The organism is Nocardia sp. CA-128927 (assembly GCF_050955855.1).
In the GTDB taxonomy this organism is placed as follows: domain Bacteria; phylum Actinomycetota; class Actinomycetes; order Mycobacteriales; family Mycobacteriaceae; genus Nocardia.
Genome location: NZ_CP192087.1, coordinates 7,098,456 through 7,156,126, shown reverse-complemented (window position 1 = coordinate 7,156,126; position 57,671 = coordinate 7,098,456). Strand labels below are relative to the sequence as shown.

Sequence of the window (57,671 nt, the reverse complement as noted above, 5' to 3'; positions counted from 1 at the left end):
TCAGCTCGAGGGACTTCTGTAGCCCGGACGTATCGAGCACGACGTAAGGCCGGTCGATCCGATGCGTACGGGTTGCCCAGGCGATCGGCTGGTCGACCGTGGCCGCGATGGTCGTTGGGTCCAGCCATCCGGGCAACTCGTCGGCCCACGCCCCGTAGGTCGCGGACCACTGCCGATCGGGCGCCGGATCGACCACGGTGACCGACAGAGCACGTGCCAGGCAACGATGCGCCAGCGCTCGGCCTGCAGGCCCGAGCCCGCAGACGATGACGTCCGACGTCACGCCGCGTTTTGAACGGTCAGAGTCCGCCGGTGGACAGCAACCCGCCGTCCACCCGCACGGTCTCGCCGGTGATCCACGCGGCCTCGTCAGAGACCAGGAAACCGATCAGCCGGGCGACGTCCTCGGGTGTTCCGAGCCGCTTCATCGGGTAGATGCTCGCCGCCCGCTCCTCGTCGTCGGAGTACAGCGCGTCGGCGAACTTCGTTTTGATCACGCCTGGCGCGACGGCGTTCACCCGGATCTTCGGGCCGAGCTGCCAGGCGAGTTCGTCGGTGAGCCGGATCAGGGCGGCCTTCGATGCGCCGTATGCGGCGATCACGCCGGACGATCGGATGCCCGCGACGCTGGCGACATTGACGACCGCGCCACCGTGCTCGCCCATCCAGGCTTTGAACGCCTGCTGGATGTAGCCGAGCGCCGCGACGACGTTCACGTCGAAGATCTTGCGTACGGCGTCGAGATCGGCTTCCATCAGCGAGCCGAACACCGGGTTGATGCCGGTGTTGTTGATCAGGATGCCCACCGAACCGAATTCGGCCATCAGCCGATCGATAGCTGCCGCGCGATCTTCGGCGTGGCCTGAGTTGCCTGCCAAAGCGACGACCTCGCCTTGATGTCCGAGGGCCCGCAGGTCTGCGGCGGTCTCCTCCAACGGGTCCTTCTTACGGGCGGTGATCAGCACGTTCGCACCACGGCTCAACAGTTCCGCCGCGACGGCTTTGCCAATGCCTCGACTAGCCCCCGAGACCAGCGCGCTTTTCCCCAACAGATCGGTACTCACGACTCCACCTCGCTAACGCTCGGCTCCGCCGTGACTACCGCGGTAGCTGTGTTGTTTTTGCGTTCGCTGCGCTCACTCATGCATCGGCAGGCTACTCGCCGTTCAGTTAGCGCCGTCACATGTGCGTCGCCGCGGGTAAAACCGGTCGCCGGACCCAGGTAAAATCAGTGGTTCTTGTGCATATCGCGTCGCACAATCGAGTAGCTACCGCCCAGCACCACTGATCCGCGAGGAGAAATCTGTGATCACCGCGACCGACCTGGAGGTCCGGGCCGGAGTCCGCACCCTGCTGTCGGCCCCCGGACCGGCCCTGCGGGTGCAGTCCGGCGACCGGATCGGACTGGTCGGACGCAACGGTGCTGGCAAGACCACCACACTGCGCATCCTGGCGGGCGAGGGCGAGCCGTACGCCGGAAAGATTTTGCGCTCCAGCGATATCGGCTACCTGCCGCAGGATCCGCGCGAGGGCAACCTCGACATCCTCGCCCGCGACCGGGTGCTCTCCGCCCGCGGTCTGGACACGCTGATGCGCGACATGGAGAAGCAGCAGGCGCTGATGGCCGAGGTGGCCGACGAGGCCGAACGCGACAAGGCGGTCCGCAAGTACGGCCGCCTGGAGGAGCAGTTCTCCGCGCTCGGCGGCTATGTCGCGGAGAGCGACGCTGCCCGCATCTGCAACAGCCTGGGCCTGCCCGACCGGGTGCTCGCCCAGGCGCTGCGCACCCTCTCCGGCGGTCAGCGCCGCCGAATCGAGTTGGCGCGCATCCTGTTCGCCGCCTCCGACGGCAGCGGCGGTCGCTCCGACACCGTCCTACTGCTCGACGAGCCGACCAACCACCTCGATGCCGACTCGATCACCTGGCTGCGCGGGTTCCTGCAGAACCACAACGGCGGTCTGATCGTGATCAGCCACGATGTGGAACTGCTCGCCGACGTGGTGAACAAGGTGTGGTTCCTGGACGCGGTGCGCAGTGAGGCCGACGTCTACAACATGACCTGGCAGAAATACTTGGACGCCCGCGCCACCGACGAACAGCGCCGCCGTCGCGAACGCGCCAACGCCGAGAAGAAGGCGGGCGCGCTGCGCATCCAGGCGGCCAAGCTCGGTGCCAAGGCCACCAAAGCCACTGCGGCACAGAACATGGCCAAGCGCGCCGATCGACTGATGGCCGAGCTCGACGACGTGCGCGTCGCCGACAAGGTGGCCAGGATCAAGTTCCCCGAGCCCGCTGCCTGTGGCAAGACACCGCTGATGGCGGAGAACCTGACCAAGGTCTACGGCTCGCTGGAGATCTTCACCGGCGTCGACCTTGCGATCGACCGCGGCAGCCGGGTCGTGGTGCTCGGCCTCAACGGCGCGGGCAAGACCACACTGCTGCGGATGCTCGCCGGGGTCGAACAACCGACCGCGGGCAACCTGGTACCCGGACACGGCCTGAAGGTCGGGTACTTCGCACAGGAGCACGACACCCTCGACGATCAAGCCAGCGTGTGGGAGAACATCCGGCACGCCGCGCCGGACGCGGGGGAGCAGAGCCTGCGCAGCCTGCTCGGTGCGTTCATGTTCACCGGTCCCCAGTTGGAGCAGCCCGCGGGCACGCTGTCCGGTGGTGAGAAGACCCGCCTCGCGCTGGCCGGGCTGGTCTCCTCGGCCGCGAACGTGCTGTTGCTCGACGAACCGACCAACAACCTGGATCCGGTGTCGCGCGAGCAGGTGCTCGATGCGCTGCGCACTTACGCGGGCGCGGTCGTGCTGGTCACGCACGATCCGGGTGCCGCGGAGGCGCTCTCGCCGGAGCGCGTGATCTTGCTACCGGACGGTTCGGAAGACCATTGGTCCGCCGACTATTTGGAACTTATTCAGCTTGCGTGACTTTCATCACAAGAATCCGTTGATCACGGACCCTCGAGTGCTTAGCCTGGAAAGAGCTGCTCGGCGACTCGGAGGAAGCCATGAGCGACAGGCCCACGCAAGTCAAAGCCACCCTGGGTAAGGGAACACGCGTCACGGGGAAGTCCCGGGACCGCCTACAGACCCAGTTGAAGAAGCAGTACGAGGCAGGGGCGAGCATTCGCTCGCTGGCGCGAGCAACCGGTCGCTCCTACGGCTTCATCCACAACGTACTGGTGGAGTCGCATGTGCAACTCCGCAGTCGCGGCGGTGCGAACCGCCGTAAGAGTCAGTAGGTCCGGAGAACTCGAAACCGGTTTCGGCGGTATGTTTTTCGCCGATACCGGTGAGTTCCGGCGGGCCGGGTGCTTAACAGACCCGGCCCGCCGGTAACCCGCTGCCGATCTGCTGGTCGATGCGCACCAGGTCCGCTGGTCGACGCGCTGCCGACGACTGTCGTGTCGGCACAACCTGATCCGGTCTCGCGCGCCGGATGGGCTACGCCCGCTGATGTTTCCGGCTGCTCGATGCCGGTCAGCGACTGTCCGACGGTGGTTGTCACGCCCGAAGTCGGTGCGGTGCAGCCCGATCGCCGTCAGTACCCGCTGACAGCTCCGTCGCCGTCGACGAGCAGGTTGGCCAGGCTGCGGAAAATGGGCAGACCGGTCTTGATCTCCAGGTACGCGAACTGTCCCTGCGGGTTGACCTCGAGGAAGTAGTACTCGCCGTCGAGGCCGAGCCGAATGTCCAAGACGCCGAAGGACAATCCGAGCGCGCCCATCAACGTCGCGAGCGACTTGCTCACCGAGGCGGGCAGATGCTCGGGCACGAAATCGACCGAGGTGTCCAGCCGCGAGTCGACCCGGCCGACACCGGCCTGCGAGTCGATGCGCACGGTCCATTCGACACCGTCCACCCAGACGACCCGCAGATCGCACTCGGCGTCGACGTAGTCCTGGAAGGTGGTCGGCGCGGACCGGATACCGTCCAGCCTGCCGTAGTCGGCCTCGGTGATGATCCTGGTCTCCGCGAATTCGGCGCGGCTGGTCCCGGTGCGTTTGTAAACGACTGGGCCGGGCCGGGATTCGGCGAAGCTGCGAGCCTCGTCCGGATCGTTGGTGATCAGCGTCTCCGGTACCGCGAACCCGGCGCGCAGCGCGGTCTCCAGCTGCACGATCTTGCGGGCCGCGGTGCGGTCGGCGCCGGGGTCGTTGACCCAGTTGGCCGGAATGGACCAGAGCATGCCCTGGATGAAGCTGTCGCATTCGGCCTGGCGGAACTCGTCGTCGGCGGCGCGCACGCCGCCGGGTACCTGGCTGGGGTGCGGTCGGCGCCACCAGACCGAGCGCACGTCGTCGAGTCCGATCAGGTGCGAGAGGGAGCGTGCGGTACCGAGCCGATCCAGCCGGAAACTGCCCGACTCGCGCGGGAAGTCGCGCAGGTCGAGGTGAATCGCGTTGAGCGCGTGGTGTTCTCGCAGCGTCGCCGCCATCGCGGTGGCGTGTAGATCGTCGGATTCCGACACTATGAGGACCGAGCTCGCCCGGCGTGCCGTCATGCATGCACCGCTCAGTCGAGACTGTCGCAGTTGATGCCGTCGTCGCTGGTCGCGAGCGACTTGGTCTGGCAGTAGGTGAAGGTCGCGCCGTGCGCGCCGGTGAGGTCGGCGAGTTGCAGGCTGTCGGCCCAGATTTCGGTGAGCTCCTGTAACTGCTCGTCGCCGAGCGCCGCGGACGGGGTCTCGGTGAGCGTCATCGGGCGGTCTACGACATCGATGCGCAGGCGACGGGTGAAGTCGGCGGTGGCGCCCGCACGGATGTCCACCAGGACGGGACGACCACTGTGTTCAGTGGGGACTCCGTCGGGCACGGTGGCGACGCCATCGGGCACGGAGAAACCGTCGGGCAGCGGCGAATCGAGCACCCGCAACACGTCGGACCGACAGAACGTCCACGTTCCCTCGGCGACGCGCACGGTGATTTCGCGTTCCGACTCCGCTACCAGCAAACCCTGGAGCGGCGGAACGCGGTCACTCTTCGGCGCGGTGCCGGGGAGGCGGAGTGCGTCGGTCATAACTGTTTCTCCGATCTGCTCGCGATTTGCCACGACCCCCGAGCGTGAACTGGATCATATCGCGCAACAGGGCCGGGCCGGATCGGATCGGGAGATTTCACGGCCGGTGGCAAACCGGATTTCGATACCGGATGCGCTAGCGCCGAAAGATTTTCGGTACACCAGGTTTAGATTCTGCGCAACCGTTTAGCTACTTCTGAACGGAAAGGGTGGGCGAAGCGTTGCCGGGGGTTGGCGGCTGTGCATCCGCACGTACGTCCTCAAAGACCGAGCAGGTCGGGGCGCTCGGCGAGGGTCGCGAGGCGTTCGCCCGGCGCGGCCACGAGCTTGCGGGCGGTGAGATCGAGCAGGCCGGCGGTCGTCGATATCTCGGCGGCGACGGTCTCGTCGAGTTTGCGGATCTCGTGCCGGAATCGAAAGGTCTTACCGGTCGACCATTCGAAGTCGACCGAAACGGTGACCTCGTCGCCGCTACGGAGCTCCCTGAGGTATTTGATCGTTGTTTCCAGCACGACCGGTCCGATGCCACCGGCGATGAGTTTTTCTTGCGGCACACCGCCCGCACGGAACAGTTCCCACCGGGCGTGTTCGGTGTACTGCAGATAGACCGCCTGGTTCAGGTGTCCTTGCGTGTCGAGCTCGTAACCGCGGACGACGATCGGGACGGAAAAGGTCATCTCCTGCGAACCTCCTTCGCGGTCGGCGTTGTTCCGACCTGCAACGACGGGTTGGCCACAGTCGAATTGTGCCGCCGCCTCAGCGGCGGTTGGCGTTGCGCTCGGCCCACCAGTTCGGCGCGTCGACGAAGTGGTTGTCGTACTCCTCCTGCGCCGCCGCGAGGTCGGCCAGGGTCGATTCACCCTTGGCGATGCGGTCGAGCAGCCGGAAGTACTCGAAGCGCTGCACGCCGGGCATGAGCGCGATCATGATTCGCGCGGAGCTGTCGGGCGTGGCGCCGAACGCGTGCGGCATGAACTTCGGCACCACGATCGAGCCGCCCGCGCCCACGGTGACGATCCTGTCGCCGGCCAGCAGCTGCAATTCGCCGTCGGCGACATAGAACAGCTCGTCCGAGCTCGTGTGGTAGTGCGGCGACGCACCGTCCGCGCCCTGGCGCATGGTGACCTCGAGGGTGCTCAGCGTGCCGTCGGTGTCGGCGGCATCGAGGAGTAGCCGCATGGTGACCGCGTCGGTACCCAGTGTCTCGGCGTCCTGCGTCTGCCGGATCGCGACGTCCATGCGGGGGGTGGTGGTGCTCATGCTGCGCTCCAAGTAGTTCGGTGATTTATAATTCGCTACCGAACTATATATCAGCGAATAGAATCTTGTCCATGGCTGAGACTCGACTGATTTCGCAAGCCCATGGGTGACGCGCCGGAGACCCCGGCATCCGCTCGACCGTCGGTCGCGGCGTTCGCCGTCGGCGCGGCGGGGGACGATCCCGTCGACGTGATCATCGATCAGTGGCGGCGCGAACGACCCGATCTGGAGTTGGAGGCGATGGCGATTCTCGGCCGCCTCGCCCGCCTGCTCATCGTGGGCCAGCGGGTGGTCGAGTCGGTGTTCACCGCGCACGGCTTGCAGCGGGGCGAGTTCGATGTGCTTGCGGCCCTGCGTCGTTCGGGCGAGCCGTATGAGCTCAACCCGTCCGTGCTCGCCGACACGCTGATGCTGTCGCGCGCGGGTATGACCGGGCGGCTCGATCGGCTCGAGTCGGCCGGGCTGGTCCGGCGGATCGCCGATCCGGACGACCGCCGGGCCGTGCGCGTCGCGTTGACCGACGACGGTCGCAAACTCATCGACCGGGTCGTCACCGCACACGCCGAGAACGAAACCCGCATGCTCGCAGTGCTTTCCGCGACGGACCGCAGCGAACTCGACCGCCTCGCCCGCGCACTGCTCACCAGCCTGGAGTCGGCGCAGTAGCCCCACCCAGCACGCCCCGGCGGCTTGCGCGGGTTCCACAGAGCGTGCATACCTTTCACAGGGGATTGGCGCTCCTTGTGACAGGTATGCACGCTCTGTGGGCTCTGCGGGCGGGGTCGACCGCAGTCCGCGCCACCGTTTCCGGTTCCAACTGCGATCCCGAGCGTGTGTGGATGCCGGGGAGGGGTGGATGCGTTAGGGATGTGTCAATGCGGGGGTGGATCTCTTGTCCGGGGTCGCCGGAGGGGGTTATATCGCGGTATGACCGCAACTTTCGGCCTTTGTCGCGCGCTGCGCGGATTGCCCGGGGTTGCCGTGTGTCTCGAGCGGGATCTCCCGTCTGCCCTGGAGCGTGTCGGCTTCGGGAGTGAGGACGAACCGCCGAGTCCCGGTTCGGTCTGACCCATTCACCGCGCGGCCGAATTGTGCTGCGCGGCATCTTCTTCGCGCATATGACCGGTGCTTCGGTGTGCGTGTTCAGCATCCGCGATTCGTCTCGCGGATCCATTCTCCGCGTGCGTCTTTCGTGACCGCTGTGGCCGGGGCGCACGCTCCCCGATAGGAGAGCTATGTCCGAATTCTCGTCCGACGGCCGGATTGTGCTGGTGACCGGCGTCGATGAACGCCTCGGTTACGCGACCGCGAAGCGTCTGGCGGCCGACGGCGCCACCGTCATCCTGCACGCCCAGGACAAGGAACTCGCCGACGACGCACTGGAACGACTGCTCGCGGACGGCGCGCAGGCGCACCGCCTCCGCATGGTGCACGCCGATTTCACCAAGCTGGCCGAGGTGGACGAGCTGGCCGGGATGCTGGCCGCGACGGTGCCCGCGCTCGACGCACTGATCAACGCCGCGGCCATGCCCGGCTTGCAGCGGCGCTCGCACACCGAAGACCGCAACGAGCTGACCATGCAGTTCAACTATCTCGCGCCGCAACGGCTGACCCTCGCCCTGGCCACCGCGATCGCGGCGGCGCACGGCCGGGTCGTCAACGTGACCTCGCGGCTGCACGTCGGCGGCAACATCGACTACTCCGACCTGGACCGTAACCGCGGTATCTACACCCCGATGTCCGTGTATGCCCAGTCCAAACTGGCGTTGACGATGTTCACCCGCTCGCTCGCGGAGACCGGCCCGGCCGGGCTCACCGCGATCAGTGTGTGCCCCTCCGATTTCGAGCTCGACATGCCGCAGCTGCGCAGTCACGCCGCCGCGCCCGTCGACGGGGCCGCGGATCTGCTCGCGTTGCTGAGCGCTTCGTCGACGCCCGTGGTGAACGGCGGCTACTACGACGGCATCGAACAGGCGAAAGCAGCTGCGCTGGTGCGTAATTCGCGTGCCCGCGCGCGGCTCGCGGCGTGGAGCCGTCAGCCGGTGCTCGCCGGATAAACCCTACCGCACGACGAAAGTAGGTACGTCAGTGTCCAAGCGCGCGAACAAGAAACGCGCCCGACGCAAGAACAAGGCCAACCACGGCAAACGTCCGGGCGCCTGAGTCCTCGCTGATGAACCCTCGCTATCCCTCCTGGACGTAGCGAGCCCGGTCCGCCGCGACTCCGTACGGGGTCGCGGCGGGTCCGTTCGGACCGGCCTGGTTCGGTGAGCGAATCGAGTAGTTCGTTACTCCCGTGCCAGGTGTTTTGCGGGCCTACCGTGAGGTTCTGCGCCGAAAACCTCGGTGTGGTGCGCTAGGAGACAACCGATGATCGACATCATCACCCTCCGCGGGACCGGCGAGCCGCGAAACTCGAACGGGATGCCCGCGGGAATGCTGTACGACGTCACGAAACTGCTCGATACCGAACGGTTCTCGTTCTTCGAGCCGAACTGGCCCGCCTCGGTGGGGCCGTCGCCGGACGTTTGGGGGTCGTCGCTGGACACGTCGGTGCGGCTGGGGACCGCGGCGGGCGTCAAGGCGATCCAGGATTCGCCGAATGTCTGTGGGCTGCTGAGTTATTCGCTCGGCGGGATCTGTGCGAGCCGCATTCTGGAAGGAGTGCGCTCGGGTATCTACAAGAACACCAATGGGACGCCGCTGGAGATCGCGTTCGCGGTGAACATCGCCAATCCGTTGCGCCGGGCGGGTGAGTCGGTGGGGAATCTGTGCCCGCCGTCGACCTTCGGCCTGCACGGCCAGCGCGGGGCGTGGCCCGGCGCGGTCGCCGTTCGCGAGTACGCCAATCCCGGCGACATCATCACCGCCGCGCCCGCCGATTCGCCGCTCCGGTTCATCGACGTCGGCATCTCGCCGTTCTCGTTCCTGGAGGGTGCCCGCATCGGCAACCTCGGTCCGTTGATCTTCGCGGAGCTACTCGAATGGCTCATGCACGATCCGATCACGAATCTGGACCGCTACGCGACAGCCGTCCGCGGCCTCATCGGATACCTCACCCCATGGCCGGACGGTCAGCACGTTTTGTACTCCGGGCACAACATGCCGGGCACCGATCACCTGTGGACGACCGACGCGGCCGACTACATCAACGACACCTTCTGAGGTCGGATGTCGCGCCGACTACCCGCACGCCTCTTGATTTCCCGCACCGAGAATCGCATGCGATTCTCGGTGCGGGAAATCAGAAGTGGTGCGGCTCAGTCGCGTCGGCGGACCGAGGCCTCGACGAGATCCAGTACCGCGGTGAGGTTTTCGTTGGTATGGCCGGATGCGATCCGAGCAATGAGCCCGTCCAGCACCAGATCCAGGTACCCGAGCAACACATCGGTAGGCACGTCATCGCGCAACGCCCCCGCCGCCTTCCGCCGCTCCAACCGAGCCAGCGTCGCGGCGGTCAGTTCGGCCGACCGCTGAGTCCACCCCGCACGGAACTCAGGATCGGTCCGCAATCGCCGCGCGATCTCCAAACGCGTTCCCAGCCAATTGAATTGCTCGGGATGCGCGAGCATGTCCCGCATCACCCCGACGATGCCCTGGTTGGCTGCCACATCGGCCATCCGCTCGGCATCCTCCTGCGCGAGCGCGAGGAACAGCGCGTCCTTGTCCCGGAAGTGGTGGAAGATCGCGCCGCGCGACAGCCCGATCTCCTCCTCGAGACGGCGGACCGTCGCCCCTTCGTACCCGTATTCGGCAAAGCAGCGCCGCGCCCCGTCGAGAATCTGGCTGCGCCGGGCGGCGAGGTGATCTTCACTGACTTTGGGCATAGCGGGCGTGCTCCTCCAAGAGGTGTGAGAAGTCCGCGCACCGCGAAAACGCGGTGCGCGGACCCTCGACTAACGGCGTGTGCGTGATCAGCCGCGAATCATGTTGCGCAGCACGTACTGCAGGATGCCGCCGTTGCGGTAGTAGTCGGCCTCACCGGGGGTGTCGATCCGGACCACGGCGTCGAACGACACCTTTTCGCCGTTCTCTTTGGTGGCGGTGACCTTCAGGGTCTTCGGCGTCGTGCCCTCGTTCAGCTTGGTGATGCCCTCGATGTCGAAGGTCTCGGTGCCGTCCAGCTTCAGCGACGCGGCCGACTCACCGGCCGGGAACTGCAGCGGAATGACGCCCATGCCAATGAGATTGGAGCGGTGGATGCGCTCGAACGACTCGGTGATGACGGCCTTCACGCCGAGCAGCGAGGTGCCCTTGGCGGCCCAGTCACGCGAGGAACCCGAGCCGTACTCCTTGCCGCCCAGCACGACCAGCGGGATGCCCGCGGCCTGGTAGTTCTGCGAGGCGTCGTAGATGAAGGCCTGCGGGCCGCCGTCCTGGGTGAAGTCGCGGGTGTAACCGCCCGAGACGTCGTCGAGGAGCTGGTTGCGCAGCCGGATGTTGGCGAAGGTGCCGCGGATCATCACCTCGTGGTTACCGCGACGCGAGCCGTAGGAGTTGTAGTCCTTGCGCTCGACGCCGTGACCCTCGAGGTACTGCGCCGCCGGGGTGCCCGCCTTGATGTTGCCCGCGGGGGAGATGTGGTCGGTGGTGACCGAATCGCCCAGCAGGGCCAGCACGCGAGCGCCGGAGATGTCGGTGACCGGCTCCGGATCCTGCGGCATGCCGTCGAAGTACGGCGGCTTGCGCACGTAGGTGGAGTTGGTGTCCCAGTCGAAGATCTTGCCTTCAGGGGTCTCCAGCCCGCGCCAGCGCTCGTCACCCTTGAACACGTCGGCGTAGGACTTGATGAACATGTCCTGGCTGATCGCGGTGCCGATGGTCTCCTCGATCTCCTTCGAGGAGGGCCAGATGTCCTTCAGGAAGACGTCGTTGCCGTCGGCGTCCTGGCCGAGCGGGTCGGTCTCGAAGTCGAAGTCCATCGTTCCGGCGAGCGCGTACGCGATGACCAGCGGCGGCGAGGCCAGGTAGTTCATCTTCACGTCGGGGGAGATGCGGCCCTCGAAGTTACGGTTGCCCGAGAGCACCGCGGTGACCGAGAGGTCGTTGTCGTTGATCGCCTTCGACACGGCGTCCGGCAGCGGGCCGGTGTTGCCGATGCAGGTGGCGCAGCCGTAGCCGACCAGGAAGAAGCCGAGCTTCTCCAGGTAGGGCCACAGGCCCGACTTGTTGTAGTAGTCGTTGACGACCTGCGAACCCGGCGCCATCGAGGTCTTCACCCACGGCTTGGAGGTCAGACCCTTCTCGACGGCATTGCGCGCGAGCAGCGCGGCGCCGAGCATGACCGACGGGTTGGAGGTGTTGGTGCAGGAGGTGATCGAGGCGACCACCACGGCGCCGTGATCGAGCACGAAGTCGCCGTACTCCTCCGAGGAGACCTTGACCGGCTTGCTCGGGCGACCGACCGCACCGTTCGCGGCGGACGGGATCAGCACCGCGTCGTCATCGGCGAAGGACAGCACGGCCGGATCGCTGGCCGGGAAGGACTCCTCGATGGCCTCGTCCAGGTGCGTGTGCGGGGTGACGGCGGCGGGGCCGCTCTCCGCGTCGTTGGTGTAGTTGTGGATGTCCTTGCGGAACGCGGTCTTGGACTCCGACAACAGGATTCGGTCCTGCGGACGCTTCGGGCCGGCGATGGACGGCACCACGTCGCCGAGGTCGAGCTCCATGTACTCCGAGTAGGTGGGCTCGTGCTCGGCGTCGTGCCACATGCCCTGTTCCTTGGCGTACGCCTCGACCAGCGCGAGCTGATCGTCGGTACGGCCGGTCAGGCGTAGGTAGTCGATGGTCACCTCGTCGATCGGGAAGATCGCTGCGGTGGAACCGAATTCGGGGCTCATGTTGCCCAGGGTCGCGCGGTTGGCGAGCGGCACCTCGGCGACGCCCTTGCCGTAGAACTCGACGAACTTGCCGACCACGCCGTGCTTGCGCAGCATGTCGGTGACGGTGAGCACCACGTCGGTGGCGGTGACGCCCGGCTTGATCTCACCGGTCAGCTTGAAGCCGACGACGCGCGGGATCAGCATCGAGACGGGCTGGCCGAGCATGGCCGCCTCGGCCTCGATACCGCCGACGCCCCAACCCAATACGCCGAGGCCGTTGACCATCGTGGTGTGCGAGTCGGTGCCGACGCAGGTGTCCGGGTAGGCCTGGCCGTTGCGGACCATCACGGTGCGGGCCAGGTGCTCGATGTTGACCTGGTGCACGATGCCGGTGCCCGGGGGGACGACCTTGAAGTCGTCGAACGCGCCCTGGCCCCAGCGCAGGAACTGGTAGCGCTCGCGGTTGCGGGAGTACTCGATGTCGACGTTGCGCTCCAGCGCGTCGGCGCGGCCGAACACGTCGATGATCACCGAGTGGTCGATGACCATCTCGGCAGGTGCGAGCGGGTTGACCTTGTCCGGGTCGCCGCCGAGGGTCTGCACGGCCTCGCGCATGGTGGCGAGGTCGACGATGCAGGGCACGCCGGTGAAGTCCTGCATGATCACGCGGGCCGGGGTGAACTGGATCTCGATGCTCGGCTCGGCCGAGGGGTCCCAATCCGCAATGGCGCGAATGTGATCCGCGGTGATGTTCGCGCCGTCCTCGGTGCGGAGCAGGTTCTCCGCGAGGACCTTGAGTGCGTAGGGGAGTTTCTTGGTGCCGGGCACGGCGGAGAGGCGGAAGATCTCGTAGGAGTTGCTTCCGACCTCGAGGGTGCCCTTGGCGCCGAAAGTATCGATACTTGTCGTCACGTCAGCTCCACTCGTCTGTGAGGGTTGGCCGTCGGCGGGGCTGTGCCGGCGACCGAGTCTTTGCAGGTGCTCCAGCGCTCGAGTGCGCCGGTTCCTCGCGCTATGACCTTAACAGTACGCTTGTCCTGTGAGCGCACGGGGGCTGCCCGATAAGTGTGCTCCAGGCCCCGCGCCGAGCTGCACGGGGGCGCGTCGCATGCGGTCTGCGCGTGCACCGACTCTCCGTCGCGTACTGTGCTTTCGGAGCCAGCCGGGGGTGTTGAGCTCACCTCGCAGTGTTGGATGCACGTCGCTTCGGATGCCGATGCGGCTCGACAGACCGGATGGAAGATGACCGTCTCGCACACCTCGGTTTTCACACCCATGGCCGCCGAACTGCCGCCGAGTGTCACCGAGGACACCGTCACCACCATCAATGCCGACCTGGCCGACAATCACGTCGCCACGGTGGACGGCAAGGATCAGACGGAGTTGGCCGCGGTCGCCGCCGACGCGAGGGCGCACGGAATCCCGCTGAACATCGTGGTCGTGCCCGGCGCTCCGGGCCACGAAAGCCTGCGTGACCTGGCCACCGAGATCGGCGGCACGCAGCATGGCACCGTCCTGGTGCTGAGCGACGACTGGGCGGGCACCTACAGCGACACCATCTCCCGCGTCCGCCTGGAGTGGGCCGAGGACAAGGCGAAGTTCAACGGCGGGCACTCCGCCGAGGCGGCGCAGCACTTCGTGGACAAGCTGGAGCAGCCGTCGGCCGTTTCGTGGACCGTGATCGCCAGTGTGTTGCTCGCGGGCACCGCTGCCGTGGTGATCGGGCTCTACTTCGTGAAGTCGCGTCGGCGTGCCGAACCCGCCACGCCGGTAAGCGTTTCAGATTCCGAAGGCGATCGGGCCTCTACCGCATAGCTGGTTTCTAACCAGTTACTTTCCCTGACGACCGGTATGTTCTACCGCTCGGAAACCTTTGCCACATCCGGCTAATTTCAGGCAAAGGCAAAATTACGCGCCTGTCATTCTGTGGCTGGAGTTCCTTTGGTGACTGAAGTGTCGTACGGTCGTGTAGTTACCGATGGGGAAGAAGTGTTGTCAGGGGTTATCTGCCGACCACCTCGAGCTTGCTCGGAGCGCTTGCGAGCGCGAATGCGCGAGGACGCGGGAGGTTGGTGCTCGTAGGGCGTTGCCGGAGTCAGGTCCTTGGGAGGTGCGATGCGCAACAACGGCGTGGCCGCATATCGGCGTCCGCTGGGGATCGCTCTGGGGTTGCTGGTGACGGTCGTCGTAGTACTGGCGGGTCCTGCCGTTGCGGTGCCGCCCGCACCGCCGAACCCGAGTGACGGCCAGATCGCCGATGCCGGAGCACAAGTCGACGCCGGCGTGACCGAGGTCGGCGCGCTCATCAATCAGGTCGCCGTGGTCGACCAGCAGTTGCAGCAACTCGACGGCGAGGTCGCCCGCAAGCGCGAAGAAGTGAACAAGGCCCTGGTCGATCTGCAGAACGCGCGCGACGCCGCCGACGCGGCCGCCGCCGTCGTCCTCGACACCGAGCGCGAATTGGCCGACGCCGGAACACGAGTCGGCGCGGCCCGGCGCAACTTCGACCAGTTCGCCGCCCAGGCCTACACCCGCCCCGCCGCCGAGTCGATGGTCGTCTACCTAGCCGCGGCCACCCCGGCCGCCGCTCTCGATCAGGCCCAGCTCCTGGCCCTGGTCTCGAAGAACCAGCAGCAGGTCCTGGATGGCCTACGCCGCGCCCAGATCGACCAGGGCAACAAGAATTCCAGTGCGCGCCAAGCGAAGTCGGACGCAGACGCGGCCGCCGCGGCCGCCGAACAGGCCAAGCGCGACGCCGAGCAGGCGGTGGTCGCCGCAAAGGCCGCGCTCGATCAGCAGACGGTGCAGCGCGACAACCTGCTACGCCAGCGCCAGGATGCGCAGGGCCGCTTGGACTTCGCGCGCCAGAACGTGGCGGGACTACAAGGACAGCGCGACGCATACCAGAACTGGGAGCAGCAGCGTAAGGCGGAGGAAGCCGCGGTGCGTGCCGCGGCAGCCGCGGCGGCGGCCCGCGCGTCCGCTGACCAGAACGCGCAGGGGCGGGCCGGGCAACTCGGCGACGGCAAGCGCCCGCACACCCAGCTGGAGAACTCACCCGCACCGCACCGCAGCACCCCGCGTCCGAGCCTGCCGTCCATCGGCGGCTCCGCGGCGGTCGAGACGGTGGTCGACCGCGCGATGTCCCAGTTGGGCGTCATCTACGCCTGGGGTGGCGGCGACGAGGACGGGCCGACGCTCGGCATCCGCGACGGCGGCGTCGCCGACAGCTACGGCGACTACAACAAGGTCGGCTTCGACTGCTCCGGCCTGATGATCTACGCCTTCGCCGGGATCGGGGTTTCGCTGCCGCACTACAGCGGGTACCAGTACAACGCGGGCACTCGCGTACCGGTGGACCAGCGCGCCCGCGGTGACATGTTGTTCTGGGGCGCGAGCGGCAGTCAGCACGTCGCGCTGTACCTGGGCGACGGGCAGATGATCGAGGCGCCGGAGTCGGGCGAGGTCGTCCGGGTGACGTCGGTGCGCGAGGGTGGCATCATGCCCTACGCGGTGCGGATCGTCGGCTGACGCTCACTTCTCGGGTGGGCCGAGGGCCCGACGTACCTGCCGAACCATGCACACCGAACCGGACACGTGAAAGCTTTGAATTCCCTTCATGTCGGGTCCGGTTGCGGCACATACGGCCATTACCTGGAATAGTTGTGGCAGCACGCACAGGACCAAGGCGAAAGCGGGGATGTTGGTGACTTCGACAGACGGTGTGAGCGAGCGCAGCGAGCGAACCGAAGGCGCAGCGCGCTCCGCGCACAGTGGAGTTGAGCGCCAGCGAGACGCAGCTGTGAGCGGGGCGAATTTGGCGAAAGATGCGCCTGCGTCCACGCCGAGCACCCTGGAGCGTGACGTCCAGCTGCTGGAGAAGGCGATCTACGAGGTCAAGCGGGTAATCGTCGGCCAGGATCGACTGGTCGAGCGGCTGCTCGTGGGCGTGCTCGCGCGTGGTCACGTACTCCTCGAAGGCGTGCCGGGCATCGCGAAGACGCTGGCCGTGGAGACCTTCGCCACGGTGATCGGCGGCTCGTTCTCCCGGGTGCAGTTCACCCCCGACCTGGTGCCGACCGACCTCATCGGTACCCGTATCTACCGGCAGGGCCGCGAGGAATTCGACACCGAGCTCGGCCCGGTCGTCGCGAACTTCGTGCTCGCCGACGAGATCAACCGCGCGCCCGCGAAGGTGCAGTCGGCGTTGCTCGAGGTGATGGCCGAGCGGCATGTGTCGATCGGCGGCAAGACCTACCCGATGCCCAACCCGTTCCTGGTGATGGCGACGCAGAACCCGATCGAGAGCGAGGGCGTGTACCCGCTGCCCGAGGCGCAGCGCGACCGCTTCCTGTTCAAGGTCGTCGTCGACTACCCCTCGGTCGAGGAGGAGCGCGAGATCATCTACCGGATGGGTGTCACCCCGCCGGAGGCCTCGCGCATCCTGACGCCGGAGGAGGTCGTCCGGCTGCAGAAGGTCGCGGCCAACACCTTCGTGCATCACGCGCTGGTCGACTACGTGGTCCGGGTGATCGCGGCGACCCGCAAGCCCGCCGACTTCGGCATGCAGGACGTGGCCAGCTGGATCGCCTACGGCGCCTCGCCCCGTGCCAGCCTCGGCATCATCGCCGCGGCCCGCGCCGTCGCGCTGATCCGTGGCCGCGACTACGTGGTGCCGCAGGACGTGGTCGAGGTGATCCCGGACGTGCTGCGCCACCGCCTCGTGTTGTCCTACGACGCGCTGGCCGACGAGATCAGCCCCGAGGAAGTGATCAAGCGGGTGCTGCAGACCATCGGCATGCCGCAGGTCGCGCCGCAGGCCGTCGCACCGGGTGCGCCCGCCGCACCTGCCGTCGGTTCCGGTGCGCCGCAACAGGTTTCGCAGCAGAACGGGCCGCAGGGCGCGCCGCCGCAGCCCGCGCAGCAACCGCAGCAGGGCGTCCCGCAGCCCGTGCCGCAGGCGCCGAACGGGCAGCAGTCCCAGCCCGCCGGCAACGTTCAGAACAAGTGACCGCGGCGCCGGAACCGCTTCCGCCCGTGGCCAAGTCCTCGCACGCTCCGCCCTCGTTCCATGCGGGCGAGCTGACCGACCCGCGGCTGACCGCGGCGCTGAAAACGCTCGAGCTCACGGTGCGCCGCAGGCTCGACGGCGTGCTGCACGGCGACCACCTCGGCCTGATCCCCGGCCCCGGCTCCGAGCCGGGCGAGGCACGCACCTATCAGCCGGGTGACGATGTGCGGCAGATGGATTGGTCGGTCACCGCCCGCACCACCCATCCGCACGTGCGGCAGACCATCGCCGACCGTGAGCTGGAAACCTGGATGGTCGTCGACCTGTCGGCCAGCCTCGACTTCGGCACCGCGCTGTGCCAGAAGCGCGACCTGGCCATCGCCGCCGCGGCCGCGATCACCCACCTCACCAGCGGTGGCGGCAATCGGATCGGCGCCGTCGTCGCGACCGGCGAGGAACTGGTCCGGGTGCCCGCGCGCAGCGGGCGGGTGCACGCCCAGTCGCTGCTGCGCAGCATCGCGACCACCCCGCACGCCCGCGACGGCGTGCGCGGCGATCTGCGCGGCGGCATCGAATCGCTGCGTCGCCCGCAGCGCAAGCGCGGCCTCGCGGTGATCATCAGCGACTTCCTCGGTGACATCGACTGGCAGCGTTCGCTGCGTGCCATCTCGGCGCGGCACGACTTGCTCGCGGTGGAGGTGCTCGACCCGCGCGACCTGTCGCTGCCCGACGTCGGCGACGTCGTGCTGCACGACCCGGAGACCGGGCGCACCCGCGAATTCAGCGTGACCCCCACGCTGCGCGCCGATTTCGCGGCCGCCGCGCAACGGCATCGGGATCAGGTCGAAGAGGCGTTGCGCAGTTGCGGCGCCCCGGTGCTCACCCTGCAGACCGATCGGGACTGGATCTCCGACGTGGTCCGGTTCGTGTCCACCCGGCGCCACAGCTTGGGCGCCCCGACCGGGCGGGTGCCACGCCAGTGAGTATTTCGCATTTCACCGCGCAGATCTGGCTCGGTTTCCTGGCCGTCGTCGCGCTGATCGCGCTCGGCTACATCCTGGTCCAGCGCAGCAGGCACAAGCACATGCTGCAGTTCAGCAACATGGAGCTGCTGGAGAAGGTCGCCCCGTCGCGGCCGAGCCAGTTCCGGCACGTGCCCGTCGCGCTGATGCTGGTCGGCCTGGTCTTCCTCACCGTCGCGGCCGCCGGGCCGACGGCGGTCAAGAAGGTGCCGCGCAATCGCGCGACCGTCATTCTGGTGATGGACGTTTCGCTGTCCATGGAGGCCACCGACGTGCCGCCGACCCGGCTGCAGGTGGCGCAGAAGGCGGGCAAGGAGTTCGTCGACGGACTCACCCCCGGCATCAACCTCGGCTTCGTCACCTTCGCGGGCACCGCCTCGGTGATGGTCTCGCCGACCACGAACCGGGAAGCCGTCAAGGCCGCTATCGACAACATCAAGCTCGCGGAACGCACGGCGACCGGTGAAGGCATCTTCACCGCGCTCAATTCCATCGACACTTTGGCCTCCGTGCTCGGCGGTGCGGAGACCCCACCGCCCGCGCGCATCGTGCTGATGTCCGACGGCAAGCAGACCGTGCCCGACGACAAGGACGTCGACAATCCGCGGCACGGCTTCACCGCCGCGCGGCTCGCCAAGAACAAGGGCGTGCCGGTCTCGACGATCTCGTTCGGCACCGAATGGGGGTCGGTGGAGATCCCTGACCAGGACGGACAGGGTTCACAGCGGGTCAAGGTGCCGGTCGACAACGACTCGTTGCGCGAGATCGCCAAGCTCTCCGGCGGCGACTTCTATACCGCGTCGAGCCTCGCGGAACTGACCGCCGTCTACGACACTCTCGAACAGCAGATCGGCTACGAGATGACTCGGGGTGACGCGAGCAGGCCCTGGTTGTTGCTCGGCATGCTGCTGGTCGCCGCGGGCGTCGTCACCGGTTTGCTTTATCGTCAACGCCTGCCGTAACCGCCATGCGACTGTGGCATCCACCAAGGAGTGCGGCCTCGCGCATTCGCGGCTCGCAAGCGCTTCCTGGAGCCAAGGCGCGGCGTCCGAACCTCACCAGATAGGTTGTCCGTCATGTCGAACAACACATCCCGGTCTGTCCTCGTCACCGGCGGTAATCGCGGCATCGGTCTCGCGGTCGCGCAGCGGCTGCTTGCCGACGGTCACAAGGTGGCTGTCACGCATCGCGGCTCGGGGGTGCCGGACGGCTTGTTCGGTGTGAAATGCGATGTGACCGATAGTGCTTCGGTCGACGCCGCGTTCACCGAGGTCGAAGAGAAGCAGGGTCCGGTGGAGGTGCTCGTCGCGAACGCGGGTATCACCGATGACACGTTGCTGATGCGGATGACCGAGGAGCAGTTCACCAGGGTCATCGACGCGAACCTGACCGGTGCGTTCCGCTGTGCCAAGCGGGCCAACCGCGCGATGCTGCGGGCGCGTTGGGGCCGGATGATCTTCCTCGGCTCCGTGGTCGGCCTCGGCGGACAGGCTGGACAGATCAACTACGCCTCCTCCAAGGCCGGTGTGATCGGCCTGGCGCGCTCCATCACGCGTGAGCTCGGCTCGCGTTCGATCACCGCGAACGTCGTCGCACCGGGTTTCATCGAGACCGATATGACCAAGGATCTGCCCGACGATCTGCGCGATATGGCCAAGAAGTTCATTCCGCTGCAGCGCCTCGGCCAGCCGGAGGACGTCGCGGCCGTGGTCAGCTTCCTGGCCTCGGAGGACTCCCGCTACGTGTCCGGCGCGATCCTCCCGGTCGACGGCGGCATGAGCATGGGCCACTGACCTGACGGACCCTGCGGCCGGCGAAACCTCGACGGCCGCAAGCAATTCCACACTCGACTCCAGGAGAACCGAAAACTTATGGGCGGACTGCTCGAAGGTAAGACCATTCTGGTCACCGGCATCATCACCGACTCGTCGATCGCGTTCCACGCGGCCGCCGTCGCGCAGGAGCAGGGCGCGAAGGTGATCATCACCGGCATTCCGGAGCGGCTGCGGCTGATCGACCGGATCGCCAAGCGGCTGCCGCAAGAGGTCCCCCCGGCCATCCCGCTCGACGTCACCAACGAGGAAAACCTCGGCGCGCTGGCGGACAAGGTGCGCGAGCTGGCACCCGAGGGCGTCGACGGCGTGCTGCACTCGATCGCGTTCGCGCCGCGCACCCTGATGGGTCCGGAAGCGCGTCCGTTCCTCGAGGGCCCCGGCCCGGACGCCGCCAAGGCATTCGAGATCTCCGCGTGGAGCTACGCGTCGCTGGCCCGCGCGGTGCTGCCGGTGATGAACGAGCGCGGCTCGATCGTCGGCATGGACTTCGATCCGCGCACCGCGATGCCGTACTACAACTGGATGGGTGTGGCCAAGGCCGCGCTCGAGTCGGTCAACCGGTACGTGGCGCGAGAGGTGGGCGCCGCCAAGAAGATTCGCTCGAACCTGATCGCCGCCGGCCCGATCAAGACCCTCGCGGCCAAGGCCATCGCGGGCACCGCGACCGACGACGCCGCCAAGCTCAACCAGCTCAACGAGTACTGGGACGGCGCCTCGCCGATCGGCTGGGACGTCGACGACCCGACGGTGGTCGCGAAGTCGATCGTCGCGCTGCTGTCGGACTGGCTGCCCGGCACGACCGCGTCGATCATCTACGTCGACGGCGGAGCCAGCCACAACACCTGGTTCCCCGAAGGCATGTCGATCAACTGATCTCCTAGGAGGGCATTGTGGGTCGGGCTGCGGACGCACTTCTGCTGCTGTCCTTCGGCGGCCCGGAACGCCCCGAGGACGTGATGCCGTTCCTGGAGAACGTCACTCGGGGCAGGGGAGTGCCGCGCGAACGTCTCGAAGAGGTCGCACAGCACTACCTGCACTTCGGCGGAGTCTCGCCGATCAACGGGCTCAATCGGGACATCATCGCGGCGGTCGAGGCCGAATTGGCCACCGCCGGAATCGATCTCCCGGTGTACTTCGGTAATCGGAATTGGGCTCCGATGGTGGAGGACACCGTCGCGCGGATGGCCGCCGACGGTGTTCGCTCGGCACTGGTGTTCCCCACGTCCGCGTGGGGTGGTTACTCGGGTTGCCTGCAGTATCACGAGGACATCACCAGGGCTCGAACCGCTTTCGGTGCGGGCGCACCGGATTTGGTGAAGTTGCGTCAGTACTTCGATCATCCATTGTTGATCGAGGCGTTCGCCGACGCCATTCGGGTGGCGCGGGAAGAACTTCCGGCCGAGCGTCGCGACGGTGTGCGTCTCGTCTTCACGGCGCACTCCATTCCGGTCAGTGCGGACACTACTGCGGGCCCGCCTGCTGACGGTGGTCATCTGTACAGCCGCCAGGTTGCCGAGGCGGCCCGATTATCTGCCGCCGCAACCGGTTTCACCGATTACGACCTCGTCTGGCAATCCCGGTCCGGCCCGCCGCAGGTGCCATGGCTCGACCCCGACATCGTCGACCACCTCGACGATCTGTCGGCGAAGAATGTCGACGCCGTCATCGTCTGCCCGGTCGGCTTCGTTTCCGATCATCTAGAGGTGATCTGGGATCTGGACAACGAGGCGAAAGAGAAAGCCGCCGAACTCGGCATGGCTTTCGCCCGCGCCGCCACCCCCGGCACCGACCCGCGCTTCGCCCGGTTGGTCGTCGAGTTGATCGATGAGCAGTTGAACGACACCGCCTCTCGTCACCTCGGCGAGGTACCCGGCTTCGGTTGCACGCTGAATGGCACGCCCTGCGCCGTGGGTTGCTGTGCGCCGCCGAAACGACCGGTTGCGGCCGGGAAATAGCGCGAATCGGGCTGCGATAGCATCGGACCCGCCTTCGGAGAAAGCCGAAGCGGGGCGAAAGATGAAATTGGATGATCTATACCGAAATGTTGACCAGTACCGGGCTGCTCGATCCGCAGGTCTGGTCCGACAGCAGTGTGTGGGTGGGCGCACTCGAGTCGAACGAATCCCGGCGCCGTGGCGGTGGCGGGAGTGGCAGTGGGGTTTCCGGGTGGATTGTCGGCTCGGTGTGCCTTGGAATCGTGGTGATCGGCATCGGGGTCGCGATCTGGGCGTACAAAGGTAAGGACACGAGCCCGAATCAGCAGGGACAGCCGCAGCAGCACAATCCGCAGCCGTATCCCGGACAGCAGCCGTACCAGGGGCAGCAGCAGTATCCCGGGCAGCAGTCATATCCTGCACAGCAACAACAGTATTCGCCGCCGCAGCAGCAGTACCCCGGACAGCCGCAGTACCCCGGACAACAGCCCTACCCGGGCCAGCAGTACGCGCCGCAACAGCAATACCCGCAGCAGCCGTACACGCCGCAGCAGCCGCATCCAGTGCAACAGCAGTATCCGCAGCAGCCCTATCAGCCGCCGGCACAGCACTGAACCGTGCGGGCAGCAGTCCGACGATCAGAACATGACGGCGGACAGCTTGGTGTAAACCCCCGGAAACCCCGGGCGGGCAGCACCTTTGCCCCATGAGGTGAGACCGACCAGCTGGCCGTCCACGAGAAGTGGCCCGCCACTGTCGTATTGGGCAGAATCGGCTTCGGGCGAACCGGCGCACAGCATGTCGTTCGGATCGAACGCGGAGCCGTAGGCCGCGGCGCAGTCGGCATCCGGGACCAGTGGGACGGTGGCGCTACGGAGGTGGGTGTTGGATTCGTCGGCCTCCGACGTAGCGCCCCAGCCGAGAATGGTGCCGGTGTTCGATTGCGCCGCACCGACTTTCACGAACGGACCGGGCTGCGGCTGGTCGAGCGTGAGGACGGCGAGATCGTTGTGATGGACGGTCTCGCCGTCGAAGTCGGTGTCGTGGAAGCCGGGGTGGATGCGAATGTCCTTGACGTGCACCTTGACTCCGTCGTCGGCACGTAAGTCGGTGCGGCCGAAGGTGACGGTCACCGCCTGCGAGACCAGTTGGGCCAGCTCGACACAGTGCGCCGCGGTGAGTACGCGGTCGGGCGCGATGAGCGCGCCGCCACAGAACTGCCCGGAGGGGCGAGTGAAGAAGAGCGGGCTGCCGACCGCGGCCAGCCACGGGTAGGCGCTCGCCTCGGCTTCCGTGCCGCCGACGATCGCCGACGCAGGCGCGGCGGCGGGCAGGCCGAGGGCGATCAGCGCGGCGACGAGGGTCGCGGCACCGCGACGCGGGAGGTTCATGTCATACCGCCTGCTGAGAGGGCCGGAGGGGGTCGACTCATTCAATCAGAAAGATCGCTGCGGCGGCTGTTTCGCCTGGTCACGGCCATGCCGCACACGTCGCGAGGCGCTGCCGAGCCCAGGGTGCTCGAACTCACGGCGTACTACGGGCCGCCGCATGAATAGCCACCAGCCGCGCGGCGCGGATCGCGTCCCACAACGGCCGTAGTAGTGACTCCTGGGCGCCGATCGCGCTGGCCGACGTCGGCGAGGATGCTGGTTCCCGTTGCGCCACGGTGAGTATCGCCGCGACATGATCCGCCGTATCGAGAATCTTCCTGGCGCGCAACGGGATCGAGCCCGGATAGTCGTGCCGGGAGTAGTCGGCGAGCTCGGCCTCGATGAGCTCGCGCGGATCCGAGTCGGCCGAACCGACCGACGTGGTGTGCAACTGCAACAGCGCGTCGGCGGCATCGCGGACCGCTTCGCGCATCGCGTATTCCGCCTCGCCGAGCGACATGTCCTGGCCGGGCACCGGCGGAATCGGCGTGCTGTAGACCGCCCACTGGAGCGTGTCCTCGTCGGTCCACTGCGGGATCAGACCGGTGCCTTCGGTGCCGGGCACGCCGATCAGCAGGCCCTCCTCCGCCTCGATCGCGTCGGCCGCGAAGGCGGTGCCGGTGGGCAGGCCGCGCACGTCGCCGGGCACCGGCAGCACCAGCCGCAGCTGGGCGCCGGGCTGCGCCATGCTCTCGCGAATCACCTTGAGCAGCGCCATCATTCCGGTACCGGGCAGGTTGCCGCGGGATGACCACGGCAGGTCGGTGCGGCCACCGGTGACCGGGTCACCGGCGGCGATGGTGTGCTGGGGTGCCCACGCGTGCAGGGCCTCCAATACGTCGTCGGGCGCGCTACAGCCGGCCAGCCATGAGCCGGCCCACACCGTCAGCGTCGCACTAGGAGAGCACATAATTATCGAGCATAAAGGGTGACGGTTATTCGCGGGCATTCCCGGAAAGGGCATTCCTGAGCAGCGGTGCGAGGCACCCCCGCGGACCTGCTATTCCGGTTCGGTGACGAAGTCGATGAGCCGTTCGACCGCCCCGATGAGCGGTGCCTCCAAGTCGCGGAAGGACTCGACGGCGTTGTAGACCCGTCGCCAGCCCTCCTGCGGGGTGCCCCAACCCAATCGATCGCAAATGCCGGTTTTCCAGTCTTCGCCGCGTGGTACGTCCGGCCACGCGGCGATCCCGACGGTCGCCGGGCGCACCGCCTGCCAGACGTCGATGAACGGATGACCGGTGACCAGCACGTTCGCGCCGAGCCCGGTGGTGAGCTGAGTTTCCTTGGATCCGGTGACCAGATGGTCCACCAGCACACCCACCCGGCGGCCCGGTCCGGGCGCGAATTCGGTGAGCCGCTCGCCCAGATTGTCCAAGCCCTCCAGATGCTCGACGACCACGCCTTCGACCCGCAGGTCGTGTCCCCAGACCCGCTCGACCAGCGCGGCATCGTGCACGCCCTCCACCCAGATCCGGCTGGTCCTGGCGACACGGGCGCGCAGACCCTCCACCCGGGTCGAGCCGGACGCGGAGCGCGTCTCCTTCTTCGGCGCGGCGGCCGTCGGCCGGACCAACGTCACCGGTTCGCCGTCGATGAGGAACGCGGCCTCGCGCAGCGCGAACAGTCGCACCGCGCCGCGCGCGTCCTCGAGTTTCACGAACTCGCCGTCGTAGCTGCGATCGAAACCCACCACGGCGCCGCAGAATCCGCTGGCCGCGTCCTCCACGACCAGGTCGCGGTCCGCCGTGACCTGCGGTACCGCCCGCTTTTTCGCTCGGGAGTGTCCGGCGAAGATGTCGCCGCCATAGCTGTTATGCCCGCTCACCCGCCTGAAGCTAGCACCGCCGCTGGCGATTTCGATACATCGGCCCGGCGGGCGCGTCCGCGCGACACGGCCACGCGATTCGTGATTCACCCGAGATCTGTAGTCGTGTCAGTGCGGCCCGAGATCATCACCCGCGCACTAGAGTGGTTTCGTGGCCGCAATAGTTTGGCTGGTCGCGGGCATCTTGCTCGCGGCGGCCGAGATGCTCACCGGGGACCTGACACTGCTCATGCTCGGTGTCGCCGCGCTCGGCACCGCGGGTGTCAGCGCGGTCGCGGATACCACGCTGGTGGTGGATGCCATCGTGTTCGGCGTGCTCACGCTGGTGCTGTTCCTCGGTGTGCGGCCGCTGCTGCGGCGCCGTTTCGGCACGCCGCCGCCGACCCCGACGAACGTGGATGCGCTGCAGGGTAAGTCGGCGCTGGTGCTGGAGGAGGTGGGCGCGCACTCCGGCCAGGTGAAACTGGGCGGAGAGGTCTGGACCGCGCGGCCGATGGACGAGTCCGAGGTTTATGAACCGGGTACGAAGGTGTATGTCATGAGGATCGAAGGCGCGACCGCCGTCGTCTGGAAGGGGCCGTAATGGCTGTACTGATCGTTGCCGCCGTACTCGTGCTTTTGGTTGTGGTGGTGGTGTTCAAGTCGATCGCGCTGGTGCCGCAGGCCGAGGCGGCGGTGATCGAGCGGCTCGGCCGGTATTCGCGCACGGTGTCCGGCCAGCTGACGTTCCTCGTCCCGTTCGCCGACCGCATCCGCGCCAAGGTGGATCTGCGCGAGCGAGTGGTGTCGTTCCCGCCGCAGCCGGTGATCACCGAGGACAACCTCACGCTGCACATCGACACCGTGGTCTATTTCCAGGTCACCAGCCCGCAGGCGGCGGTCTACGAGATCAGCAACTACATCGCCGCGGTCGAGCAGCTCACCGTCACCACGCTGCGCAACGTGGTCGGTGGTATGACCCTGGAACAGACGCTGACCTCGCGCGATCAGATCAACGGCCAGCTGCGCGGCGTGCTCGACGAGGCGACCGGGCGCTGGGGTCTGCGGGTGGCGCGCGTCGAGCTGAAGAGCATCGATCCGCCCGCGTCCATCCAGGAGTCGATGGAAAAGCAGATGAAGGCCGACCGGGAGAAGCGCGCGATGATCCTCACCGCCGAGGGCACCCGCGAATCGCAGATCAAGATGGCCGAGGGTTCCAAGCAGGCGCAGGTGCTGTCCGCCGAGGGCGCCAAGCAGTCGGCGATCCTGGAGGCCGAAGGTGAACGGCAGAGCCGCATCCTGCGCGCGCAGGGTGAGCGGGCCGCCTCCTACCTGCAGGCGCAGGGTCAGGCCAAGGCCATCGAAAAGGTCTTCGCCGCAATCAAAAACGGCAAGCCGACGCCGGAACTGCTTGCCTACCAATACATGCAGACGCTGCCGATGGTCGCGCGTGGTGACGCCAACAAGGTGTGGCTGGTGCCGAGCGACTTCGGCAAGGCGCTCGAAGGGTTCGCCACCAGCTTCGGCAACAAGGGCGAGGACGGCATCTTCCGCTACGAGGCGCCGACCTCCGATGGCGAACCGACCAAGGTGGAGGACGACTCCGAAGACGTCGCGGACTGGTTCGACACCGCACCCGACCCCGCCATCGAACGCGCGGTCCGCGCGGCGGAAGAGACCGCTCGCAAGCCGGTGGACGGTCTGATGAGCCCGCCGCCCGCCGCACCGCGCCAGGCCTCGCCGCATCAGGCCGTGATGCCCGCGCAGGAGAAGTCCTACCCGCCGCCGCAGGAGGAGACGCAGCAGCCGCCGCAACAGCAGCTGCCGCAGCAACAGCCTCCCCAACAGCAGCCGCAACAGCCGCCGCAGCAATCGCCGTCCTACCGACCGGACGACCCGCACGGTCGGCCGTGGCAGCCGCCGGAGAACTTCTCGAAGTAGGCGTTCTCCAGAAGTAGGCGGGGCCCGGGGGTTATGCGAACTAGGCGGGAACTACTGCAAGTGGCGCTGGTCGCGCCGCTGGCAGCCGCCTGTGCACCGGATCTGCTGCTCGGCAACCCCGGTGCGGTGCGCATCGGGGTGTCGTGGAGCGGTTCCGAACTCGCGGCGTTCCGCGCGGTGCTCGCCCGCCTCGGCTACGACCACCAGGTGGATGTCGTGCCGCTGGGCGACGAAATCGAGACCGCGTTCACGGCGGGTGGGCGATCGGCGCCGGACATCGTGATGTTGCCGCAGGCAGGCCGGGTACGCCCGCTGGCCGAACAGCGCAAACTGCGGCCGGTTGCCGAGGCGTTGTGGACCGACGAACTCGGCTCGCATTACCCGGACATCTGGCGGCAGTTGTTGCAGCACAACGGAAAACCGTACGGCGTGCCGTTCAAGGCCGCGGACAAGTCGATGGTCTGGTACGACCGCCAACTCGTCGAGAAGTACGGTCTCGGCGACCCGGCGCGTTGGACCCTCGCGGACTGGCTGGACCGGATGGAGGTGCTCGCCGAGACCCCGGTGCGGCTGCTCGCCCTCGGCGCGGCGGACGGCTGGGTGCTGACCGATGTGTTCGAGAACGCGCTGCTCGCCGAATCACCCAGGATCTACGACGAGGTGGCGACCGCCAGGAATGATCGCACCTGGGAGAGTCCCGCGGTGCGTGCCGCGTTCGGTCACCTCGGTTCGCTGTGGGGACACCGGCACGCGTTTCCCGGGGGTATCGCCGCTGCCTTGACCCACCAGTTTCCGGACGCCGTGCGCGAGGTGTTCGAGCACCGGCGCGCGGTGATGGTAGTGGAGGCGGACTTCGCGGAGCCGATAGTCCGTGCCGCCGTGCAACGTTCGGGCCGGCGCGCGGAAGACGTGATCGGCGTCGCCGCGTTCCCGGCCGTCGCGGCCCAGCAGGGTCCGCCACGGATCGTCGGCGGCGATGTGATGGTGGTGACCGAGTCGGCCGCCGACCGCGCCATGGGATTGGTTGCGGCACTTGCCGCTCCGTCGGCACCGCTGCCCTGGATCGAGGACTACGGCGGATTCATCGCCCCGAACCTTCGCACGGACGCTCGGTATTCGCCGTACCTCGAACCATCGGCCCGCACTCTGAGTGCCCGCAGCGCGTTCGACCTGTCCGATCGGATCGGTGCGGTCGGTGGCCGAAACGGGTTGTGGCGCATACTGACCGACTTCCTGACTGCGGTCGGGGACGGAAAGACCGAACGGCTCGATGAGGCGACCGATCGTGCGATCGCAGCCCTAGACGCGGTGGATCGGGGGCGGCGATGACCGGGCCGGGCGCCGATGCGGCGAGGGCTGCTCCGCCTGATTACCAGGCGCACAAGCTGCGGCTGGAGCTCGCAACCCGGCGGATGCGCGGGCCCCTGGTGGCGGGCAGTCATCCGCGGCGGTGGGTCGGTTGGGTAGCCGGGCTGCCTGCGACCGTGCTGACCGTGTCGCTGGTCGCGGTGCCGGTGGTGTGGACGGTGGTGATCGCGGTGCGGGCGCGGCCGTCGGTCGCCGGTTCCTGTTTGCTCGTCGCGGTCGGCGCGGTCGGGTTGACGCAGCTCGTGCGACACCGGCGGTACTGGAGTAATCCGGCGCGGGGTCGTTACCTCGCGAGAGTTCCGTGGGGGCTGTCGCCGATTCTGCTGGGGCTGGTCGCGGCGGGGTTGTGGTTGCTCGGGACCGCGCTGGGGCGGGACGGCAGTTGGGCGTATCTGCGCACCCTGGTGTGGGTGCTGTTCGGGGTCGTGCTGCTGGTGGTGGCACTGGGAATCGCTTGGTGGGGAAAGGATTCGACGTGGCTGTGGCGGCCGCTGATCGTGCCGTTCGGGATCTCGGCGGTGGTGTCGGGTGTCGCCTTTCGGCTGATCTTCCAGTATCTCGGAGACCGGATCGGGATCGAAAGCGTTGCGGCCTATCGGATTTGGTTCGCGGCGATGCTGGGTTGCGCGTTCCTGTGGACCTGGCTCGGCTTCGTCACCGGGCTGTTCCGCGCCGGTATCCATGCCATCGAGACCGATCCGGCCCGCTCCGGCCAGCTGCGGGACAGCAAGAAACCATTGCCGGTGCGGCTCTATGTATTGCTGCGCCCCGTCGTGTTGGTCGTCGGCCTTGCCATCGGTGTTGCCGCGGCCAGGGTGTTCGACGTGGTGCTGATCGGGGTGCCGGGTTCGATGCAGTACCAGGTCGACAGCGCGACCGTGCACTGGTGGCGGTTGGCCGTCGACTCCGATGTCGACGCGGGTGTCGCGGCGGCCTACGGACTGCCGCTCGCGGTGCTGGTCGGATTCTTGGCCTGGGTGCTGCAGCACGATGTGGGCAGGCATCAGACCACTTGGTCCGCGCCGCGAGAGCGGACGGGGGAAGTGGCTTGGCAACCGCCGAAACTGCTGCGGGTCCTGGGGATGCTGGTGGTATCGGCCGTGGTGTTGTGCCCGATCGTCGCGCTGATCCTGGCGCTGTTGCAGGATCGGAACGGTTGGGGTTTCGGCGCGCTCACGCGCATGTGGCGTGACCCGGCATTGCTGCGCTCGCTGGAGACGACCGCGTGGGTGGCCGCGCTGTCCACCCTCGTCGTGGTGGCCGCCGCGGTGCCGGTCGCGTATCGGCTTGCCGCACTTCGCCCGAACCGTCCCGCCACGGGTATCGCGGTGGTCTCCCTGGTAGTGCTCTCGGTGCTGCCGGTGCAGAGCTACCTCGGCCCCGTGAACACCTTCATCGACACCTACGGACTCTCCGGCACCCGAATTCCGTTGATCCTGCTGCACGCGGCGGCCGGTCTGCCGATCGCCATTCTCGTCCTTCGCGGCGCGCTGCTGGCCGCGCCCGGCAGCCCGGCCGCCGACGCCCTGCACGGCCTCGCCGGTCCAGGAACGATCGCTCGACGGGTACTGACATCGGCTGGTCCGGCCCTCGGCGCGGTGGCGGTGCTCGAATTCATCCAGGTCTGGAACGATTTCGTGATCGGCCTGCTGATCAGCGGCGCGGGCGCGACCCCGTGGTCACTGCTGCTCTGGGGTGAAGCACGCCAATTCACCGAGAACTCCGCCCAATTGGCGGCGGGCGCGCTGATATCGGCGATCCTGCCCGTCGCGCTGTTGCTTGCCACCTGGCGGCGCTGGCTGGTGCCCGGCCTGACCGGTGGTGTGTTGCGATGAGTGAACCCGGCGAGTCGCAGCGGCGGGAGGAAGCACCGTCGGTCGAGCCGAGCACGCCGAGATCCTCTATCTGGCAGGGGTTTCTGGGTACGGCGTCGGTGGTGGCCTACGCGCTGCTGTTCGAGTTGGCGCGCAATCTGGTGCTGAATTCACTCGGCGAGAGTCCCGCTGTCAAGGTGGCGGCGGGGACATTGCGGTGGCTGTCGGTGCTGGTCGTCGCCGCGGCGGCGGTGTACGTCGGCTACCGGTTTGTGCAGCGGTATCGCGAAAGGATCCGCACGGCAAACGAACTCGCAATGATCGCTGATCTGGTCGAACCGGGGGTGAAGGTTCCCGCGACGGCAGCGGAGGAGGAGGCGGAGGCTGCCGCCGCGGCGGCGTATGAACTGCACATCGAGACAGCGTGGGACGATGAGGTTATCGCGGTAGTGCGGGATCTGCCCGTGCACGAGTTCGAAACGGCCGCATTGCTTGCCGTGTTGACCGCCGCGCTCGACGCACCGGCTCGGCTGCCGATTGCACAGGGTGCGCCGCGACCGACTGCCCCGGTGCTGCTCCGCGAACTGCTGGAGCATGACCCGCCCAGGGTGGAAATCGTTGGTGCACAGCGTTATCGATTGCGCAGGGCGCCGCTGGAGCCCCGGCGCAGCGCGGTGATCACCGGCCCGGAGTGGCCGATGGCGGTGACCGCGCTGCTGCACTACTACGCCGACCAGGCCACCCGGTGGGCGTTCGCGCTGGATTCGGTGCGTTTCGCCGCGGGGGCACGACGCTGGTTCGAAGCTCAGGAGCCGGATCTGCACAAGCTCGTCACCGCCTGCGCGTCGCGCGGTACCGAGATACCGGCTACCGCGGCGGGAGAGCTGGTGCGGATCGGGGACGCACTGGACGCGTGGTACGCCCGCATCGGCGACGGGGCGTGCCAGGCCACGCTGGCTGCCGCACTGTGCGACGTCAACGGCCTGAAAAAGGTTGTGCTGCAACATGATCTGGCACTCATGCGGGCAGGTCGGTTGGACGGGCGGCCGAAGCGTTACCGTCCCCGCAACCTGTCCACCAGTCTTGCCGCGCGCTGGGAACACCATGCGGCGCTACGCCTGCTGACGGTGGCGCCCGGCAACCAGCGCCGACCAGTCGACTTCGCCGCGGTGGCCGACCAGCTGGAGGCGTCCTGGTGGTTGCTGCCACGGGAAGACGTGGCGGGCGAGGTCTGTGCGCTCATCAACCTGGCCGTCGTGCATATCCATCAGGGCAGGCTCGACGCCGCGCAGGACCGGCTCGAACTGGCCGAATCGCTGACCCGTACCGGCCGCGACCCCGACGGTCGCGCGCAGATCCACGAAACCTTGGGCGTCGTGTGGTGGGCGCGCGGTGGGTTCCGCCGCGCACTGCGCTGCTGGCAGCAGGCGCTGACCGCCTACCGCACCCTGGACGACAAGCTCGGCACCGCGCGATGTCTGCAACACCTCGGTTCCGCCATGATCATCGCCCCCGGGTTGGGCGGCACCCTCCTCGAGGCCGCACAATCCTCGTCCCGCGCCGAGGTCCAACGCCAAGCCAGCGGCTGGCTGGCCGAAGCCCAGCACCTACACCCCACCGCCCGCTACGCCGAACACTATGTCGCCAAAGCCCGTTCGGCCCTGGCCGGCACTGGTCTCGACACCCTGGCCCACATCGACCGCTGGCCCCTCCCCATCACCGACCCGGCGGCAACCCCCTAGCCGCCGCCACGACCAACGGGACATGGTGGCGGCAAAGCGAGGGCGCCTGCACCAGTTCCCCCTGATCATGAAAGCCGGTCGTGACGAACGCGGGCCAGGCGACGGCGGGGGAGGTGGGCTGCTAGCTGCGAGACCTGCTGAGGTCGAGTTGCGGTGGCAGACTGCGAGGTATGACGACAACTGAATGGTCCGATGTGGACGACTACATCGTCGACACGCTGGTGCAGGACGCGGATACCGCGGCGGCGCTGACGGCGAATGCGGCGGCGGAGTTGCCTGCGATCGATGTGTCTCCGCCTCAGGGGAAGTTTCTGTATCTGCTCGCGGTGACGGCGCGGGCGCGGCGGGTGCTGGAGATCGGCACCCTCGGCGGGTACAGCACGATCTGGCTTGCTCGCGCGGTCGGTGAGAAGGGCCAGGTGGTGACCCTGGAATTCCAGCAGGCGCATGCCGAGGTCGCGCGCACGAACCTCGACAACGCCGGCGTCGGCGAGCGCGTCGACATTCGCGTCGGCGCGGCCCTGGACACCCTCCCGGTGCTGGCCGAGGAAAACCCCGAACCGTTCGACCTGGTGTTCATCGACGCCGACAAGGTCAACAACTCGAACTACGTCCAGTGGGCGCTGAAACTGACCCGCCCGGGTTCGGTGATCATCGTCGACAACGTCGTCCGCAAGGGCGGCCTCGCCGATGCGGCTTCCGAGGACGCGGCGAACCGCGCGAGCCGCGCCGTGGTCGAACTGCTCGCCGCCGAGCCGACTCTCGACGCGACCGTCGTGCAAACCGTCGGCACCAAGGGCTGGGACGGCTTCGCCTACGCAGTAGTGATCGACCAGACGGACTGACGCCGCAGCGATCGCGGATGATGTCGGCCGACGTCATCCGCGATCAATCGCGAAGCACACCAGCGGAGTTCACTCCGTACTTGTTACCCGCCACGCTCCGCGCCCCGCGATGTCGAGAACGAGGGCCGCGATGTTCCACGCGTCGTCCTCGCCCCGATGATGTCGCCCTTCGAGCGGAAGCTCGGCGATATGCAACGCGCCCGCCATCCCTTGCCGCCGGTTGAGCCCGTAGGCCTCGCTGAAGACCAGCTTGGCGTTGGTATGCCGGTGTCCGAACGGATAGGCGGCGCCGGTTGCCTGGCATTGACTCAGGAACTGTTTGCGGTCGTAGTCACCCCAGCTGGCCCACGCCCGCACCCCCGCCTCGTGCTCGGTCGCCAGCAACCGGCATGCCTCGGCAAACGAGACACCCGTATCGACCTCGTCCTGGGTGAGCCCGGTCAGTTCGGTGCAGAATTCACTCACCGTGGACCGGGCGAGCCGGACCAAAATGCGATGCTTGCCGCGCCGTTCGCACGACGCCAAATCCACTACGGTCAAACCGATCTCGATGATCTCGCTCACCGCGCCGGGCGGCGTCTTGCCGTCCCAACAGGTCGCCTCGACATCGACGACGTTGAGCAGCCCCGTGTTTCCTCCCATTGGGTTGAGCGTAGGGAGCAGACACGGGGCGCTCAATCGGTTTTCGGCGTGGCTAGGGAATCAGCACGACCTTGCCGGTGGTGCCCCGGGTCTCCAAGGCGTGGTGTGCGGTGGCGGCGTCGGCGAGCGGAAACCTCTGCACCGCGGGGCGTAGCCGTCCGGCTGCCGCTTCGGCCATGGCGCGATCTTCGAGAATACGAACGTCCCCGCCTGCACGCTGGAGCATCGGCGGCCCGAGGACGAATTCGGAGGTGATGCCGCGCTCGGCCAGTTCCGCCGCCGAGAGTGTCAGCGCTGCCGCGTCTTTCGGGCTCTGGCCGGACGCACCGAACACCAGGTGTTGTCCACCCTTGCCGAGCAGATCGATGGCGGCGCGCGCTATCTCGCCGCCTACGGAGTCGAACAGGACGCTCGCGCGCCGATCCGCGAGGAAACCTCGGACCTTTTCTGGCCAGTCGGCGGGCAGGTAGTCGACTGCGAGGTCGGCTCCGTTGCGTTGTACCAGTTCGACTTTGGCGGCACCACCGGCCAGGCCGATCACGATGGCTCCGGCGTTCTTCGCGTATTGCACCAGGAGCGTGCCGATTCCGCCCGCCGCGGCCGTCACGATCACGACGCTGTCGGGGCCGAGTTCGGTGAATTGCAGCATGCCCATGGTCGTTCGTCCGGTGCCGATCATCGCCACCGCTTCGGCAGGTTCGAGACCGGACGGAATCTCGTGCAGCCGAGCAACTTCCGTCACGGCCAGTTCCGCATAGCCGCCGGGCGCCATGCCGAGATGCGCGACCACCTGCTTGCCGACCCAACAGGGGTCGACCTCGGCGCCGACCGCATCGATCGTCCCCGCGACCTCACGGCCCGGCACCGTAGGCAGTTCCGGAACCGGATACGGCCCGGGCAGTCCCTTGCGTATCGCGGTATCGATGAGATGAACACCGGCCGCCGCCACGGCAATTCGCACCTGACCCGCCCCGGGCGTCGGATCGGGCAGGGTTTCGTAGCGCAGATTGTCGGCCGGGCCGAAGGCATGAAGGCGAATCGCGTGCACGGTGGCTCCTGTTCGTGATGGTCGCCAACCACCGTGCAACATGAAGCTAGGTTCAGGTCAAGTCGGCCCGCTGTCGCGCCTTCGCCTCGAAGCCGTCGCAGAGCGCGGCCAGTCCGGCGTACAGCAGATCCTCCTGCGACAGATCGTTGATCCCGCTGCCTTCCAGGTCCGCGAGCGCGGCGGGCACCGGGAACTGTGATCTTCCTTTCAGCATCGTGCGCAGGCCGTTGTCGCCCTCCGGGTTCATGCCCTTGCGTGCCATCAGCGCCGCGCTGATGTGCGGCAGGGTCGCGCCGGAGATGTGATTCCACACGGTGAACGCCATGGTGGTCGCCTCGCGGGTCGAGACATTCAGCTCGGCGAAGCCCTCGACCATCCACGCCAAGCAGGCCAGGCTCATCGGCCCGAAGCTGTAGCGTGGCGTGGCGAAGGTAAGCAGGACCCACGGATGTTGCTGGTAGAGCGCCCAATCGATCTCGGCCGCGATGCGCACGCGATCGCGCCAGGTCCACTGCTGTCCCTCCGCCGAGGGATAGGGATTGCGCCGCGCCACCTCGTCGGTCATCTCCGCGAGCAGTTCGTCCTTGTTCGCGACGTGCCGGTACAGCGACATGGCGCCGACGCCCATCTTGTCCGCGATCCGCCGCATGGACAACGCGTCGAGGCCCTCTTCGTCGGCAAGCGTTATCGCGGTGTCGATGATGGCGGCTCGGTTGAGCTTGAGCTCAGACATCCCATGACTCACTTTCACTTCCGGGGGAGGTTGCGTACACTGTACTCCAGCTTGTGCGTACGCCGTACGCGAGATGGAAAGGAAACTCAGGATGACAGACGTTGAGGCCGGGGGACGGCAGCCGGCGGGGTGGGTGAGCACAGTGCGGTCCGCCGAGGCGGCGCCCGCTGTCGGCTCGCGCCGTGCCTGGCTCGGCCTTGCGGTATTGCTGCTCCCGGTGCTGCTGGTGTCGATGGACATCTCGGTGCTGTTCCTGGCGATGCCGACCCTCACCGTCGACCTCGACCCGTCGGCCGCCCAGCAGCTGTGGATCCTCGACATCTACGGCTTCCTGATCGCGGGCCTGCTGATCACCATGGGCAACCTCGGTGACCGGATCGGGCGGCGCAACATCCTGCTCGTCGGCGCCACCATCTTCGGCATCGCCTCGATCGTCGCGGCCTTCGCGCCGAGCGCCGCGGTGCTCATCATCGCGCGGGCGCTGATGGGCGTCGGCGGCGCGACCCTGCTGCCGTCCAGCCTCGCGCTGATCTCCACCCTGTTCCCCAACGCGCGCGAGCGGGCCGCCGCCATCGGCGTGTGGACCGCGTTCTTCGCCGGCGGCTCGGCCGTCGGCCCGATCATCGGCGGCGTACTGCTGCACCAATTCTGGTGGGGCTCGGTCTTTCTCATCAACATCCCGGTGCTGCTGATCCTGCTCGCCTTCGGGCCGTTCGTGCTGCCCGAGCACCGCGCGGGCGTGCGCGGACCGCTGGATTTGCCGAGCGTCGCGTTGTCCATCGGCGGCATCCTGCCGCTGGTGTACGGCGTCAAACACGCTGCCGCCGAGGGGGTCGACGCCGAGGCGATCATCATCTCGCTGATCGGTGTGGTGATCCTGACCGTCTTCGTGCGCAGGCAGCGCAAGCTCGACGAACCACTGCTCGACCTTCGGTTGTTCGCCCGTGCCGGGTTCTCGGTGGCCATCGGGTCCAGCCTCGTCGGCATGATGTCCCTCGCGGCGATGAGCTGCCTGACCAGCATCTACCTGCAGTCGGTCACCGGACGCGACCCGCTCGCCGCGGCCCTGTTCGGTATCCCGATGGCGGTCGCGGTGTTCGTCTGCTCGATGAGCGGCGCCCGGGTCGGTCACCGGTTCGGCACCCGCAACACCTTCGTGTTCGCGCTGACCGCCTCGGCCGCAGGCAATCTCATGCTGCTCGGCGTCGGCGTGCACGGCGGCCTCTGGTGGTACCTGGTCGGATCCACCATCGCCGGAATCGGTTACGGCCTCGCCTTCACCCTGGTGTCGGACGTCTCGGTGTCCTCCGTGCCGCCGGAACGCGCCGGTTCGGCCGTCGGCATCTCCGAGACCAGCTTCGAGCTCGGCAACGCGCTGGGCCTCGCCCTGCTGGGATCGCTTGCCGCACTGATCTTCCGGTCCGGTGGCGACTACGCCGCGACGCTGGGGGAGACCATTCAGGAAGCAGGCGACAACACCGCGTTGATCGAATCCGCCCGCGAATCCTTCGTCTCCGGAATGCATATCGCGACCGCGGTCGGCGCCACCTTGCTCGTCGCGATGGCGATGATCGCGCGCTTCGCCTCACCCAAGCGCGTCCATTCGACCGCGGGCGCGGGGCACTAGCGCCCGGCGATCTCGGGCCAAATTGGCGCGCTGCTAATAGAGTCGGAGGCGTGAACGAGACTCCGGCGCAGAGCAACGGACGGCCGATCGCTGAGCGGGTGGCGACCAGACTGCTGTATCCGAAGTCACGCCCGCGCGACAAGGCGCTGCGCGAGGCGGTCGACGGCAAGGTCGTGCTGGTCACCGGCGCGTCGCACGGCATCGGCAAGGCCAGCGCGCGCAAGCTCGGCGCGGCCGGGGCGATCGTGCTGCTGGTCGCCCGTTCCGCCGACGACCTGCATCAGGTCGCCGCCGAGATCAAGGCCGACGGCGGCACCGCGCACGTCTATCCGACCGACCTCACCGACATGGACGCCGTCGAGCAGCTCGCCCGTCAGCTTCTGGAAGAGCACGGCCACCTCGACGTGGTGATCAACAACGCGGGCAAGTCGATTCGCCGTTCGATCAGCAAGTCCTACGACCGCTTCCACGACTTCACCCGCACCATCGACATCAACTACCTCGGCCCCGTCCGCCTGCTGCTCACCCTGCTGCCGGACATGCGCGAACGCAAACAAGGCCACATCGTCAACATCTCCACCTGGGGCGTCCTCGTCCCACCCGCCCCGCAATGGGCGGCCTACGGCGCCTCTAAAACGGCCTTCGACGTCTGGCTGCGCAGCGTCGCCGCCGAGGTCGCCAGCGACGGCGTAACCACCACCTCCATCTATATGCCCCTGGTCCACACCAGAATGAGCGCCCCCACCGACTTCAGCCGAGTCCCCGGCCTAACCGTCGACGAAGCCTCCGACCTCGTCTGCCACGCCGTAACCGCCAAACCCCGCGAAATCGCCCCCTGGTGGTCCGCCCCCGTCCAAGCCTGGACCGACCTGACCCGCAACCAGGTCCAACGCTTCTTCGAACGCGCCTTCCGCCGCTAGCACCATCCGCCGAACGGGGACATGGTCCGGCCGCTATGTCCCGGTCGGTGTCCGAGAGTCCGGTGTTGGTCGGAGCGGGTTGCATCGGCGCGTCCCGGCGGACGCCCACCGGGACACGCCGACGCAACACGCCGGGCATAAGATCCTCCGGTGGGTGAAATCGGACCAGTCAGTCTGGCGACGTTGTTCGCGCTGGCGGATTCGCGGTTGCCGATCGGCGGGCACGTGCACTCGGGTGGGGTCGAGGAGGCCATCGCGTCCGGCCTGGTGCGTGACGTTGCGACAGTCGAGCTGTATCTGCGCCGCCGAATCCGGACCTCGGGGCTGGTCGCGGCATCGTTGGCCGCCGCCGTGTGTGCGGGTGCGCTCGAACCGGCGCGGGCCGAGGCCGAGGCGGATGCGCGGACACCGTCACCGGCCGCGCGAACGGCCTCACGCGCGCAAGGGCGCGGACTGTTACGACTGGCCAAACAGCTATGGCCACAAGAAGATTGGTCCGCGCTCGGTCCGCGCCCGCACCTGTCGACGGTGTTCGGCATGGTCGGCGCGGCCTGTCCGGTGAGTCCGCTGGAGATCGCGGGTGTGGTCGTCTACACCACGCTGACCGGTGCTGCGACCGCTGCTCAACGACTGCTCGCGCTCGATCCTGCCGCCATCGCGGGCTGCACCGTCCGGCTCGCCGACCTGAGTGATCGCACCGCCGCCGAGGCGGCCGACGGCCTCGCCGCCCTGTCCGATCCGCTGCAAGACGTTCTCGCCCAACGCCATCTGCACCGTGACATGCCCCTGTTCGCCAGCTGAATCCCGGAAGAAGGAGATCGCCCCTATGCCACCGCATTTCATCGACGGTGAACCGCACGACCACTCGCACGATCGCCCGAAACGCGAACGCACACCCGGTGAGGCGTTGCGGATCGGTATAGGTGGGCCGGTCGGCTCGGGCAAGACCGCGTTGGTGGCCGCGCTGTGCAGGCAACTGCGCGAAGAACTTTCGCTCGCCGTGCTGACCAACGACATCTACACCACCGAGGACGCCGACTTCCTGCGCAGGCACGCGGTGCTGCCGGACGAGCGGATCACCGCGGTGCAGACCGGCGGCTGCCCGCACACCGCCATCCGCGACGACATCACCGCGAACCTGGACGCCATCGACGACCTGATCGCCGCGAACCCGCCGCTGGATCTGATCCTCGTCGAATCCGGCGGCGACAACCTCACCGCCACGTTCTCCTCCGGCCTGATCGACGTGCAGATCTTCGTGGTCGACGTGGCGGGCGGCGACAAGGTGCCGCGCAAAGGCGGTCCGGGCGTGACGTTCTCGGACCTGCTCGTCGTCAACAAGACCGACCTCGCCCCGCTGGTCGGCGCGGATCTCGGCGTGATGGAGCGCGACGCGGCGAAGGTGCGCGAGGGCCGCCCGACCGCGCTGATCTCGCTCACCGACGACCCGGCCGCGACCCCGGTACTGGCCTGGGTCCGCGAGCAACTGCACGTCATCGCCGAACAGGACCGACGCGCCGACGCCGAATCCGCTGTTGCGCACTGAAGTTCGGATTGTCGCGAGCGCCGCGGCGCTGCCGGAGATCCACGCGAGCGGCGGGCTGTCGGCCCGCCGCACCGGCCCGCACACCGTGCACCTGATCGGCACCGCCGCGACCCCGCTCGGTGGCGACGAGCTCGACATCACCATCGTGGTCGGTCCGGGCGCACGGCTCGCGGTGCGTTCGGTCGCGGCCACCATCGCGTTGCCGAGCGCGGTGACGCCGGATTCCTTGGCGCGCTGGCATTTCCAGGTCGACAGCGGGGGAGACCTCGACTTCGATCCAGAACCGACCATCGTTGCGGGCGGCGCACACCACCACACCATCACCTCGGTCCTGCTCGCCCCGGACGCCAGGCTGCGACTGCGGGAACGCGTGCAGATCGGCCGCTCCGGCGAGGACAACGGCGGCTGGCGCGGTGACCTGATCGCCGATCTCGGCGAAATCCCGCTGCTGCGACACCGTTTGGAGCTGGGCGCGGGCACGGCCACGGATGACCCACTCGCCGCGCCAAGAGCGTTGGAGAGCGAACTGCGCTACCCCGACGATCGTCCGGTCGAAACCACCGGCCTCACCGAGACCCGCCTCCCGCTGGCCGCAGGCGGAACCCTGCTCACCCGGACGAGCTCACTCCTCGCGGTTCGCTGATCCGCGCGGATGCCCCTGCTTACCCGAGCGAGTTCACTCCTCGGGTTCCGCTGATCCGCGCGGATGCCGCTGCTCGCCTGAACGGTTTCGCTCCTCACCATCCACTGATCGACGCGGCCACTCCGGTTCCCCCGCTTCCCACACCTGCGATGTCCCGGCACCGCCGAAGTCCGGTTGGAAAACCGTCCCTGGCGGAACACCACCCCGCCCCGCAGTGGCGAACGGATCGTTGTACTCACCACCGTGCCGCCCGTATCGCCGGATGCGCACGTACCGCGCGATCAACAACCCGAGCACCGCGAAGAACGGCGCGATGGAGAAGAACGCAACCACCCAGGCACCGGCCTCCATCACCTCTCGTCTCGACGATTAGCTGTCATGTTGCGCTGATCTTGACAGTATGAAGACTCGCCGAAAGCGACGCGCCGAATCAGAAACACGTATGGGTGTCAGCCATCACGCCGAGGTGTAGCCCGCCCAGAACGGGAGAAAGAAGAAAGGGTGGGAACTCGACAGTGTCGTCGGGCTCCCACCCTTTGGTCTTCACGTACTAGTCGCGTGCAGATGGCGCGAGGCCCCATCCAGAGGTCAGTCGCCGATAACCCGCGAGGGCGCGTTGAACGCGTTCACCGCGCCGACGGCCGCACCGGCAGCGGCACCGATCGCCGCCGCGGGGACCGTGATCACGGCCGCGCCGAAGGTCGCGCCCAGCATGGGGCCCGCGACGATGCCGACCGGCACGAAGGGCAGCCCGACAACCAGGCCCACCGCGCCGCCAACGAGCGCGGACGTCGCCGCGAACGGGGCACCCGACGCGGCACCGGCCAGCGCGCCCATGGCGGCCGTGCCGACGGTCTGCCCGGCGATCCGGTCCGACCTGCTGCGTTCCATCCCGACCGAGTCGAGGAAGGTCGCCAGGTTGGCCTCGACCATGGCCGAGTTGTCGTTGATCTGGATGGCCTGCTCGGAGTCGATCCAGTCCGGGGCGTCGACCTGCACGTCGCCGAAGCGGAACTTGCCCGCGGGCGGCGCGATCGGCGGCACCGGTGCGACCGGGACGGGTGCGTGCAGCACGCCGACCGGTGCCAGGTACTTCTTCTCCGGCAGCGGCCGCGACCACTGCAGCGAGCTCTTGGTGTTGTCCGGGATGTTCAAGCCCTCGTACGGCATCGCGTTGGGCGGTTCGGCCGCCGGCCACTGCGCCGGATGGTCGGGCTGCGCCGCCGCGTTGGGTTGTGCAGGCTCGGCATTGGCGGTGCCGGTGCCGACCAGTGCGAGGACCAGCGGTACCGCACCTGCCGCGACCATCGAGCCCACCTTTTGCCGCTGCGGGTTGGGGGCTCTGTGCTTGCCTGTGCCCATAGGTAGATCGCCTTTCGTCAGGTCAGAAGAGATGTCACTTTCGACGTCCCACATTCGGATCTGCTCGGCACCTGGATGGGATCATTTCCGGCCGATCTGGCGACCGGGGCATTGCCGCTGAATAGCTGCGTGGGGGTTGCGAATGCGAGCGGCCATCGGCATTTCAGACATCCGGGCACACATCGACCGAAGCCGACCCGTCGGTCGCTTCACGGGCTCGTGGCGACACCGGATCGGCGATGCACCGGTTCACGGCGACACGGGATCGGCGCGACCGACGCAGCCCTAACGACCGAAGGCGACCTTCAGCTGTGGAGACAGCTAGAAGATCGCCTTCGGTTCGATCAGACGAAACGGGGTTTCAGCTCACCCGGCCCTCGACGGCAGCCTTCGCCTTCTCTGCAAGCTTCCCGTTCCCCGCAGGCGGCGCACCCAGCGCGGCCGCGAGCTCATCGGCCTCTTCCTCATCGGAATTGACCTGCTCGAGCGCGAGCCGCGCGAACACCCACTGCTCGGTGGCGGCCATCTGCCCGCGGCTGCGCCCGAGGAAGGTGACGAACCACTGGATCACGGTGACGATCCGGCTGCGGTAGCCGATCAGGTAGTAGAGGTGCAACGCCAGCCAGGCCAGCCAGGCGATGAACCCGCTGAACTCCAGCTTGCCGACCTGGCACACGGCGTTGAACCGCGACACGGTCGCCATGCTGCCCTTGTTGAAGTACTTGAACGGCTTACGGTCTTGCGGCGCTTGACCATTCAGACCGGCCTTGATCGCCTTGGCCGCGTAGGTGGCGCCCTGGATCGCGCCCTGCGCCTGGCCCGGCACATCCGGCACGGACATCAGGTCGCCGACGACGAAGACGTTCGGGTGTCCCTTGATGGTCAGGTCCGGCTCGACGATGACGCGCCCGGCGCGATCCACCTGGGTGCCGTCGGAGCGCTCGGCGAGCATCTTGCCCAGCGGGCTGGCCTGCACACCGGCCGACCACACCTTGCAGGAGGATTCGATGCGGCGGATGGTGCCGTCGGAGTCCTTGACCGTCACGCCGAGGGCATCGATATCGGTGACCATGGCGTTGAGCTGGATCTCGACGCCCATCTTCTCCAGCCGCCGCTTGGCCTTGAGGCCGAGCTTCGGGCCCATCGGGCCGAGCACCGCGCCCGCACCCTCGAGCAGCACCACGCGGGCGTCGCGCGGATCAATGTTGTGGAACGTACCTTCGAGCGTGCGATCGGCGAGTTCGGCTATCTGCCCGGCCAATTCGACGCCGGTGGGTCCGGCGCCGACCACCACGAAGGTGAGTAGCCGATCCCGCATCTCCTGGCTGGTGGCCAGCTCCGCACCCTCGAACGAACCGAGGATGCGACCGCGTAGTTCGAGCGCGTCATCGATGGTCTTCATGCCCGGGGCGTAGGTGGCGAACTGGTTGTTGCCGAAGTACGACTGCTGCGCGCCGGTGGCCACGATCAGGCTGTCGAACGGGGTGACCGTGTTCGAGTTGAGCAGTCGCGAGGTGACCGTCTTCGCTTCGAGGTCGATGTCGATGACATCGCCGAGCAGCACCTGCGCGTTCTTCTGCTTACGCAGCACCAGCCGGGTCGCGGGCGCGATCTCGCCGACCGAGAGGATGCCGGTGGCCACCTGGTAGAGCAGCGGCTGGAACAGGTGCGACGTGGTCTTGGAGATCAACGTGACGTCCACGTCCGCGCGTTTGAGGTGCTTGGTGCCGAACAGGCCGCCGAAGCCGGAGCCGATCACCACCACCTGGTGACGACGGTTCTCGACAGACTGAGTGTTCATCGTCCTGACTCCTCGACAGACCTGGGGTTTGCCCCCCGCGAACGGTTGTTGTCAGGTCCTAACCGTAGTCGGCTCCATCTCGACCGTCGCGCCGACATCCCTGTTCCCGGTGTGTTGCGCTGCGAAGTCTGCTATCCGCCGGGTCACCATTGCCGTACTCGGTTGTGCCGAACCGACCGAACGAATGTGCAAAAGAGAATACGATAAACACTGTCGTTCAGGGAGGTTCGCGATGGTCGCCGGGGACCGTGCAGTCGGTCGAAAGCCCAGCATGCGCGCGAAATCCGACGCCTTACCCGACTCCGAGAACGCCGCGCTGATCGACATCCCGCACGACCATCTGCTCGACCGGGCATTGGATCGGCTCCCCGAGCGGCATCACGTCCTCGCGACACCGCCACCGGGCAGCGAGACCACCGCGGTGCACGGCGACGCCGGGCTACCGTACCTGGGCCGAGTGCTGCAATACATGCGCTGGGGTCCGGCCGAGATGGTCGGCCGCTATCGCAAATACGGACCGGTCTCGTTGAACACCTCGCTGGGTGTCGACCGCGTGCTCGTCGCCGGACCCGAGGCGCTCGACGAGATACTCGGCCGCCGGCGCCGCGACTTCGGCCAGGGCTGGGACTACTTCATCGGCCCGTTCTTCCGCCGCGGACTGCTGCTGCTCGAATTCGAGGAGCACAAGTTCCACCGCCGGATCATGCAGCAGGCCTTCACCAGGGAACGCCTGGAAGCTCACCTCGCCGCGCTGACCCCGGTTGTGCGCGCGAGCATCGAACGCTGGATTCCGTTGGGCGGCAACGCCGAACGGACGGTGCTGCTGTATCCGACGATCAAGGAACTGACCCTCGATATCGCGGGTGAGACGTTCATGGGCGTCGATGTCGGCGCGCAACGCCGCCAGCTGATCGACGCGTTCATCGATTGCACACACGCGGGTCTCGCGATCATCCGGCACTCGGTGCCCGGCGGCAACTGGCGGTCGGGACTGCGCGGCCGAAAGGTGTTGGAGGAGTACTTCACCGGGATGCTGCCGGAGAAGCGGCGCACCGAAACACCGGACTTCTTCTCGGGCCTGTGTCACGCGCGCAGCGAGGACGGCGGGGTGTTCGGTGACGCGGATGTGGTGAACCACATGATCTTTCTGATCATGGCCGCGCACGACACCACCACGACAACCGCGACCGCCGTGGCGTACTACCTCGGCAAGCACCCGGAGTGGCAGGAGCGGGTGCGCGCCGAGGTGCTCGCGCTCGACACCGAAATTGCCGGTGCGGCACCGACTATCGCCGATCTGGAGGGGCTGCGCGATCTGGATCTGGTGGTCAAGGAGAGCCTGCGGCTGATGCCGCCGGTACCCGGACTATCGCGACGTGCGGTGCGCGACACCGAGATCGCGGGCCACTACATTCCGGCGGGCACCCCGATCGACCTCGCTTATCAGGTCAACCACCTGCTGCCCGAGCTGTGGACGCGGCCGGAGTTGTTCGACCCCGAGCGTTTCGGCGAGGCGCGGCGCGAGGACAAGTCGCATCGCCTGGCCTGGCTGCCGTTCGGCGCGGGCGCGCACAAGTGCATCGGCATGCACTTCGGCACCTTCGAGGTGAAGACGGTCATCGCCGCGCTGGTGCGTGCGTACGCGTGGCAGATTCCGGAGGCGTACCGAATGCCGTGGGGGTACACCTCGATTCCGTTCCCGAGGGACGGAGCGCCGATGGTGTTGCGTCGACGCTCCGCGTAACCCGGTGTGTGCCTAGCGGGTTCAGCGCCCCGCGAACAACATCTCGGCCACCTTGGTATCGGTGTCCGAGCCCTCGGTGAAGACGCCGCCGTCGCCCAGCGCGGTCATGATGGCCAGTGTGTACCGCTCGCCGGGGCCGGCGAACCCGACCGAATTGACCACCCAGCCGCCCTGTTCCTGGGACCAGCCGTTCTTCAGGCCCGGCCGCATCGCCTGGCCCGCGCCCCACACACCCCAGTGCTGGTTGCTGTCCACCGCGCGCATGCGGTCCAGCAGGTAGCTGCGGTCGTCCGGGTGCATGCGGCTGAGGACGTTGTCCATCAACCGGTCCAGATCGGCGGCGGTGCACTTCTGGAACGACCAGTCCGGGAACAGCGCGGTATTGGTCGGCTGCGGGTCCAGGGTGGCCATCCCGTTGGCGCGGAACGCGTTGTTGAACGCCATCCGATCGAAACCCGAGTACTTGGTCCACAGGATGTCCGCCGCGCCGTCGTTGGACGTGGCGAGCATCGACTCCATCGTCGCGCGATCTTCCGGCGTCAGGTTGATCGCGCCGACCCTGGCCCGGTTCAGCAGATCCTCGGCGATCGCCAACTTGATCGTGGACGCGGTCCAGACCTTGTTCTCCGCGTTGGCATTCGCGTACACGCCACCGGAGACCCGGTCGCGCACAACATAACCGGTGACGCCGGGGCGGCCGGTCAGATACTTGTCGACCGCCGCGATCCGACTGCTCATATCGCAGTCGAAACCGGCCAGGCACCCATTGGTATGCGCGATGGGTACGGCGGCCGCGCTGGGCAGCAACGTTGGCGCGCTGGGGATGAGGATCGCCGCAGCGGCGAGGACACAGGCGGATGCGGCCACGCGGGGAACGGAACGGGTGGCGGGCGAGGGATGACGCACGAGGCAACACGATCGCACATCGGCGAGCTAGACGCACGTCTTGAGGTCAGGACCGGCGTGTGCTAGAAGATGTTGCGCGCCTTGCGTCCCAGCGGGTTTCGGCCACCGTTGGTCCGATCAGCGGAACGCGGCCTGCAATTCCTCTACTGTGCGCCCATTGAGGCGATAGCAGTGTTCGAACGCCTCGGTGTGTTGATCGCGCGGCCAAGAATGTAGGACGACGGTGCGGCCGTAGCCGCGCGAGTTGACGAGCTCCCAACGATCTCCGACGCGGCGGACTGTGAACCCGCCTCGTGGAACCAGGGGAATCACCATCGCAATCATGAACGCGAACCAGCCTTTCGGTGCAGCTCTCTCGTCCTCCCCGGTTCAGCACTGTTGCACATCGGGCGCGCGGATCCGAGCGGACACGGCGTAGGAATGTGTTCTTGTGTGGTTCATTTCACTCCAGTCACACAGGTAACGCGGAGAGGTCCGTTCGGACCTGCTAGCGGGTGGTGAAGCAGCCGCGGCAGTGCTGGGCGTATAAACGTGCACGAAGCCCGAGGCGTCTCGCTACACCCGAGCAATCAGGGGAGCCGCGAATTCCAGCGCCGTCCGATACTCCACCGACCGAGAGGGCGCAGATGCCGCTGCACATCCACCGTGCCGAGCGGGCCGACGTCTTGGCTGACGGCCTGGCCGGGCTGCTGGCCACGCCGTTGCCCGATCCGTTCGCGGCGGAGGTGGCCGCGGTGCCCGCGAAGGGTGTGGAGCGCTGGCTGACGCAGCGGCTGTCGTCGGTGCTCGGCGTGTCCGGGGCGGCGGCGTTTTCCGCGTCGTTCGACACCGCCTCGACCGACGGTGTCGCGGCGAACATCCAATTCCCGTCGCCGTCCGGGCTGGTCGCGGCGGCATTGGCCGCGGCGAGCGGGGTGCGCCCGGAGGACGATCCGTGGGCCGGCGAACGCGTCGTGTGGACGTTGCTGCGGGTGATCGATGACTCGCTCGGCGAGCCGTGGTGTGCCGTGTTGGCCCGGCACCTAGGCGCGCAGGACCCGGCCGGACGTGACCATCGGATCGGTCGTCGCTACGCCACCGCCGCGCATCTGGCCGCCTTGTTCGACAGTTACGCGGCGCAGCGGCCCGGGCTCATTCTCGAATGGGCGGCCGGTTCCGACACCGACGGCGCGGGGAATCCGGTGCCGGACGATCTGCTGTGGCAGCCGGAACTGTGGCGGCGGCTGCGTGCCGAGGTGGGTGCGCCGAGTCCGGCGGAGCGGCTCGAGGCCGCGTGCGAGCGGCTGCGGGCGGAGCCTGAACTTGTTCCATTTCCGGAGCGGTTTTCGTTGTTCGGCGCGACTCGGATGTCCACCGATCAACTCGCCGTGTTGGCGGCGTTGGCGGCGACGCGGGAGATCCATCTGTGGCTGCCGCATCCGAGTCCGGTGATGTGGACCGAGCTGGCCGGGAGTCCGGCGGCTGGTTCGCGCGGCGCCGATCTCAGTGGGAGTGTCGTAAGTCACCCGCTGCTGGCCGGTCTCGCCCGCGATGTTCGGGAGTTGCAGCAGCGCTTGGCCGCAGACTCCGATACCTACTATCCGACCTCGGATGATCTTGTGCCGGACGGTGATACGTCCTTGCTCACGGCGTTGCAGGCGGGTATCCGCGACGATCGGTGGCCGCCGGTCGCGGTGCGCGCCGGTGACGGCACGGTGCAGGTGCACGCCTGCCACGGACCCGCACGACAGGTCGAGGTGCTGCGGGAGTGCCTGCTCGGGTTGTTCGCCGCGGACCCGACGTTGGAGCCGAGGGACGTGCTGGTGATGTGTCCCGAGGTGGAGGCGTACGCGCCGCTGGTGCGTGCGGCATTCGGGCAACGGGTGCCGGGAACTGTTGAGCTGGCACCGGATTCGGGCCACCCGGCGCATCGCCTGCGGGTGCGGCTGGCCGACCGGGGGCGTGGGGTCACCAATCCGCTGCTCGCGGTGATCGGTGTGCTGCTCGAATTGGCCGACGGCCGGGTCACCGTGACGCAGGTGCTCGATCTGGCGGCGGCCGAAACGGTCCGGCGGCGTTGCGGATTCGACGACGACGATATCGAGCGGCTGCGCGAGTGGGCCGCCGAGTCCGGTGCGCGGTGGGGGATCGGGCAGCGGCAGCGACAGGCGTTCGGGTTGGCCGACTTCGCGCAGAACACGCTGAACGCCGCGGTGGATCGGATCCTGCTCGGTGTCACCGCGGGCGAAACCTCGGAGGACTGGCTGGATTTGGCGTTGCCGCTGGACGACGTGGACAGCAACGACGTCGATCTGGCGGGCCGGTTCGCCGAATTCATCGACCGGTTGGCCGTCTGCCTGCGCGATCTGCGCGGCCCGCGCCCCGCACACGAATGGGCGACGGTGCTCGGCCGGGCGCTGGATCTGCTGACGGACGTGCCGGATTCGCAGGCGTGGGTGCGCACCGAGGCCCGCCAGGAACTGGCCGCCGCCACCGAGCACGCGGGCGATGTGCCACTGCGGCTCGCCGACGTCGGGGTGCTGCTGCACTCGCGGCTGGCGGCCGCGCCGACCCGCGCCAACTTCCGCACCGGCGAGCTGACCGTGTGCACCATGGTGCCGATGCGGTCGGTGCCGCATCGCGTGGTGGTGCTGCTCGGCCTCGACGACGACGTGTTCCCGCGCACCAGCGGCGTGGACGGCGACGACGTGCTCGCCCGCAATCCGCTACTCGGCGAACGGGATCCGCGCAGCGAGGACCGGCAGCTGCTGCTCGACGCGATCCTCGCGGCCAGGGACAAGCTGCTGGTGTTCCACACCGGCGCCGACCCGGTCACCGGTGCGCACCGGCCGCCCGCCATTCCGGTGGCCGAGCTGCTCGACGCGCTGCGGGCACACGTCGGCGCGGCAGGTATGGACGCGGTGGTGACCCGACATCCGTTGCAGGCCTTCGATCGTCGCAACTTCCGTGCCGAGCAGCCATTCAGCTTCGACACCGTCGCGCTCGCCGGTGCGCTGTCGGCCGGGCGGCCCGCTGTGCCGCGTCCCGCGTTCCTGCCCGAACCGTTGCCGACACCGGAACTCGCGGATGTGGCTCTGGCGGACCTGATTTCGTTCGTCGAGCATCCGATTCGCGCCTTCCTGTGGCAGCGGCTCGGCCTGCGCGTCCCCGAACACGAAGAGGACATCGCCGACCGGCTGCCCATCGAGCTCGACGGCCTGGCGAAATGGGAACTGGGCGAACGCCTCCTGGCCGCCCGCCTGACCGGTGCTGATCCGGCCGGGCTGCGCGCCGCCGAGTGGCGGCGTGGCACGTTGCCGCCCTTCGGTTTCGGTGCGGCGGTGCTCGATGAGGTCGAGCACACCGTGGACAAGCTGGTTCGCGCGTCGCAGGGCGACTACGAGGGTTCCCCGCGTGCCGTTGATATCGCGGTGGATCTCGGGAATGGGCGCAGGCTCACCGGGACCGTGCCGGAAGTGCGTGGCGAGACACTGGTCCGCACCACGTTCTCCCGGCTTGCCCCGAAACACCGGATTGCTGCTTGGGTGTCGTTGTTGGCGCTCGCCGTCACTGAAGACCGCTCCTGGCGGGCCGTTACCACCGGACGCGGCCAATTCGGCCGTCCGGCATGGCGTTCGGAGATCACCGCGCCGGATATGCCTGCGGCCCGGGACATTCTGCGTGAGCTCGTCGCCCTGCGCGATGCCGGACTGACCGAGCCGCTCCCGATCACGCCCGGTGCCACCGCTGCCTACGCCGAACGGCGCTTCCGTGGCGCGAACGCGGACGAAGCCATCGTCGCCGCAGAACGCGAATTCAACGGCGGACCGAATGGGCCGGGCGCGTTCGGTGACCACACGGATCGTCACCTGCGGTACGTCTGGGGCCCGGCGCCCCGCCTCGAACACCTCATGGAGATCCCCGCCCCGCCAGGTGAGCCAGGCGAGACCACCCGGTTCGGCGCGCTGGCCCGACGCATGTGGGCGCCGCTGCTGAGCGCTGAGAGCCAGGGGCAACCGTGAATCTTGGCGACAGTACGAGCGAGGCGTCGCGAAGTTCCGCGGAGGCTGGTCGGCGAGCGCGCCGCGATGGCTTGCTGCTGATCAGAGGCTCGGCGGGCACGGATCGGACCGACGATTGTTGGCTCGTCCGGGCTGATTCGGCGGCCGATGCGGCTACGGTCACGCGTGTCGGTGGCACGGGGTCACGTGTCGGCCCGGCAGAATGGCTGTTTCGGCGGGTCGAAAGGCGGGTGTTCGCGTGACCGTGCAAGACACCTCGTTCGTGGTGCCCGAAATGGACGCACCCGACAGCTTCGAGCCGTACGGTCCGCTGCCCACCGGGACGACCGTGTTGGAGGCGAGCGCCGGAACCGGCAAGACGCACGCGATCGTCGGGTTGGCGGTGCGGTACGTGGCCGAGGCCGGAATCGATGTCTCGCAGCTGCTGCTGGTGACGTTCAGCCGGGCGGCAACCCAGGAGTTGCGGGAGCGCACGCGGGACCGGTTCGTCGTGGTCGCCGCCGGGCTCGCCGATCCGGACCTGGCCCGCGCGCACGCCGACGAACTGATTCGGTATCTGGCGCAGGCGGATTCGGACGAGGTGCGACGTCGGCGGGCCCGATTGCTCGCGGCCCTTTCGGATTTCGACGCGGGCACCATCGCGACCACACACAGCTTCTGCCAGCGGATGCTCGACGAGCTCGGGCTGGCGGGCGAGCACGATCCCGGCTCGCGGCTGGTCGAGAACGTCGACGAGCTGATCGGCACGGTCGCCGACGACCTCTACCTGAACCGGTACGCCCGTACCGAACCGCCGTTCTCGGTGAAGGAAGCGCACACCCTGGCGCTGGCCGCCGTGCGCGACCGGCACGCGGTGCTGATGCCGAAGGGTGACTCCGCGGCGGGGGAACGGGTGGCCTTCGCGGGCGCGGTCCGCGCGGAAACCGAACGCCGGAAGCGGCTGGCCGGGCTGCGCGACTTCGACGACCTGCTGGTGCTGCTGCACGACGTGCTGGCCGACACCGAGCACGGACCCCGGGCTTGCCGTCGTATTCGCGAGCGGTACCGAGTCGCGCTGGTGGACGAGTTCCAGGACACCGACCCGTTGCAGTGGGACATCCTGCGCCGCTCGTTCCACGGTCACACCACCCTGGTGCTCGTCGGTGACCCGAAGCAGGCCATCTACGCGTTCCGTGGCGCCGAGGTGCTCAGTTACCTGGATGCCGTCGCACACGCAGACACCCGCAAGGAGCTCACCACCAACTGGCGCAGCGACGCCGGTCTGCTGGCAGCGCTGGATCACCTGCAAGGCGGTGCGGCATTGGGGCACAAGGAGATCACCGTCTATCCGGTGAACGCCACCCGGCCATGGTCGCGTCTGGCCGGGCCGGATGAGCTCGTCACTCCGATGCGGATGCGGTGCCTACCGCGTACTGGCGCTGGCCCATTGAACAAGTCCGGGTTCCCGGCGGTCGGCCGGATGCGTGCGAAGGTGGCCGACGATCTTGCCGCCGATATCGTCCGGCTCCTCGAATCCGAGGTCTCGTTGGCCACTGCCACACGACCGAGCCGCACCGGAGAGGATGCATCGGGCGATGTCACGCGCAGGCCGATCAGCCCCGGTGATATCGCTGTTCTGGTCCGGACGCGGTCCCAAATCGACGTAGTGCGAGCAGCTTTGGACCGAGTCGGGGTCGCCTCCGTGCTGGCGGGCGGCACCAGTGTGTTCGCGACGAGCAGCGCCACCGACTGGCTGTGGTTGCTGCGGGCACTCGAACAGCCGCATCGCGGAGATCGGGTCCGCTTGGCGGCGTGCACACCACTGATCGGCATCACCGCCGCCGAGATCGATAGCGGTGGTGCGGATCTCGTCGGCCGAGTCAGCGCGCAACTCCGTGATGCCGCTCGACTCTTCGCTCGCGCCGGGTTCGCCGCGGTATTCGAAAAGATCTCGGCCGAAGCGGATTTAGCGCACCGGCTGCTCGCTGTCGAGAACGGCGAGCGGCAACTCACCGACCTGCGGCACGTCGCGCAACTGCTCGATCAGGTGTCGCTCACCGAATCGCTCGGGCTGACCGCACTGACCCGCTGGCTCGGCGATCGGGTGCGTGATCCCGCGTCGGGCACCGTCGCCGACCGCAGCCGAAGGCTCGACCGCGATGCCGCCGCCGTGCAGATCGCCACCGTGCACGCCAGCAAGGGCCTCGAATTCCCCATCGTCTACTTGCCGTTCGCCTGGGACAACGCGAAGAACCCGTACCCGGCGACGCTGCTGTTCCACGACGACAACGACATGCGCGTGCTCGACGTCGGCGGGCCGGACGCGTCCGGGTACGCGGAACGCAAGCTGCGCAGCGAATCCGAGGAGGCGGGTGAGGAACTGCGCCTGCTGTACGTCGCGCTGACCCGCGCCATGTGCCAGGTCGTCGCGTGGTGGGCGCCCGCGATCACCACCGCGGCATCGCCACTGCACCGGATGATCCTGGGCCGCCCCGACGGCGGCGACACCGTCCCGCCGCGCGCCTCGGTGCCCGCGGATGCCGTTGCGCCGGGACTGCTTTCGGCCTGGGCAGGGGGAGCAGCGCAGGCCATCTCGTTGACGGCCGTGGCCGGAACCGACGACGTCGCGATCCAGCGGGTGCGCACCGAACCCGTCACCGGCGAGCTCGCCGCCGCACACTTCGACCGCAAGCTGGACCAGCACTGGCGGCGCACCTCGTACTCGGCGCTGACCGCCTCCGCGCACGGACCCGCCGTACCCGAGCTGGAAATCGAACCAGAAGAAGATCGCGGCCCTGCCGATGAGCCGAGCACCCCGGTGGTCGCCGAGGTCGAGGAAGTGTTCTCCGGCGCACCGTCGTTGATGAACTCGCTGCCGTACGGCGCGGAGTTCGGCACGCTCGTGCATGCCGTGTTCGAGATGATCGACACGGACGCACCGGATCTTGCGGCGGAGGTGGATAACCGCTGCCGGGCAATCATCGACGAACTCATGGCCGAAGCCGATCCGGCCGTGCTCAGCACCGCCGTGCTCGCCGCGCTGCGCACCCCGCTCGGCATCGGCTCGCTCGCCGACATCTCCACCCGAGATCGCCTGAACGAGTTGGAATTCGAGCTGCCGCTGGCCGGCGGCGACACCCCGAGCGCCGAATCGGCGACGTTGCGGCAGATCGCGGACCTGCTGCGCACCCACTTGCCCTCCGACGACGACCTTTTCGTCTACGCCGACCACCTGGCGACCCTCGACGACATCCCGCTGCGCGGTTACCTGACCGGCAGCATCGACGCCGTCCTCCGGGTAACCGACGGCGCGGACACCAGATTCGTGATCGTCGACTACAAGACCAACCGCCTCGGCACCGGCGACCTCACCGTCGAGCACTACACCCGCGACCGCATGGCCGCCGAGATGCTGCGCTCCCACTACCCCCTCCAGGCGCTGCTGTACGCGGTCGCACTGCACCGCTACCTGCGCTGGCGCCTGCCCGCCTACGACCCCACCCGCCACCTCGGCGGCGCCCGCTACCTCTTCGTCCGCGGCATGGTCGGCCCCGAAACCCCGCACGGCTACGGCGTTTTCGACTGGAACCCGCCCGCCCCCCTCATCATCGCCCTGTCCCAACTGCTGGCCGGAGAGATCACCCGATGACCGCCGCCTTCCCGTTGCCGCGGCCCGCCTACGAACCACAGAGCTGCACACGTCTCAAGTTCCCGCACACGGTTTCGCATGCGATTCGGTGTGCGGCAGGTCGAGACGTGTGCGCGTTCCCGTCGCCGCGCCCCGGCTACGGCTGCGGGCCGTGCAGCCGCACACGTGTTGACTTCTCGCACACGGTTTCGCATGCGATTGGGTGTGCGCGAGGTCAAGAAGTGTGCGGCTGGAAGGTGGAGTGGTGACCTCGATTCAGTTGGCGCAGCGGGGGACGGGGTTGTTGCGGACGTTCAACGAGGCGGGGGTGCTGTCCGCCGCGGACGTGCATGTCGCGGTTCGCTTGGGACGCTTGGGTCGTGAGGACACCGAGGAGGTGTTGTTCGCGGCGGCGCTCGCGGTCCGGGCGGTGCGCTCCGGTTCGGTGTGCCTCGAGCTACACCGCATGCGGGAGATCGGCATCGATGCCGACGAAACCTGGGACACGGGCGAGCGAATCGATCCTGCGACGTTGCCATGGCCCGACATCGAGGCAGTGGTGGGCGCGCTGCGCGTCAGCCCACTGGTGACCGGTGGGCCCGCGGGTCCGCTACAACCGTTGCGGCTGGTGGAATCCCAGCGCCGCGACGACACCGGCCCGCTGCTCTACCTGGACCGGTACTACCAGCAGGAGCAGACGGTCCGCCGCGTCCTCACCGAGCGATCCGGGCATCATCCGGTGGTCGACCCGAATATCGTTCGCCGCGAACTGGATCGGCTGTTCGACGCGCCGGTCGGCGGCGTACCCGACCGCCAGCGTCTCGCCGCCGCCCTCGCCGCGACCCACTGGACCACGGTGGTGGCGGGCGGCCCGGGCACCGGCAAGACGCACACCATCGCGCGCATCATCGGCCTGCTCGACGCGCACCGCAAGGCCAATCCCAAACTCCCCGCGCTACGGATCGCACTGGCCGCGCCGACGGGCAAGGCGGCCGCGCGACTCCAGGAGGCCGTGCGCGAACAGGCCGACGAGCTCGGCCTGCCCGACCTCACCGCCGCCACCCTGCACCGCCTGCTCGGCTGGCAGCGCGGCCGCACCACCCGGTTCAAGTACCACGAATTCAACCGGCTCCCTTACGACGTCATCGTCGTCGACGAAACCTCCATGGTGTCGCTGACCATGATGAGCAGGCTGTTCGCCGCCCTGCGTCCCGACACCCGCCTGGTACTCGTCGGTGACCCGGACCAGCTCGCCTCGGTCGACGCGGGCGCGGTGCTCGCCGACCTCGTCGCGGGACCCGTTGCGGGCACCCCGAATCCGATGCTCGACGAGATCCTCGGCGCGGATTCCCCGGAATCGGCCGCGCCGGAACAAAATCCGGCCGCACTCACGACACTGGAGCGAACTCGCCTGCGCGGCGGCATCGTTCGACTGACCCGCGGCCGCCGCTTCGGCGGCCGGATCGCCGATCTCGCCGTCGCCGTCCGCGCGGGCGATGCCGACACCGCACTCGAACTGCTCCGCGCCGGCGGTGACGAACTGTCGCTCAGCGCCCCCGACGAGATGGCCGGTGTCCGTGCGGATGTCGTGCGCGCTGCCCGCGAGGTGACCACCGCGGCCCTCGCCGGTGACGCCGCGGGCGCGCTCACCGCCCTCGAATCGCACCGCCTGCTGTGCGCGCATCGCCAGGGCCCGTTCGGCGTCGAGCGCTGGGACCGCATGGCCGCCGAGTGGGCGGCCGCCGGGGGAGCGGGCCCCGAGTCCCACTCGGCGCCCTGGTATCCAGGCCAGCCACTGCTGGTCACCGCCAACGATCACGAGGCCCGTATCTACAACGGCGACACCGGCGTCGTGGTCCGCATGCCCGATGGCTCACTGCGCGCCGCACTGCAACGCGGCAGCGAGCCCTACCTCGTGCACCCGACCCAGTTCCCGGCCGTGGTCACCGTGTTCGCCATGACCATCCACCGCAGCCAGGGCAGTCAGTACGACACCGTCTCGGTGGTCCTGCCCGAACCGGAATCGACCCTGCTGACCAAGGAACTGCTCTACACGGCGATCACCCGCGCCCGCCGCCACGTCCGCGTCATCGGCACCGACGAGTCCATCAGGGCCGGTATCGCACGCCGGGTGCTGCGCGCCAGCGGGCTGTCCCGCCGCGAAGACGGCAGCCGATGACCTGCGAATCTCACGTTTTCCACGCCCCGCACGTCTACCCAGTGTGAGATTGCCTCCGTTCGAGGAAGTGGTGGCCGAATACGGCCCGATGGTGCTGCGCGTCTGCCGGGCGGTGCTCGGTCCGACGGATGCGGCCGACGCGTGGTCGGAGACGTTCCTGTCCGCCCTCCGCGCGTATCCCGACCTCGACCCCGACGCGCACATCGAGGCATGGTTGGTCACCATCGCGCACCGTCGCGCGATCGACGTCGGCCGCGCGCTCACCCGCGCCCCGGTCCCGGCCGAGACACTGCCCGAGCGTCCGGCCACGGACCCCGACCCGGCCGACTACGACCCGGACCTCTGGGCCGCCTTGAAAGCTTTGCCGCCCAAGCAACGTCAGGCGGTCGCCTACCACTACCTGGCAGGCCTGCCGCACGCCGAAATCGCCGCGCTGCTCGGCAATTCCACCGACGCCGCCCGCCGCGCCGCCGCCGACGGCCTCAAAACTCTGCGCAAGCTCTATCCGAAGGATGAAACATGATGGCCACCATCGACCGTGGCGACCCGAACGGCCTGTTCGACGGCCTGACCCCCGACCGCGACCTGCTCGCCCAACTGCACCTGCGGTTGGCGGCAGACGCACAGTCCGCAGGCTTGCTCGACGTCGCCTACCGCACCATGGACACCCCCGTCGGCACGCTGTTGCTCGCGGCCACCCCGGCGGGCCTGGTGCGTGTCGCCTATCCCAACGAGAACCACGATACCGTCCTGACCACCCTGGCCGAGCGGGTCAGCCCGCGCGTGCTCGCCGCACCCGCTCGTTTGGATGCCGCGGCTCGCGAGATCGACGAGTACTTCGCCGGTGCCCGAACGCATTTCGATCTGCCCCTCGATCTGCAACTGACCGGCGGATTCCGCCGCCAGGTGATCGAGCATCTGATCGACATCGGCTACGGGCACCGTGAAAGCTATGCCGTCGTCGCCGCTGCCGTCGGTAACCCACGGGCGGTCCGCGCCGTCGGCTCGGCCTGCGCGCACAACCCACTGCCCGTGGTGATTCCGTGCCATCGGGTGGTGCGTAGCGATGGATCGATCGGCCAGTACGTCGGCGGCATCGAAGCCAAAACCGCACTGCTGACGCTGGAAGCCGCGTAAGCGCCACCAAACTCGCGACAACTGAAATCCGTTGCGGCGCCGACCGTCCAGCGATCACTCACGGATGGTCGACGCGGCACCGACAACCCCGCTGACCTTGGAGGCGGTATGCCGAAGACCGAAATCCTTGCCCCGCTGGCCGATCGAGTAGCCGCGCAGTCCTGGCCCGAGCTCATCGACGAGATCGATGCCTACGGTTGTGCCCAGACCGGCCCGCTCTTGACGCCCGACGAATGCGCCGAGTTCACCGAAATGTGGGACGACCTGGCGAGATTCCGTTCCACCATCGACATGGCGCGCTACCGATTCGGTCAGGGCACCTACCGATACTTCGCCGATCCGGTGCCCGAACCGATCATGGCGATGCGCGCGGCGTTCTATCGAAAACTGTTGCCCGTCGCCCGCTCCTGGGCCGACCGGCTCGGCGATCCGGCACCGTGGCCTGACGACTTCGGTGACTGGCTCGACGCCTGCCACGCCGCCGGTCAATCGAAACCGACGCCGATCCTGTTGCGCTACACCGAAGGTGACTGGAACGCCTTGCACCGTGATCTCTACGGTGACCTGGTGTTCCCGTTGCAAGTGGTGATCGGACTGGACCGTCCAGTCGTCGACCACACCGGGGGCGAGTTCCTGCTCGTCGAGCAACGCCCGCGCGCCCAGTCGAAAGCCACTGTCACCGTGTTAGAGCAAGGACACGGCCTGATCTTCACCACGCGCGACCGACCGACCCCGTCGAGCCGTGGCTGGTCGCGTGCTCCGGTTCGCCACGGTGTCAGCCGAATTCGCGGCGGTATCCGCCACACCCTCGGCCTCGTCCTGCATGACGCCCAATAGCAACATCATGTACACGCTGCTCGACGCCGACGGCCGCCCGTACCGCAGCCCGACTCCGGGCAGGTACGGCGGCCATCGG

52 protein-coding genes (2 of these 52 cut by a window edge) are annotated in these 57,671 nt (G+C 67.8%); 34 read left to right on the top strand and 18 right to left on the bottom strand.

The features are described from left to right. Both ACQPW1_RS32845 and ACQPW1_RS32840 read right to left on the bottom strand, forming a co-directional pair. Positions 1 to 283, bottom strand: partial view of a lycopene cyclase family protein gene (locus ACQPW1_RS32845; RefSeq protein WP_433655746.1) — the start only. Its footprint begins 830 nt before the window's first position; 283 of the gene's 1,113 nt are visible here — the first part of the coding sequence; it begins with the start codon at positions 281 to 283; its stop codon lies off the left edge, out of view. 16 nt (positions 284 to 299) lie between these two features. Beyond that, positions 300 to 1,064 (bottom strand): SDR family oxidoreductase, encoded by a 765-nt coding sequence (locus ACQPW1_RS32840; protein WP_433655744.1) that lies wholly within the window; start codon positions 1,062 to 1,064, stop codon positions 300 to 302. 241 nt (positions 1,065 to 1,305) lie between these two features. Here ACQPW1_RS32840 and ACQPW1_RS32835 point away from each other — a divergent pair, with 241 nt between their 5' ends. Further along, complete coding sequence (locus ACQPW1_RS32835) at positions 1,306 to 2,937, top strand: ABC-F family ATP-binding cassette domain-containing protein (RefSeq protein ID WP_433655742.1); 1,632 nt, start codon at positions 1,306 to 1,308, stop codon at positions 2,935 to 2,937. An 80-nt stretch (positions 2,938 to 3,017) separates the two neighbouring features. Then, on the top strand, positions 3,018 to 3,251 hold the full coding sequence (locus ACQPW1_RS32830; RefSeq protein WP_040736162.1) for a helix-turn-helix domain-containing protein: 234 nt from the start codon (positions 3,018 to 3,020) through the stop codon (positions 3,249 to 3,251). 299 nt (positions 3,252 to 3,550) lie between these two features. On the opposite strand, the gene ACQPW1_RS32825 is transcribed toward ACQPW1_RS32830, so the two are convergent. From ACQPW1_RS32825 to ACQPW1_RS32810, 4 genes are all read right to left on the bottom strand, one after another. Continuing rightward, entirely contained in the window at positions 3,551 to 4,513 is a 963-nt protein-coding gene (locus tag ACQPW1_RS32825; protein ID WP_433655741.1) for a hypothetical protein, read from the bottom strand. Positions 4,514 to 4,524: 11 nt separating this feature from the next. Continuing rightward, positions 4,525 to 5,028, bottom strand: coding sequence for a hypothetical protein (locus ACQPW1_RS32820; RefSeq protein WP_433655739.1), 504 nt, complete (start codon positions 5,026 to 5,028; stop codon positions 4,525 to 4,527). A gap of 260 nt (positions 5,029 to 5,288) precedes the next feature. After that, the gene (locus ACQPW1_RS32815; protein WP_433655737.1) at positions 5,289 to 5,705 is read right to left on the bottom strand and encodes an acyl-CoA thioesterase; all 417 of its coding nucleotides are present in this window, start codon (positions 5,703 to 5,705) and stop codon (positions 5,289 to 5,291) included. A gap of 79 nt (positions 5,706 to 5,784) precedes the next feature. After that, a complete protein-coding gene (locus tag ACQPW1_RS32810) occupies positions 5,785 to 6,288 on the bottom strand; it encodes a cupin domain-containing protein (RefSeq protein WP_433655736.1) in 504 nt (167 codons plus the stop codon). A 102-nt stretch (positions 6,289 to 6,390) separates the two neighbouring features. Between ACQPW1_RS32810 and ACQPW1_RS32805 the strand changes: the two genes are divergently transcribed. From ACQPW1_RS32805 to ACQPW1_RS32790, 4 genes are all read left to right on the top strand, one after another. After that, a complete protein-coding gene (locus tag ACQPW1_RS32805; RefSeq protein ID WP_433655734.1) occupies positions 6,391 to 6,954 on the top strand; it encodes a MarR family winged helix-turn-helix transcriptional regulator in 564 nt (187 codons plus the stop codon). 569 nt (positions 6,955 to 7,523) lie between these two features. Beyond that, the gene (locus ACQPW1_RS32800) at positions 7,524 to 8,345 is read left to right on the top strand and encodes an SDR family NAD(P)-dependent oxidoreductase (protein WP_433655732.1); all 822 of its coding nucleotides are present in this window, start codon (positions 7,524 to 7,526) and stop codon (positions 8,343 to 8,345) included. Positions 8,346 to 8,376: 31 nt separating this feature from the next. Beyond that, positions 8,377 to 8,451: a 50S ribosomal protein bL37 gene (locus ACQPW1_RS32795; protein ID WP_375914870.1), complete on the top strand. Its 75-nt coding sequence runs from the start codon at positions 8,377 to 8,379 to the stop codon at positions 8,449 to 8,451. 207 nt (positions 8,452 to 8,658) lie between these two features. After that, positions 8,659 to 9,453, top strand: a complete 795-nt coding sequence (locus ACQPW1_RS32790; protein WP_433655730.1) for a hypothetical protein — start codon at positions 8,659 to 8,661, stop codon at positions 9,451 to 9,453. A 95-nt stretch (positions 9,454 to 9,548) separates the two neighbouring features. Here ACQPW1_RS32790 and ACQPW1_RS32785 read toward each other — a convergent pair whose 3' ends face one another. Beyond that, a complete protein-coding gene (locus ACQPW1_RS32785) occupies positions 9,549 to 10,115 on the bottom strand; it encodes a TetR/AcrR family transcriptional regulator (RefSeq protein ID WP_357392088.1) in 567 nt (188 codons plus the stop codon). A gap of 87 nt (positions 10,116 to 10,202) precedes the next feature. Continuing rightward, positions 10,203 to 13,022 (bottom strand): aconitate hydratase, encoded by a 2,820-nt coding sequence (locus ACQPW1_RS32780; protein ID WP_433655729.1) that lies wholly within the window; start codon positions 13,020 to 13,022, stop codon positions 10,203 to 10,205. 330 nt (positions 13,023 to 13,352) lie between these two features. On the opposite strand from ACQPW1_RS32780, the gene ACQPW1_RS32775 reads away from it, so the two are divergent. The 9 genes from ACQPW1_RS32775 (at position 13,353) to ACQPW1_RS32735 (ending at position 22,526) form a co-directional block, all read left to right on the top strand. Beyond that, a complete protein-coding gene (locus tag ACQPW1_RS32775) occupies positions 13,353 to 13,925 on the top strand; it encodes an Rv1476 family membrane protein (protein ID WP_433655728.1) in 573 nt (190 codons plus the stop codon). Positions 13,926 to 14,225: 300 nt separating this feature from the next. After that, a complete protein-coding gene (locus tag ACQPW1_RS32770) occupies positions 14,226 to 15,641 on the top strand; it encodes an NlpC/P60 family protein (protein ID WP_433655727.1) in 1,416 nt (471 codons plus the stop codon). Between the two features lie 169 nt (positions 15,642 to 15,810). Beyond that, positions 15,811 to 17,121, top strand: a complete 1,311-nt coding sequence (locus ACQPW1_RS32765; protein WP_433655725.1) for an AAA family ATPase — start codon at positions 15,811 to 15,813, stop codon at positions 17,119 to 17,121. Positions 17,122 to 17,147: 26 nt separating this feature from the next. Further along, positions 17,148 to 18,104, top strand: coding sequence for a DUF58 domain-containing protein (locus ACQPW1_RS32760; protein ID WP_433655724.1), 957 nt, complete (start codon positions 17,148 to 17,150; stop codon positions 18,102 to 18,104). Then, positions 18,101 to 19,105, top strand: coding sequence for a VWA domain-containing protein (locus ACQPW1_RS32755; protein WP_379289151.1), 1,005 nt, complete (start codon positions 18,101 to 18,103; stop codon positions 19,103 to 19,105). The genes ACQPW1_RS32760 and ACQPW1_RS32755 overlap by 4 nt, the downstream gene beginning before the upstream one ends. Positions 19,106 to 19,219: 114 nt before the next feature. Further along, on the top strand, positions 19,220 to 19,936 hold the full coding sequence (gene fabG1 / locus ACQPW1_RS32750) for a 3-oxoacyl-ACP reductase FabG1 (protein ID WP_396967095.1): 717 nt from the start codon (positions 19,220 to 19,222) through the stop codon (positions 19,934 to 19,936). A 78-nt stretch (positions 19,937 to 20,014) separates the two neighbouring features. After that, entirely contained in the window at positions 20,015 to 20,851 is an 837-nt protein-coding gene (gene inhA / locus ACQPW1_RS32745) for an NADH-dependent enoyl-ACP reductase InhA (protein WP_433655722.1), read from the top strand. Positions 20,852 to 20,868: 17 nt separating this feature from the next. Continuing rightward, positions 20,869 to 21,933 carry a ferrochelatase gene (locus ACQPW1_RS32740; protein ID WP_433655721.1) on the top strand — a complete coding sequence of 355 codons (1,065 nt, stop codon included), beginning with the start codon at positions 20,869 to 20,871 and terminating at the stop codon, positions 21,931 to 21,933. Between the two features lie 71 nt (positions 21,934 to 22,004). Then, positions 22,005 to 22,526 (top strand): hypothetical protein, encoded by a 522-nt coding sequence (locus tag ACQPW1_RS32735; RefSeq protein ID WP_433655720.1) that lies wholly within the window; start codon positions 22,005 to 22,007, stop codon positions 22,524 to 22,526. A gap of 24 nt (positions 22,527 to 22,550) precedes the next feature. Here ACQPW1_RS32735 and ACQPW1_RS32730 read toward each other — a convergent pair whose 3' ends face one another. The 3 genes from ACQPW1_RS32730 to ACQPW1_RS32720 form a co-directional block, all read right to left on the bottom strand. Continuing rightward, positions 22,551 to 23,303 carry a serine protease gene (locus ACQPW1_RS32730; RefSeq protein ID WP_433655719.1) on the bottom strand — a complete coding sequence of 251 codons (753 nt, stop codon included), beginning with the start codon at positions 23,301 to 23,303 and terminating at the stop codon, positions 22,551 to 22,553. 133 nt (positions 23,304 to 23,436) lie between these two features. After that, positions 23,437 to 24,252, bottom strand: coding sequence for a hypothetical protein (locus ACQPW1_RS32725; protein ID WP_379289165.1), 816 nt, complete (start codon positions 24,250 to 24,252; stop codon positions 23,437 to 23,439). 90 nt (positions 24,253 to 24,342) lie between these two features. Next, positions 24,343 to 25,170: a DUF3097 domain-containing protein gene (locus ACQPW1_RS32720; RefSeq protein ID WP_433655717.1), complete on the bottom strand. Its 828-nt coding sequence runs from the start codon at positions 25,168 to 25,170 to the stop codon at positions 24,343 to 24,345. A gap of 151 nt (positions 25,171 to 25,321) precedes the next feature. Between ACQPW1_RS32720 and ACQPW1_RS32715 the strand changes: the two genes are divergently transcribed. From ACQPW1_RS32715 to ACQPW1_RS32690, 6 genes are all read left to right on the top strand, one after another. Continuing rightward, on the top strand, positions 25,322 to 25,753 hold the full coding sequence (locus tag ACQPW1_RS32715; protein WP_433655716.1) for an NfeD family protein: 432 nt from the start codon (positions 25,322 to 25,324) through the stop codon (positions 25,751 to 25,753). Further along, complete coding sequence (locus ACQPW1_RS32710; RefSeq protein ID WP_433655715.1) at positions 25,753 to 27,090, top strand: SPFH domain-containing protein; 1,338 nt, start codon at positions 25,753 to 25,755, stop codon at positions 27,088 to 27,090. The genes ACQPW1_RS32715 and ACQPW1_RS32710 overlap by 1 nt, the downstream gene beginning before the upstream one ends. A gap of 33 nt (positions 27,091 to 27,123) precedes the next feature. Then, entirely contained in the window at positions 27,124 to 28,419 is a 1,296-nt protein-coding gene (locus ACQPW1_RS32705) for an ABC transporter substrate-binding protein (protein ID WP_433655714.1), read from the top strand. Further along, entirely contained in the window at positions 28,416 to 30,293 is a 1,878-nt protein-coding gene (locus tag ACQPW1_RS32700) for a hypothetical protein (protein WP_433655713.1), read from the top strand. Before ACQPW1_RS32705 ends, ACQPW1_RS32700 begins: the two co-directional genes overlap by 4 nt. Continuing rightward, positions 30,290 to 32,014: a hypothetical protein gene (locus ACQPW1_RS32695; protein WP_433655711.1), complete on the top strand. Its 1,725-nt coding sequence runs from the start codon at positions 30,290 to 30,292 to the stop codon at positions 32,012 to 32,014. Before ACQPW1_RS32700 ends, ACQPW1_RS32695 begins: the two co-directional genes overlap by 4 nt. A 170-nt stretch (positions 32,015 to 32,184) precedes the next feature. Continuing rightward, positions 32,185 to 32,859 carry an O-methyltransferase gene (locus ACQPW1_RS32690; protein ID WP_433655709.1) on the top strand — a complete coding sequence of 225 codons (675 nt, stop codon included), beginning with the start codon at positions 32,185 to 32,187 and terminating at the stop codon, positions 32,857 to 32,859. 69 nt (positions 32,860 to 32,928) lie between these two features. On the opposite strand, the gene ACQPW1_RS32685 is transcribed toward ACQPW1_RS32690, so the two are convergent. The 3 genes from ACQPW1_RS32685 to ACQPW1_RS32675 are packed head-to-tail and all read right to left on the bottom strand — an operon-like array spanning position 32,929 to position 35,282. After that, positions 32,929 to 33,501 carry an exonuclease domain-containing protein gene (locus ACQPW1_RS32685; RefSeq protein WP_433655707.1) on the bottom strand — a complete coding sequence of 191 codons (573 nt, stop codon included), beginning with the start codon at positions 33,499 to 33,501 and terminating at the stop codon, positions 32,929 to 32,931. Positions 33,502 to 33,553: 52 nt separating this feature from the next. Continuing rightward, the gene (locus ACQPW1_RS32680) at positions 33,554 to 34,549 is read right to left on the bottom strand and encodes a zinc-binding dehydrogenase (protein ID WP_433655705.1); all 996 of its coding nucleotides are present in this window, start codon (positions 34,547 to 34,549) and stop codon (positions 33,554 to 33,556) included. Between the two features lie 52 nt (positions 34,550 to 34,601). Beyond that, complete coding sequence (locus tag ACQPW1_RS32675; protein ID WP_433655703.1) at positions 34,602 to 35,282, bottom strand: TetR/AcrR family transcriptional regulator; 681 nt, start codon at positions 35,280 to 35,282, stop codon at positions 34,602 to 34,604. A 91-nt stretch (positions 35,283 to 35,373) separates the two neighbouring features. Between ACQPW1_RS32675 and ACQPW1_RS32670 the strand changes: the two genes are divergently transcribed. The 5 genes from ACQPW1_RS32670 (at position 35,374) to ACQPW1_RS32650 (ending at position 40,018) form a co-directional block, all read left to right on the top strand. Then, entirely contained in the window at positions 35,374 to 36,909 is a 1,536-nt protein-coding gene (locus ACQPW1_RS32670; protein ID WP_433655701.1) for an MFS transporter, read from the top strand. Positions 36,910 to 36,959: 50 nt separating this feature from the next. Then, positions 36,960 to 37,829 (top strand): SDR family NAD(P)-dependent oxidoreductase, encoded by an 870-nt coding sequence (locus ACQPW1_RS32665; protein WP_433655699.1) that lies wholly within the window; start codon positions 36,960 to 36,962, stop codon positions 37,827 to 37,829. A gap of 150 nt (positions 37,830 to 37,979) precedes the next feature. Continuing rightward, entirely contained in the window at positions 37,980 to 38,630 is a 651-nt protein-coding gene (locus ACQPW1_RS32660) for an urease accessory protein UreF (RefSeq protein ID WP_433655697.1), read from the top strand. Between the two features lie 25 nt (positions 38,631 to 38,655). After that, positions 38,656 to 39,375 carry an urease accessory protein UreG gene (ureG, locus tag ACQPW1_RS32655; RefSeq protein WP_433655695.1) on the top strand — a complete coding sequence of 240 codons (720 nt, stop codon included), beginning with the start codon at positions 38,656 to 38,658 and terminating at the stop codon, positions 39,373 to 39,375. Further along, positions 39,365 to 40,018: an urease accessory protein UreD gene (locus ACQPW1_RS32650; RefSeq protein WP_433655693.1), complete on the top strand. Its 654-nt coding sequence runs from the start codon at positions 39,365 to 39,367 to the stop codon at positions 40,016 to 40,018. Before ureG ends, ACQPW1_RS32650 begins: the two co-directional genes overlap by 11 nt. A gap of 33 nt (positions 40,019 to 40,051) precedes the next feature. Here the strand turns inward: ACQPW1_RS32650 and ACQPW1_RS32645 are convergent, their stop codons facing one another. The 3 genes from ACQPW1_RS32645 to ACQPW1_RS32635 all read right to left on the bottom strand — a co-directional run bounded on the left by ACQPW1_RS32645 (position 40,052) and on the right by ACQPW1_RS32635 (position 43,181). Beyond that, complete coding sequence (locus tag ACQPW1_RS32645; protein ID WP_433655691.1) at positions 40,052 to 40,369, bottom strand: hypothetical protein; 318 nt, start codon at positions 40,367 to 40,369, stop codon at positions 40,052 to 40,054. 237 nt (positions 40,370 to 40,606) lie between these two features. Then, positions 40,607 to 41,326 carry a hypothetical protein gene (locus ACQPW1_RS32640; RefSeq protein ID WP_433655689.1) on the bottom strand — a complete coding sequence of 240 codons (720 nt, stop codon included), beginning with the start codon at positions 41,324 to 41,326 and terminating at the stop codon, positions 40,607 to 40,609. A gap of 415 nt (positions 41,327 to 41,741) precedes the next feature. After that, positions 41,742 to 43,181 (bottom strand): NAD(P)/FAD-dependent oxidoreductase, encoded by a 1,440-nt coding sequence (locus ACQPW1_RS32635; protein WP_433655687.1) that lies wholly within the window; start codon positions 43,179 to 43,181, stop codon positions 41,742 to 41,744. 271 nt (positions 43,182 to 43,452) lie between these two features. On the opposite strand from ACQPW1_RS32635, the gene ACQPW1_RS32630 reads away from it, so the two are divergent. Then, positions 43,453 to 44,925: a cytochrome P450 gene (locus ACQPW1_RS32630; RefSeq protein ID WP_433655685.1), complete on the top strand. Its 1,473-nt coding sequence runs from the start codon at positions 43,453 to 43,455 to the stop codon at positions 44,923 to 44,925. Positions 44,926 to 44,946: 21 nt separating this feature from the next. Here the strand turns inward: ACQPW1_RS32630 and ACQPW1_RS32625 are convergent, their stop codons facing one another. Then, entirely contained in the window at positions 44,947 to 45,792 is an 846-nt protein-coding gene (locus tag ACQPW1_RS32625) for a tat pathway signal sequence (protein WP_433655683.1), read from the bottom strand. Between the two features lie 665 nt (positions 45,793 to 46,457). On the opposite strand from ACQPW1_RS32625, the gene recC reads away from it, so the two are divergent. From recC to ACQPW1_RS32590, 7 genes are all read left to right on the top strand, one after another. After that, a complete protein-coding gene (recC, locus tag ACQPW1_RS32620; RefSeq protein WP_433655681.1) occupies positions 46,458 to 49,832 on the top strand; it encodes an exodeoxyribonuclease V subunit gamma in 3,375 nt (1,124 codons plus the stop codon). A gap of 274 nt (positions 49,833 to 50,106) precedes the next feature. Continuing rightward, positions 50,107 to 53,460: a UvrD-helicase domain-containing protein gene (locus ACQPW1_RS32615; protein WP_433665394.1), complete on the top strand. Its 3,354-nt coding sequence runs from the start codon at positions 50,107 to 50,109 to the stop codon at positions 53,458 to 53,460. 244 nt (positions 53,461 to 53,704) lie between these two features. Continuing rightward, positions 53,705 to 55,618, top strand: a complete 1,914-nt coding sequence (gene recD, locus ACQPW1_RS32610; RefSeq protein ID WP_433655679.1) for an exodeoxyribonuclease V subunit alpha — start codon at positions 53,705 to 53,707, stop codon at positions 55,616 to 55,618. Positions 55,619 to 55,667: 49 nt separating this feature from the next. Next, entirely contained in the window at positions 55,668 to 56,141 is a 474-nt protein-coding gene (locus ACQPW1_RS32605; RefSeq protein WP_433665393.1) for an RNA polymerase sigma factor, read from the top strand. Next, a complete protein-coding gene (locus ACQPW1_RS32600) occupies positions 56,141 to 56,755 on the top strand; it encodes a methylated-DNA--[protein]-cysteine S-methyltransferase (RefSeq protein ID WP_433665392.1) in 615 nt (204 codons plus the stop codon). Before ACQPW1_RS32605 ends, ACQPW1_RS32600 begins: the two co-directional genes overlap by 1 nt. A 108-nt stretch (positions 56,756 to 56,863) precedes the next feature. Continuing rightward, a complete protein-coding gene (locus ACQPW1_RS32595) occupies positions 56,864 to 57,592 on the top strand; it encodes a 2OG-Fe(II) oxygenase (protein ID WP_433655677.1) in 729 nt (242 codons plus the stop codon). Next, a protein-coding gene (locus ACQPW1_RS32590; RefSeq protein WP_433655675.1) for an Ada metal-binding domain-containing protein crosses the window boundary here: on the top strand, positions 57,579 to 57,671 show its start. The gene runs 192 nt beyond the window's last position; 93 of the gene's 285 nt are visible here — the first part of the coding sequence; the start codon lies at positions 57,579 to 57,581; the stop codon falls past the right edge of the window. Before ACQPW1_RS32595 ends, ACQPW1_RS32590 begins: the two co-directional genes overlap by 14 nt.

Coding starts and splice junctions, on each gene's coding strand:
- ACQPW1_RS32685 (WP_433655707.1), bottom strand. CDS start 33,501: ATGGGAGGAAACACGGGGCTGCTCAACGTCGTCGATGTCGAGGCGACC.
- ACQPW1_RS32830 (WP_040736162.1), top strand. CDS start 3,018: ATGAGCGACAGGCCCACGCAAGTCAAAGCCACCCTGGGTAAGGGAACA.
- ACQPW1_RS32595 (WP_433655677.1), top strand. CDS start 56,864: ATGCCGAAGACCGAAATCCTTGCCCCGCTGGCCGATCGAGTAGCCGCG.
- ACQPW1_RS32700 (WP_433655713.1), top strand. CDS start 28,416: ATGACCGGGCCGGGCGCCGATGCGGCGAGGGCTGCTCCGCCTGATTAC.
- ACQPW1_RS32765 (WP_433655725.1), top strand. CDS start 15,811: ATGTTGGTGACTTCGACAGACGGTGTGAGCGAGCGCAGCGAGCGAACC.
- fabG1 (WP_396967095.1), top strand. CDS start 19,220: ATGTCGAACAACACATCCCGGTCTGTCCTCGTCACCGGCGGTAATCGC.
- ACQPW1_RS32615 (WP_433665394.1), top strand. CDS start 50,107: ATGGACGCACCCGACAGCTTCGAGCCGTACGGTCCGCTGCCCACCGGG.
- ACQPW1_RS32815 (WP_433655737.1), bottom strand. CDS start 5,705: ATGACCTTTTCCGTCCCGATCGTCGTCCGCGGTTACGAGCTCGACACG.
- ACQPW1_RS32810 (WP_433655736.1), bottom strand. CDS start 6,288: ATGAGCACCACCACCCCCCGCATGGACGTCGCGATCCGGCAGACGCAG.
- ACQPW1_RS32725 (WP_379289165.1), bottom strand. CDS start 24,252: ATGTGCTCTCCTAGTGCGACGCTGACGGTGTGGGCCGGCTCATGGCTG.
- ACQPW1_RS32695 (WP_433655711.1), top strand. CDS start 30,290: ATGAGTGAACCCGGCGAGTCGCAGCGGCGGGAGGAAGCACCGTCGGTC.
- ACQPW1_RS32670 (WP_433655701.1), top strand. CDS start 35,374: ATGACAGACGTTGAGGCCGGGGGACGGCAGCCGGCGGGGTGGGTGAGC.
- inhA (WP_433655722.1), top strand. CDS start 20,015: ATGGGCGGACTGCTCGAAGGTAAGACCATTCTGGTCACCGGCATCATC.
- ACQPW1_RS32785 (WP_357392088.1), bottom strand. CDS start 10,115: ATGCCCAAAGTCAGTGAAGATCACCTCGCCGCCCGGCGCAGCCAGATT.
- ACQPW1_RS32790 (WP_433655730.1), top strand. CDS start 8,659: ATGATCGACATCATCACCCTCCGCGGGACCGGCGAGCCGCGAAACTCG.
- ACQPW1_RS32635 (WP_433655687.1), bottom strand. CDS start 43,181: ATGAACACTCAGTCTGTCGAGAACCGTCGTCACCAGGTGGTGGTGATC.
- ureG (WP_433655695.1), top strand. CDS start 38,656: ATGCCACCGCATTTCATCGACGGTGAACCGCACGACCACTCGCACGAT.
- ACQPW1_RS32730 (WP_433655719.1), bottom strand. CDS start 23,303: ATGAACCTCCCGCGTCGCGGTGCCGCGACCCTCGTCGCCGCGCTGATC.
- ACQPW1_RS32675 (WP_433655703.1), bottom strand. CDS start 35,282: ATGTCTGAGCTCAAGCTCAACCGAGCCGCCATCATCGACACCGCGATA.
- ACQPW1_RS32825 (WP_433655741.1), bottom strand. CDS start 4,513: ATGACGGCACGCCGGGCGAGCTCGGTCCTCATAGTGTCGGAATCCGAC.
- ACQPW1_RS32800 (WP_433655732.1), top strand. CDS start 7,524: ATGTCCGAATTCTCGTCCGACGGCCGGATTGTGCTGGTGACCGGCGTC.
- ACQPW1_RS32805 (WP_433655734.1), top strand. CDS start 6,391: ATGGGTGACGCGCCGGAGACCCCGGCATCCGCTCGACCGTCGGTCGCG.
- ACQPW1_RS32820 (WP_433655739.1), bottom strand. CDS start 5,028: ATGACCGACGCACTCCGCCTCCCCGGCACCGCGCCGAAGAGTGACCGC.
- ACQPW1_RS32775 (WP_433655728.1), top strand. CDS start 13,353: ATGACCGTCTCGCACACCTCGGTTTTCACACCCATGGCCGCCGAACTG.
- recC (WP_433655681.1), top strand. CDS start 46,458: ATGCCGCTGCACATCCACCGTGCCGAGCGGGCCGACGTCTTGGCTGAC.
- ACQPW1_RS32705 (WP_433655714.1), top strand. CDS start 27,124: ATGCGAACTAGGCGGGAACTACTGCAAGTGGCGCTGGTCGCGCCGCTG.
- ACQPW1_RS32735 (WP_433655720.1), top strand. CDS start 22,005: ATGATCTATACCGAAATGTTGACCAGTACCGGGCTGCTCGATCCGCAG.
- ACQPW1_RS32630 (WP_433655685.1), top strand. CDS start 43,453: ATGCGCGCGAAATCCGACGCCTTACCCGACTCCGAGAACGCCGCGCTG.
- ACQPW1_RS32770 (WP_433655727.1), top strand. CDS start 14,226: ATGCGCAACAACGGCGTGGCCGCATATCGGCGTCCGCTGGGGATCGCT.
- ACQPW1_RS32690 (WP_433655709.1), top strand. CDS start 32,185: ATGACGACAACTGAATGGTCCGATGTGGACGACTACATCGTCGACACG.
- ACQPW1_RS32600 (WP_433665392.1), top strand. CDS start 56,141: ATGGCCACCATCGACCGTGGCGACCCGAACGGCCTGTTCGACGGCCTG.
- ACQPW1_RS32645 (WP_433655691.1), bottom strand. CDS start 40,369: ATGGAGGCCGGTGCCTGGGTGGTTGCGTTCTTCTCCATCGCGCCGTTC.
- ACQPW1_RS32640 (WP_433655689.1), bottom strand. CDS start 41,326: ATGGTCGCGGCAGGTGCGGTACCGCTGGTCCTCGCACTGGTCGGCACC.
- ACQPW1_RS32710 (WP_433655715.1), top strand. CDS start 25,753: ATGGCTGTACTGATCGTTGCCGCCGTACTCGTGCTTTTGGTTGTGGTG.